The sequence below is a fragment of the Verrucomicrobiia bacterium genome, from assembly GCA_036268055.1.
Classification (GTDB): Bacteria; Verrucomicrobiota; Verrucomicrobiia; order Limisphaerales; family Pedosphaeraceae; genus DATAUW01.
Genome location: DATAUW010000013.1, coordinates 230,686 through 286,672, shown reverse-complemented (window position 1 = coordinate 286,672; position 55,987 = coordinate 230,686). Strand labels below are relative to the sequence as shown.

At 55.3% G+C, this 55,987-nt stretch carries 57 protein-coding genes (2 of these 57 running past the window's edge); 24 read left to right on the top strand and 33 right to left on the bottom strand.

Features of this window, described 5'->3' with window-relative positions; genetic code table 11:
* A protein-coding gene (locus VH413_08135; GenBank protein ID HEX3798655.1) for a sugar phosphate isomerase/epimerase family protein crosses the window boundary here: on the top strand, positions 1-983 show its 3' portion. The gene continues 28 nt to the left of window position 1, outside the view; the window shows 983 of its 1,011 coding nt (coding positions 29-1,011); its start codon lies off the left edge, out of view; the stop codon is at positions 981-983.
* Between the two features lie 28 nt (positions 984-1,011).
* Here the strand turns inward: VH413_08135 and VH413_08130 are convergent, their stop codons facing one another.
* Both VH413_08130 and VH413_08125 read right to left on the bottom strand, forming a co-directional pair.
* Entirely contained in the window at positions 1,012-2,709 is a 1,698-nt protein-coding gene (locus tag VH413_08130) for a TIGR03790 family protein (protein HEX3798654.1), read from the bottom strand.
* Between the two features lie 39 nt (positions 2,710-2,748).
* The gene (locus VH413_08125; protein HEX3798653.1) at positions 2,749-3,531 is read right to left on the bottom strand and encodes an MBL fold metallo-hydrolase; all 783 of its coding nucleotides are present in this window, start codon (positions 3,529-3,531) and stop codon (positions 2,749-2,751) included.
* Between the two features lie 62 nt (positions 3,532-3,593).
* Here VH413_08125 and recN point away from each other — a divergent pair, with 62 nt between their 5' ends.
* Positions 3,594-5,294 carry a DNA repair protein RecN gene (recN, locus tag VH413_08120; GenBank protein HEX3798652.1) on the top strand — a complete coding sequence of 567 codons (1,701 nt, stop codon included), beginning with the start codon at positions 3,594-3,596 and terminating at the stop codon, positions 5,292-5,294.
* Between the two features lie 15 nt (positions 5,295-5,309).
* Here recN and VH413_08115 read toward each other — a convergent pair whose 3' ends face one another.
* Complete coding sequence (locus tag VH413_08115) at positions 5,310-5,525, bottom strand: SlyX family protein (protein ID HEX3798651.1); 216 nt, start codon at positions 5,523-5,525, stop codon at positions 5,310-5,312.
* 92 nt (positions 5,526-5,617) lie between these two features.
* Between VH413_08115 and VH413_08110 the strand changes: the two genes are divergently transcribed.
* Both VH413_08110 and VH413_08105 read left to right on the top strand, forming a co-directional pair.
* Entirely contained in the window at positions 5,618-6,283 is a 666-nt protein-coding gene (locus tag VH413_08110) for a uracil-DNA glycosylase family protein (GenBank protein HEX3798650.1), read from the top strand.
* Between the two features lie 26 nt (positions 6,284-6,309).
* Positions 6,310-6,780, top strand: a complete 471-nt coding sequence (locus tag VH413_08105; GenBank protein HEX3798649.1) for a hypothetical protein — start codon at positions 6,310-6,312, stop codon at positions 6,778-6,780.
* Here the strand turns inward: VH413_08105 and VH413_08100 are convergent.
* The 5 genes from VH413_08100 to lnt are packed head-to-tail and all read right to left on the bottom strand — an operon-like array spanning position 6,737 to position 12,452.
* Positions 6,737-8,314, bottom strand: a complete 1,578-nt coding sequence (locus tag VH413_08100) for a hypothetical protein (GenBank protein HEX3798648.1) — start codon at positions 8,312-8,314, stop codon at positions 6,737-6,739. The two genes, VH413_08105 and VH413_08100, sit on opposite strands and share 44 nt — an antisense overlap.
* Before the next feature lie 15 nt (positions 8,315-8,329).
* Positions 8,330-9,133 (bottom strand): glycosyltransferase, encoded by an 804-nt coding sequence (locus VH413_08095; protein ID HEX3798647.1) that lies wholly within the window; start codon positions 9,131-9,133, stop codon positions 8,330-8,332.
* Between the two features lie 2 nt (positions 9,134-9,135).
* Positions 9,136-9,951, bottom strand: a complete 816-nt coding sequence (locus VH413_08090; protein ID HEX3798646.1) for a glycosyltransferase family 2 protein — start codon at positions 9,949-9,951, stop codon at positions 9,136-9,138.
* Positions 9,948-10,769: a glycosyltransferase family 2 protein gene (locus VH413_08085; protein HEX3798645.1), complete on the bottom strand. Its 822-nt coding sequence runs from the start codon at positions 10,767-10,769 to the stop codon at positions 9,948-9,950. Before VH413_08085 ends, VH413_08090 begins: the two co-directional genes overlap by 4 nt.
* 12 nt (positions 10,770-10,781) lie before the next feature.
* Positions 10,782-12,452 carry an apolipoprotein N-acyltransferase gene (gene lnt, locus VH413_08080; protein ID HEX3798644.1) on the bottom strand — a complete coding sequence of 557 codons (1,671 nt, stop codon included), beginning with the start codon at positions 12,450-12,452 and terminating at the stop codon, positions 10,782-10,784.
* 77 nt (positions 12,453-12,529) lie between these two features.
* Here lnt and VH413_08075 point away from each other — a divergent pair, with 77 nt between their 5' ends.
* A complete protein-coding gene (locus VH413_08075; GenBank protein ID HEX3798643.1) occupies positions 12,530-13,243 on the top strand; it encodes a ThuA domain-containing protein in 714 nt (237 codons plus the stop codon).
* A 6-nt stretch (positions 13,244-13,249) separates the two neighbouring features.
* On the opposite strand, the gene VH413_08070 is transcribed toward VH413_08075, so the two are convergent.
* Positions 13,250-13,813 carry a haloacid dehalogenase-like hydrolase gene (locus VH413_08070; GenBank protein HEX3798642.1) on the bottom strand — a complete coding sequence of 188 codons (564 nt, stop codon included), beginning with the start codon at positions 13,811-13,813 and terminating at the stop codon, positions 13,250-13,252.
* A gap of 151 nt (positions 13,814-13,964) precedes the next feature.
* Between VH413_08070 and VH413_08065 the strand changes: the two genes are divergently transcribed.
* Positions 13,965-15,518, top strand: a complete 1,554-nt coding sequence (locus VH413_08065; protein HEX3798641.1) for a hypothetical protein — start codon at positions 13,965-13,967, stop codon at positions 15,516-15,518.
* A gap of 7 nt (positions 15,519-15,525) precedes the next feature.
* Here VH413_08065 and VH413_08060 read toward each other — a convergent pair whose 3' ends face one another.
* Entirely contained in the window at positions 15,526-16,047 is a 522-nt protein-coding gene (locus tag VH413_08060; protein ID HEX3798640.1) for a DNA starvation/stationary phase protection protein, read from the bottom strand.
* 200 nt (positions 16,048-16,247) lie between these two features.
* Here VH413_08060 and VH413_08055 point away from each other — a divergent pair, with 200 nt between their 5' ends.
* The 3 genes from VH413_08055 (at position 16,248) to VH413_08045 (ending at position 19,202) form a co-directional block, all read left to right on the top strand.
* Complete coding sequence (locus tag VH413_08055) at positions 16,248-17,198, top strand: aldo/keto reductase (GenBank protein ID HEX3798639.1); 951 nt, start codon at positions 16,248-16,250, stop codon at positions 17,196-17,198.
* Positions 17,199-17,259: 61 nt separating this feature from the next.
* Positions 17,260-18,273, top strand: coding sequence for an agmatine deiminase family protein (locus VH413_08050; GenBank protein ID HEX3798638.1), 1,014 nt, complete (start codon positions 17,260-17,262; stop codon positions 18,271-18,273).
* A gap of 38 nt (positions 18,274-18,311) precedes the next feature.
* Entirely contained in the window at positions 18,312-19,202 is an 891-nt protein-coding gene (locus tag VH413_08045; protein HEX3798637.1) for a phosphoenolpyruvate hydrolase family protein, read from the top strand.
* On the opposite strand, the gene VH413_08040 is transcribed toward VH413_08045, so the two are convergent.
* Positions 19,199-20,425, bottom strand: a complete 1,227-nt coding sequence (locus VH413_08040) for a Tm-1-like ATP-binding domain-containing protein (GenBank protein ID HEX3798636.1) — start codon at positions 20,423-20,425, stop codon at positions 19,199-19,201. The genes VH413_08045 and VH413_08040 overlap by 4 nt on opposite strands.
* A gap of 197 nt (positions 20,426-20,622) precedes the next feature.
* Here VH413_08040 and VH413_08035 point away from each other — a divergent pair, with 197 nt between their 5' ends.
* Positions 20,623-21,258 (top strand): peroxiredoxin, encoded by a 636-nt coding sequence (locus VH413_08035; GenBank protein ID HEX3798635.1) that lies wholly within the window; start codon positions 20,623-20,625, stop codon positions 21,256-21,258.
* Positions 21,259-21,272: 14 nt separating this feature from the next.
* On the opposite strand, the gene VH413_08030 is transcribed toward VH413_08035, so the two are convergent.
* On the bottom strand, positions 21,273-22,541 hold the full coding sequence (locus tag VH413_08030; protein HEX3798634.1) for an MFS transporter: 1,269 nt from the start codon (positions 22,539-22,541) through the stop codon (positions 21,273-21,275).
* An 84-nt stretch (positions 22,542-22,625) separates the two neighbouring features.
* Complete coding sequence (locus VH413_08025; protein HEX3798633.1) at positions 22,626-24,770, bottom strand: protein-disulfide reductase DsbD domain-containing protein; 2,145 nt, start codon at positions 24,768-24,770, stop codon at positions 22,626-22,628.
* A 173-nt stretch (positions 24,771-24,943) separates the two neighbouring features.
* On the opposite strand from VH413_08025, the gene VH413_08020 reads away from it, so the two are divergent.
* Entirely contained in the window at positions 24,944-26,083 is a 1,140-nt protein-coding gene (locus VH413_08020) for a phosphatidylserine/phosphatidylglycerophosphate/cardiolipin synthase family protein (GenBank protein HEX3798632.1), read from the top strand.
* A gap of 3 nt (positions 26,084-26,086) precedes the next feature.
* Here the strand turns inward: VH413_08020 and VH413_08015 are convergent, their stop codons facing one another.
* Together VH413_08015 and VH413_08010 are read right to left on the bottom strand one after the other, a co-directional pair.
* Positions 26,087-26,962: a transglutaminase-like domain-containing protein gene (locus VH413_08015; protein ID HEX3798631.1), complete on the bottom strand. Its 876-nt coding sequence runs from the start codon at positions 26,960-26,962 to the stop codon at positions 26,087-26,089.
* A gap of 206 nt (positions 26,963-27,168) precedes the next feature.
* A complete protein-coding gene (locus tag VH413_08010; GenBank protein ID HEX3798630.1) occupies positions 27,169-27,453 on the bottom strand; it encodes a hypothetical protein in 285 nt (94 codons plus the stop codon).
* A gap of 109 nt (positions 27,454-27,562) precedes the next feature.
* On the opposite strand from VH413_08010, the gene VH413_08005 reads away from it, so the two are divergent.
* Positions 27,563-28,606, top strand: a complete 1,044-nt coding sequence (locus tag VH413_08005) for a hypothetical protein (GenBank protein ID HEX3798629.1) — start codon at positions 27,563-27,565, stop codon at positions 28,604-28,606.
* A gap of 42 nt (positions 28,607-28,648) precedes the next feature.
* Here VH413_08005 and feoB read toward each other — a convergent pair whose 3' ends face one another.
* From feoB to VH413_07990, 3 genes are read right to left on the bottom strand one after another with little or no spacing between them, the layout of a single operon-like run.
* Positions 28,649-31,012, bottom strand: a complete 2,364-nt coding sequence (gene feoB, locus VH413_08000) for a ferrous iron transport protein B (GenBank protein HEX3798628.1) — start codon at positions 31,010-31,012, stop codon at positions 28,649-28,651.
* Between the two features lie 14 nt (positions 31,013-31,026).
* Complete coding sequence (locus VH413_07995; protein ID HEX3798627.1) at positions 31,027-31,281, bottom strand: FeoA family protein; 255 nt, start codon at positions 31,279-31,281, stop codon at positions 31,027-31,029.
* A 2-nt stretch (positions 31,282-31,283) separates the two neighbouring features.
* Positions 31,284-31,580 carry a FeoA family protein gene (locus tag VH413_07990; GenBank protein HEX3798626.1) on the bottom strand — a complete coding sequence of 99 codons (297 nt, stop codon included), beginning with the start codon at positions 31,578-31,580 and terminating at the stop codon, positions 31,284-31,286.
* A 175-nt stretch (positions 31,581-31,755) separates the two neighbouring features.
* On the opposite strand from VH413_07990, the gene VH413_07985 reads away from it, so the two are divergent.
* Positions 31,756-33,357 carry a sigma-70 family RNA polymerase sigma factor gene (locus VH413_07985; GenBank protein ID HEX3798625.1) on the top strand — a complete coding sequence of 534 codons (1,602 nt, stop codon included), beginning with the start codon at positions 31,756-31,758 and terminating at the stop codon, positions 33,355-33,357.
* Positions 33,358-33,677: 320 nt separating this feature from the next.
* On the opposite strand, the gene VH413_07980 is transcribed toward VH413_07985, so the two are convergent.
* Both VH413_07980 and VH413_07975 read right to left on the bottom strand, forming a co-directional pair.
* Positions 33,678-34,043, bottom strand: coding sequence for a hypothetical protein (locus VH413_07980; protein ID HEX3798624.1), 366 nt, complete (start codon positions 34,041-34,043; stop codon positions 33,678-33,680).
* A 399-nt stretch (positions 34,044-34,442) separates the two neighbouring features.
* A complete protein-coding gene (locus VH413_07975) occupies positions 34,443-34,925 on the bottom strand; it encodes a MogA/MoaB family molybdenum cofactor biosynthesis protein (protein HEX3798623.1) in 483 nt (160 codons plus the stop codon).
* A 106-nt stretch (positions 34,926-35,031) separates the two neighbouring features.
* Between VH413_07975 and VH413_07970 the strand changes: the two genes are divergently transcribed.
* On the top strand, positions 35,032-35,457 hold the full coding sequence (locus tag VH413_07970; protein ID HEX3798622.1) for a hypothetical protein: 426 nt from the start codon (positions 35,032-35,034) through the stop codon (positions 35,455-35,457).
* A gap of 28 nt (positions 35,458-35,485) precedes the next feature.
* Positions 35,486-35,848, top strand: a complete 363-nt coding sequence (locus VH413_07965) for an antibiotic biosynthesis monooxygenase (protein ID HEX3798621.1) — start codon at positions 35,486-35,488, stop codon at positions 35,846-35,848.
* Here the strand turns inward: VH413_07965 and moaC are convergent.
* The 5 genes from moaC to VH413_07940 all read right to left on the bottom strand — a co-directional run bounded on the left by moaC (position 35,845) and on the right by VH413_07940 (position 40,254).
* On the bottom strand, positions 35,845-36,309 hold the full coding sequence (gene moaC, locus VH413_07960; GenBank protein HEX3798620.1) for a cyclic pyranopterin monophosphate synthase MoaC: 465 nt from the start codon (positions 36,307-36,309) through the stop codon (positions 35,845-35,847). The genes VH413_07965 and moaC overlap by 4 nt on opposite strands.
* 920 nt (positions 36,310-37,229) lie before the next feature.
* Positions 37,230-37,991, bottom strand: a complete 762-nt coding sequence (gene panB / locus VH413_07955; GenBank protein HEX3798619.1) for a 3-methyl-2-oxobutanoate hydroxymethyltransferase — start codon at positions 37,989-37,991, stop codon at positions 37,230-37,232.
* 5 nt (positions 37,992-37,996) lie between these two features.
* Positions 37,997-39,013, bottom strand: a complete 1,017-nt coding sequence (locus tag VH413_07950) for a PfkB family carbohydrate kinase (protein HEX3798618.1) — start codon at positions 39,011-39,013, stop codon at positions 37,997-37,999.
* A gap of 10 nt (positions 39,014-39,023) precedes the next feature.
* The gene (locus VH413_07945; GenBank protein HEX3798617.1) at positions 39,024-39,455 is read right to left on the bottom strand and encodes a hypothetical protein; all 432 of its coding nucleotides are present in this window, start codon (positions 39,453-39,455) and stop codon (positions 39,024-39,026) included.
* A 10-nt stretch (positions 39,456-39,465) separates the two neighbouring features.
* The gene (locus VH413_07940; protein ID HEX3798616.1) at positions 39,466-40,254 is read right to left on the bottom strand and encodes a thiazole synthase; all 789 of its coding nucleotides are present in this window, start codon (positions 40,252-40,254) and stop codon (positions 39,466-39,468) included.
* A 297-nt stretch (positions 40,255-40,551) separates the two neighbouring features.
* On the opposite strand from VH413_07940, the gene VH413_07935 reads away from it, so the two are divergent.
* The 3 genes from VH413_07935 to VH413_07925 all read left to right on the top strand — a co-directional run bounded on the left by VH413_07935 (position 40,552) and on the right by VH413_07925 (position 42,030).
* Positions 40,552-40,731, top strand: coding sequence for a hypothetical protein (locus tag VH413_07935; protein HEX3798615.1), 180 nt, complete (start codon positions 40,552-40,554; stop codon positions 40,729-40,731).
* Between the two features lie 103 nt (positions 40,732-40,834).
* The gene (locus tag VH413_07930; GenBank protein HEX3798614.1) at positions 40,835-41,050 is read left to right on the top strand and encodes a helix-turn-helix transcriptional regulator; all 216 of its coding nucleotides are present in this window, start codon (positions 40,835-40,837) and stop codon (positions 41,048-41,050) included.
* Complete coding sequence (locus VH413_07925; GenBank protein HEX3798613.1) at positions 41,050-42,030, top strand: hypothetical protein; 981 nt, start codon at positions 41,050-41,052, stop codon at positions 42,028-42,030. Before VH413_07930 ends, VH413_07925 begins: the two co-directional genes overlap by 1 nt.
* Here VH413_07925 and dcm read toward each other — a convergent pair.
* Positions 42,023-43,420 (bottom strand): DNA (cytosine-5-)-methyltransferase, encoded by a 1,398-nt coding sequence (gene dcm / locus VH413_07920; protein HEX3798612.1) that lies wholly within the window; start codon positions 43,418-43,420, stop codon positions 42,023-42,025. The two genes, VH413_07925 and dcm, sit on opposite strands and share 8 nt — an antisense overlap.
* A 112-nt stretch (positions 43,421-43,532) precedes the next feature.
* Positions 43,533-44,222 (bottom strand): NADAR family protein, encoded by a 690-nt coding sequence (locus tag VH413_07915; protein HEX3798611.1) that lies wholly within the window; start codon positions 44,220-44,222, stop codon positions 43,533-43,535.
* Between the two features lie 370 nt (positions 44,223-44,592).
* On the opposite strand from VH413_07915, the gene VH413_07910 reads away from it, so the two are divergent.
* The 3 genes from VH413_07910 (at position 44,593) to VH413_07900 (ending at position 47,681) form a co-directional block, all read left to right on the top strand.
* The gene (locus VH413_07910) at positions 44,593-45,147 is read left to right on the top strand and encodes a Rieske 2Fe-2S domain-containing protein (protein ID HEX3798610.1); all 555 of its coding nucleotides are present in this window, start codon (positions 44,593-44,595) and stop codon (positions 45,145-45,147) included.
* Positions 45,144-46,949, top strand: a complete 1,806-nt coding sequence (locus tag VH413_07905; GenBank protein ID HEX3798609.1) for a cytochrome b N-terminal domain-containing protein — start codon at positions 45,144-45,146, stop codon at positions 46,947-46,949. Before VH413_07910 ends, VH413_07905 begins: the two co-directional genes overlap by 4 nt.
* A gap of 96 nt (positions 46,950-47,045) precedes the next feature.
* Entirely contained in the window at positions 47,046-47,681 is a 636-nt protein-coding gene (locus VH413_07900) for a serine esterase (protein ID HEX3798608.1), read from the top strand.
* Positions 47,682-47,809: 128 nt separating this feature from the next.
* On the opposite strand, the gene VH413_07895 is transcribed toward VH413_07900, so the two are convergent.
* Positions 47,810-48,013 carry a hypothetical protein gene (locus VH413_07895; GenBank protein ID HEX3798607.1) on the bottom strand — a complete coding sequence of 68 codons (204 nt, stop codon included), beginning with the start codon at positions 48,011-48,013 and terminating at the stop codon, positions 47,810-47,812.
* A gap of 169 nt (positions 48,014-48,182) precedes the next feature.
* Between VH413_07895 and clpB the strand changes: the two genes are divergently transcribed.
* From clpB to VH413_07880, 3 genes are all read left to right on the top strand, one after another.
* Positions 48,183-50,789, top strand: coding sequence for an ATP-dependent chaperone ClpB (clpB, locus tag VH413_07890; GenBank protein ID HEX3798606.1), 2,607 nt, complete (start codon positions 48,183-48,185; stop codon positions 50,787-50,789).
* Positions 50,790-50,809: 20 nt separating this feature from the next.
* On the top strand, positions 50,810-51,277 hold the full coding sequence (locus tag VH413_07885) for an ankyrin repeat domain-containing protein (GenBank protein ID HEX3798605.1): 468 nt from the start codon (positions 50,810-50,812) through the stop codon (positions 51,275-51,277).
* Positions 51,278-51,469: 192 nt separating this feature from the next.
* Positions 51,470-51,919 (top strand): CBS domain-containing protein, encoded by a 450-nt coding sequence (locus tag VH413_07880; protein ID HEX3798604.1) that lies wholly within the window; start codon positions 51,470-51,472, stop codon positions 51,917-51,919.
* Positions 51,920-51,959: 40 nt separating this feature from the next.
* Here VH413_07880 and VH413_07875 read toward each other — a convergent pair whose 3' ends face one another.
* From VH413_07875 to VH413_07855, 5 genes are all read right to left on the bottom strand, one after another.
* Entirely contained in the window at positions 51,960-52,331 is a 372-nt protein-coding gene (locus VH413_07875) for a BON domain-containing protein (protein ID HEX3798603.1), read from the bottom strand.
* Between the two features lie 231 nt (positions 52,332-52,562).
* Entirely contained in the window at positions 52,563-54,287 is a 1,725-nt protein-coding gene (gene ilvD / locus VH413_07870) for a dihydroxy-acid dehydratase (GenBank protein ID HEX3798602.1), read from the bottom strand.
* Between the two features lie 99 nt (positions 54,288-54,386).
* The gene (gene argA, locus VH413_07865) at positions 54,387-55,676 is read right to left on the bottom strand and encodes an amino-acid N-acetyltransferase (GenBank protein ID HEX3798601.1); all 1,290 of its coding nucleotides are present in this window, start codon (positions 55,674-55,676) and stop codon (positions 54,387-54,389) included.
* 79 nt (positions 55,677-55,755) lie between these two features.
* Positions 55,756-55,980, bottom strand: coding sequence for a type II toxin-antitoxin system HicA family toxin (locus tag VH413_07860; protein HEX3798600.1), 225 nt, complete (start codon positions 55,978-55,980; stop codon positions 55,756-55,758).
* Between the two features lie 2 nt (positions 55,981-55,982).
* A protein-coding gene (locus tag VH413_07855; GenBank protein HEX3798599.1) for a type II toxin-antitoxin system HicB family antitoxin crosses the window boundary here: on the bottom strand, positions 55,983-55,987 show its 3' portion. 205 nt of this gene lie beyond the right edge of the window; 5 of the gene's 210 nt are visible here — the last part of the coding sequence; its start codon lies beyond the right edge, outside the window — the gene reads right to left on this strand; its stop codon occupies positions 55,983-55,985.

Below are 55,987 nucleotides of genomic sequence, written 5' to 3'. Positions count from 1 at the left end.
GCCAATGGGCCGATTTAACGCTCGACACCGTCGCTCAAAAAGCCAAGTCCTTTGGTTACGACGGCGTGGAGCTTGCGTGCTGGGGAGATCATTTCGACGTCATCAAGGCGCAGGACAAAAAATATTGCGATGACCGCCACGCGTTGCTGGCCAAACACGGGCTGAAAACCTGGGCGATTTCGACGCATCTCGTCGGCCAGGCCGTGTGTGATAATATTGATGAACGCCATAAATCCATCCTCCCGCCGCACGTGTGGGGAAATGGCAAACCGGAAGACGTCCGCAAACGCGCGGCGGAAGAAGTCATCCGCGCGGCGCATGCGGCAAAAAATTTGGGCGTGAAAGTGGTCAATGGTTTTACTGGGTCGAAGATTTGGAGTTTGCTCTACAGTTTTCCGCCGGTCAGCGACGCGCAAATTCAGGACGGTTTTGCGGATTTTGCCGCGCGCTGGAATCCGATTCTGGACGAATTCAAAAAATGCAAGGTGAAATACGCGCTCGAGGTGCATCCGACGGAGATCGCTTTTGACATCGTCAGCGCCGAGCGTGCGCTTGCGGCCATTGGACGGCGGCCTGAGTTTGGTTTCAATTATGATCCCTCACACCTCGGTTATCAGGGGGTGGATTATGTGGGCTTCATCCGCAAGTTTGCCGACCGCATTTATCACGTTCACATGAAGGACGTTTATTGGTCGAACACTCCGACTGAAGCCGGCGTCTTTGGCGGTCACACAAAATTCGGCGACCCGCGCCGTTCTTGGGAATTCCGTTCGCTCGGCCGCGGCTCGATTAATTTCGAACGCATCATCCGTGCCCTTAACGATGCCAACTATCAAGGGCCGCTATCGGTCGAGTGGGAAGACATCGGAATGGACCGTGAACATGGAGCGACCGAAGCGGCGGCGTTCGTGAAACGGGTGGATTTCGCGCCCAGTAAAGTGGCGTTCGACGCGGCGTTCGATAAAAAATCGCAAGCGAAATAAATTTTCGCGCCGGTTCAAAACTTGCTGTTTAAATCCCGTGGCGTTGCGGCGCGCCCTTGGCGGCTGGCGGCGGGACGAAAGTTAAAACATCAATTTGATGCTGATACTTGGCGGCCGCTTCGCCGTGGTTCAACTTGTGGGCCAATTCGACGAGTGATTTATAGATGGCCAGCTGATCGGGATAATCAGGAATTTTTTGTAGAAATTGTTGATAGACTTCATACGCGTCCTGATCGCGCCCCAGCGGCTGTAATTGTTTGGCCAGATTCAGCATGAGGCGGACTCGCTGCTCCGGCGTGGGGTTAAGTTCAAGTGCCTTTTGCAACGCGAAGACCGAAGAGGAGGGCTTGCCTTGGTCGGTGTATAATTCGGCGAGTTTTTCCTGAAGCACCGCACTGGTTTTGAGCAAGTCCAACTGTTCCAGCGCGGCCACCAATTCCGCGACTGGTTTGCCGCGCAGGATGTCCACATTGATCGTGCGCAGATAAGACCATTCGACCAGCGGATCGTGCCGCCGTTCCAGATCTTTTTGCAAATCCAGCGGCGAGGTGCCGAACGGACGATAGAGCGGGTCGCCGACGACGGTCGTTTGCCACGAGACATAATTTTGGCAGGCGTAGGCGGCTTCGCCAAAACTAAACGCCGAGTAAATAAAACGCGCAAAGAAAATGCCAATATTAGGTGTGCCGCCGAGGTAAGGTTCATCCACACAGCCCATCGTCGCTGTGGCACCCAGCGCAAGCAGAGGGCCAACCCATTGACGCTTGGTCGTGCGCAAGGTGGCTGCGCTGAACGATTGCAAGTGATACGCAAAAGCGCCCGGCATGAATTCCACCGTTTGACGGGCAAATGGGCCCGTCGGATTTTCCTCATACCAGCCAGCGTAAAGCGCCGTCTGACTCATGGGAAAACCTGGCGGGAACGTGCTGTAATTGGAATCCACAATCGTGTCGTAGCCGGCCGCGTGGGCAACTTCCGCCGCGAGGTTTATCCAATCGTCGCCAAGCCGGTACGCACTTCCGACAGGCAATCCGCGCGTATCGAAATAAGCGCGGCCCCACAAGCCGTTGGTTTCTGCTTCCATGGCTTTGTCCACGAGCGCGCGCGCGATCGCCGCCGTCGGGCCATCCAAGCGCGCCACGAGTAAAATTCCGTTGGTCGGATTAAAAAGAGCGGCATTGGTGCATCCGTAAAAAAAATTCTGGCGCGGCCCCGCAAGCAGCATGTGATCAAGAACCGGTAGACAGGCAAGTTCACTGTCCACCGCAGCTTCGTTCCGGCGAAATGCGGGAGGCACTTGGCCATCGTCTTCCTTGAGGCTTGGATCTTTGACAATCGTCAGCGGCACGCCATAACAAAGCACGAGGTAACGGATGCTAGCCGAGATCACCGCGCGAACCACCTTGCGAGGCTGTCCGTTGGTGGCGGGGATGGTTATCGAACCGAAGCGCATGAAATTTCTGGCTTCGAGTTTCTTTTCCAGCGGCTTTTGCAACATGTCTTGAAATTCCGCGCGGCTGATGGTTTCGCGCTCGGGCAAGTCCATTCCGAATACCTGCCATCCCGGCACATGACGCATCGCGGCGTAATGTTCCGCGACGTCCCTGGATTCAGGAACGCGCGTATTGTAAATGACCACCACCTGGTCCCCTTGGCCGGCGGCATAAATGCGCATTCCCGGCATCAGCCACGTGAGCAGGCTTAAAAGAATCAGCAGTCGTTTCATTGCACTTTTCACACTAAAATTAGCCTTGCTCACGTTTTGCTAACAGTCAACTTTCAGTCCATCGTAGGCCAGCGTGACGCCCGGCGGCAATTCCGCTTGCGACATATCGTGGTCATAGTCCTGCGTCAGGTGCGTGAAATAAGTTCGCCCCGCTCCGATGCGCCGGGCGGCGGTCAACGCTTCATCGAGGCACATGTGAGTCGGGTGTGGCATTCGCCGCAGGGCATCCAGCACGACGACTTCCACTCCGGCGATCAGTTTGACGATTTCGGGCGGCACTTCCTTGCAATCGCTGAGATACGCGAGTCGTTTTATCCCGGCTTGAACGAACAAGTAACCATTCGTATGGATGCGCCCGTGAGGAACGGGCAGGGGAGTGATTTCCAGATCGCCCAAGGTGAAGGGCCCTTCGACAATGTGCGGTTCGGGAATGAAATATCCTTTGGGCCACGGGCCGTCGTGAAACGCGTAGTTGAAAACGCGTCGCAACGCATTCATCGTTTCGGCATTCGCATAGATCGGCAGGGCGCGCCCGTCGCGCAAGTCGCAGAACCGGCGGCAATCGTCCAGTCCCATGACATGGTCGGCATGGGGATGCGTGAAGACCACGGCATCCAGCCAGCGGATATTTTCGCGCAGCATTTGAGTGCGAAAATCCGGGGTGGTATCCACGGAGATTTTGACTTGGTCCGTTGCCACATAAATGGACGGGCGGGTCCGGTGGTTTTTTGGGTTGGCGAGAAATTCTGGCGGGTAATCCATCCCGATCATCGGGACGCCTTGCGACGTGCCCGAACCCAGAAAGATAAACGAGAATGACATTGCTAAACTTTTATTTTGCCGAACGATAACATAATCGCCAAATTGAACACGGCAAATTTAACATGTTGACGATACTTCGCATCAAAAACCTCGCGCTGGTGCCCGACCTGACGCTCGAGTTGCAGCCGGGCTACAACGCGATCACCGGCGAAACGGGCGCGGGCAAGTCCATCATCATCGGCGCGCTGAACCTCGTGCTGGGTGAACGCGCCGACCGGACGTTGATCCGCAGCGGCAGCGAGAGTTGCTCGGTCGAGGCGGTATTCGAGGTCACACATTTGCGCGTGCCGCTGAAAGATTTTCTCGAGGAGAACGGGCTTGAGCCTTGTGAAGAAAATCAAATTGTCCTTAAGCGCACTTTTACCGCGGCGGGCGCGAACCGGCAATTCATCAACGGTTCGCCGACGACGCTGGGCACGCTGGCCACGCTGGGCGAATGGCTGGTGGATATGCACGGCCCGCACGATCATCAATCGCTGCTTCACGCGGCACGGCAGCTTTCCATTCTCGATGCGTTCGGAAATTTGTCGGCGCGGCGAACTGCCTTTGGCGAATTAGTGAAACACCGGGCGATGCTCGAAGGTGAAAAAGCCAGCCTGATTGTTGACGAAAAAACCTATGCTCAACAACTCGATTTGCTGCACTTTCAGGTAAACGAAATCAATGCGGCGCGCTTGCATCCGGACGAAGAAGCGCAAGTCCAGCAGGACTACCAGCGTGCGAGCAACGCGCAAAAACTTCTCGAACTCAGCCAGGGCGCGCTCGACCTGCTCAGTGAAAATGAAACCTCGCTGCTCACCAGCGCGGGGCTGCTCGGCCGGCTTTTGCAGGAGCTTCAACGCATTGACGCGAGCGCCACTGATTTGCTGTCGGAGCACGAACAAATGGTAATCCATTTGCGCGAGCTTCAGGAGAGCCTTGGACATTACGCGGATAAAGTTGATCTCGACCCGGGGCGGTTGCAGGAATTGGAGGAGCGGTTGAACCTGATTCATTCGCTCAAGCGGAAATATGGCGGCTCGGTTGCAGAAGTCATCGCCTTCGGCGAAACCGCGCAAACGAAATTACAGCAGCTTGAGCAACGCGACGCCGAACTGGCGCGCATCAACGGTGAACTTAAAAAACTGGACGCCGAACTTTGGCGCGTTGGGCAGGAGCTTTCCATACAACGGCGTAAAGTGATTCCGCAACTTGCCAAGTCTGTTGTAAAACAACTCAAAGACCTGGGGTTTGCGCAGTGTCATTTCGACATTAGCATCAGCACGGCGGAACGTGGTTCGACCGCGGCAAAGCCGTTATCGGCGTGGGGGTTGGACACGATTGAATTTCAATTTGCGCCGAATGTCGGCGAACCGCCGCGTCCGCTGCGGGCGATTGCTTCGTCCGGCGAAATGGCGCGGGTGATGCTCGCGCTGAAAACGGTGCTGGCGCAGGTGGACGAAATTCCCGTGCTGGTGTTCGACGAAGTGGATGCGAATGTCGGCGGTGAGACGGCGGGCGCGGTCGGCGAAAAGATGCAGCAGATCGCGCGGCAGCGACAGGTTCTTTGCATCACGCACCTCGCGCCGGTTGCGGCGAGCGCGTCGGCTCATTATCTGGTCAGCAAACAACTCAAGGAAGGTCGCACCATTTCCGAAATCACGTTGCTCAATCGCAAGGACCGCGTTACTGAACTCGCGCGCATGCTGGGCGGCCAATCAGATGCCGCGCGCAAACATGCCGAGGAACTTTTGAAAAACTCCGCAGCCCACGCGGCGGCGTAGCGAAGGCAAGCGGCATCATCCATGATAATGAGGCGGCTTCGGATTCGTGGATTTTATCCGTTCCATTTCCATGCTCTCGACGGTTTGCGACACCTGCTGTTGGACAAGTTGCAACTTGGAAAGAGCGCGCGCCTGCTCCAAAACGACCTGGTTTAATTGATCATACTGGTGTTCGAGGTGCGCCAGATTCGATTCCAACTTTTCCAGGCGTTCAGCCAATTCTTTGTCCATGCCTGAACCTAATCGAAAAAAATGCGCGTTGGAAGCCAAGTATCACTTCCTGCTTTCCTTCCGTTTCGGCGCGCCGCACAATTTATTAAAACATGGCCGTCACAAAACTTCCCGCGACCGAACGCCTGCTGCAACAGCACGTTCAACGATTGCTTGCCTGTCGAAAATGCCCCGATATGCATCCGCCCGTGGTGAGCGGCGGCGCGGTAGTCAGCCGCGTGATTCTGGTGGGACAGGCGCCCGGTGATAAGGAACCGGTGCTGGGTCGTCCGTTTGCTTGGACGGCGGGGAAAACCTTGTTCCGCTGGTTCAACGAAGCGGCGGGCATGAGTGAGGAAACATTTCGAGCGGCGGTATATATGGCGGCGGTATGCCGTTGTTTTCCGGGCAAGAAAGCCACGGGCGGCGACCGCGTGCCAGCGCCCAATGAAATTCAAAATTGTTCAGTCTGGTTCAAGCGCGAGATAGAAATCCTTCAGCCGCACCTCGTCATTCCCGTCGGCAAACTCGCCATCGCGCAATTCATTCCGTTGCAAAAGCTCGACCACGTCATCGGCAATCAAATGTCCGTCACGTATTCGGGACACGCGTTTGACCTAATACCGTTGCCGCATCCGTCAGGTGCTTCGCCGTGGCATCGCATGGAGCCGGGCAAGACGCTACTGAATAAAGCGCTAGGATTGATCGCGCAGCACCCGGCGTTTCGGAAATTGCCGAGTGCGAACAAGGCGATGGTAAAATCCACAGCCGCAACCTAGCCCGAATGTCGCTCCGCAAAAAAATCATGATCGTCCTGGGCGTAGCGACCGCGGGTGCGATAATGTATGTCATTTGCTGTGTCATTTCGTTGATTTACACGATTCGCCGCATTCCCGAGGCGTATGCGGCATGGGACACAGGGACATTTCTCGTTGAATATATGAAAACCCATACCAACTCCTGGCCGGCTTCGTGGTCGGAGCTATCCACGCTTGCGAAAACAAATTCTGGAGGAGGTTTTGTGCTTAGAGGCGCAAACGGCCCTAACTATATATTCACACTTTCAAATAAAGTCGCGATTGATTGGAGCTTTAAGCCAACACCCGGGAATACGAATTGGCCCGTGACGCGAATGGATGGAAAAAGATTTCCTATTGTTTGGCAAGACGGGGAACCCAATGCGATGATCCACGATTATTTGAATGCGCCCAGGGAAACCAACAGAACACCGGTCATTTTCCAAAAAGGTTCCGCACAATCTTCAACTCTTCCTTGATCAACGTGATATTAATTCCAAATGCCCACATGGCGGCGATGAACATGATAGCGTACGAGCCAAGCAACAGGAAAATGTGCATCGCCGAATCCATCGGCCAGATGTGCCGCAACCACGCCGCGAGGATGATGCCCACAAACGGCGCGAGCCAGCCTTTCAATACCCACGGCAGCCACGCCATTTGAAGATGGCGGCAGACGTAGCGGCTTGCGAACAAGCTCAACAGCGATTGGGCAATGACCGTAGCCATCGCAATGCCGGTGAGCGAATCAAATCTCATCGCCACGAGCGACAAGCCGAAATTGATGAATCCGGTGCCGCCGATAACGAGGCCCATCGCGCGCAAACCGCCTTTGCCGGAGCGAATTGCCAGTTGAATTCCAGCGTCGCCACTCGTGGTCACCGCCATGTTCAAGGCAAATGCGAGTTGCAAAGGCAAGGTCGCCGGCGAAATCGGATGCGGGTGATGCGCCCACCAAACGTGCATGAATAAATTATTTCCGGCGAGATAGGCGAGAGCCGCGCCGCAGCCGAACAACGCCTGGAATTGATTGAGCTTGCGCATCTCCACCCGCACTCGTTCGTGGTCTTTGGGATCCTCGGAGGCCATCCAGCGCGTAATTTTTGGCAGCGCGACAAAACTTGCGGTCAAGGCGACGAACACGACGATCTCGCAGAATTTATAATTGAATTGATAATAGTCGAGCGTGCCCAGAACGAAGCCGGAATGCGCATTGATCAGCAGGCCGTCCGTGTTGCGGTAAATTGAATTTCCGAGAACCGAGAGATAAACCCAAACGCTGCTTTCAAAAAGCGAACCGGCCATGCGCCAGTCAAAACTGATCGGCCACAGCCGGCTTAGCACCGGATGAGATACGCGCACGTAAAATCTGAACAGGCAAAGGCCGGTGATGGAAGCCGCGAGGTAGGGCAGGTATTGGATCCAAAGCGGCTGACGGTGCGCCGCCAAAAGGTAGTGGCCCATCAGCGAAAGTTGCAACAGCACGAAGGCCGGCAGGATCGGCCAGGTGACGTTGCCGCACGCGTAATTGATGTTGCTGATGTAGCTGTTGAGCAACACTCCCGCCATCAGAAAGGCTCCGACGCGAAACACGGCCGAGAGTGACCCCGCGCCCGGCGTGTCGCGAAAGTGAAGCCACTGCGGCAGCCACGGTGAAGAGATGAGAACCGTTCCACCGACGAAAATGGCAAGAATCAAAAAAACCGTTCGCGCCGCTGCGAGGAATTTTTGCATCTCGGCTTCCTTCTCCTTGCCCATGCCGAGATATTGTCCAAGGCGCACGCCGACCGCGCCGCCCATGCCGAGATCTCCGAGCCCGCCGAACGAAAGCACATTTTGAAACGCGAGGAAAAGACTGTTCATCTGCTGGCCCATCGCGCCGACGAGGAGGCGGATCCAGATCAGGTTCGTCGCGCTGGTCAGCACGCGCGCGCTGATTTGCAGCAGCAACGCGAGCCGCGAGGCGCTGCGTTGCTTGATCAGCCATTGGCGCAAACCCAGTTTGGTGGACATATCGAAGTCAGCGCATCACCGGCGTCCCAGGGCGGCGGTGAATGCTTTTACAAAAAGCCATTTCGTGGGCCACGGTTTTCCCGCGGCGCGGCAGTAAATAGCGGACTGCTTCAGCACGAGCCACAACTCCAGCCAATGGTTGACCTTCGCGCCGCCGCTTTCGTTCAAACATTGTTTCGTAGGCGAACCGTGGGCGAGGATTTCATGGAGGTTTTCCAACCCGTAATGAAGCACCAGCAACAGGTGAAGATTCAGCGCGGCGTAGTGGGGCAATTCGGTGGAGTAACCGCCCATCGCCTGCCAGGCGGTTCGGTGGTACGCAAAATTAATTGGGCGTGAAAAAAAACTGAAACCGGCCGGAAAATAATTTGAGAATTCTGCAGCCGTCAAACTGTCGCGGGAAAAATTTGCGGTGATGGTCTCGGTTCCCCATTCGGTTTCGCGGGTCCAATCGCAGGAAATGATTCGCGCGTTTGGCCGTGCGGCAATGCGTTGTTTGAGACGGGCGGTGTAGCCGGGTTTTAACTGTTCGCCGGGAAAAAGCGGCTTGAGCCACGCAGCCTCGGATCGCGCGCAGGCCCAATTCAAATGCTCAATTTCGTTCATTTGAAATGGAGCTTTGATGCGGCGCGTGGAAATGCCTCCGGCGGAAAGCTGGCGTTGCGTTGCGTCAACGGAATTGCCATTCGTTCGAGAAAATTTATCAGCGAGCACGACGGCGAAATTGCGATCCGTCTGTGCCAGGAGCGAAGCCACTGTCTGTGACAATGCGGCCCCGCATTCGCGTACAGGCAGGATGATTTCCAATTCGTGTTCCATCGTCAGCGTCCTCGCAGGTAACTCCGCGTCTCACGCAGCAGCACACGCGCAAAGGAACTCCACGCAAATCCGGCGCGTTCCGCCCAGGCGCGATAAGCGATCATCGAATGATAGGTCAGGGTTTCGCGAAAAGTGTCCCGGCGTTTTTCCCCAAGGCCGGTTGAGAAACGCGCGCCGTGGATATTAAAATTACAAAGCGGTTCGGCCAGGCCCAGCGCGCCAAAATGCGACGCGATCGCGCAAAAAAGCAAACTATCGGCGCAGATGGGAAACGAAGTGGCGTAGCCGCCGCAAGTGACAAACACGGATTTTTCGTAAGCCGCCGCACTGGGCGGCCCGAATTGCATGCCATAACGCAGCACGACCTCTTGCATCTCGCGCGCCGAACGGAATCCGCCGGACCAAACGCTTTTGACCGTCAATGGCAGATAACCCACGCGATGCAAAACGTAACTCGAATAGACATAACGACAGGTGGGATTGGTCAAGCTCGCGAGACGAAGCTTTGCAATATAATCCGGTTCGAGCCAGTCACCGGCAAAGACGGGCTTGAGCCATTCGGCGTGCGCCTCGTGGTGCGCCCAGTTCCAATGCTCAACCCGGCCGATCTCGAAAGGCGGTCGAACGCGCCGGACGGAAATGCCTGCTGCTTCAAATTGTTTTTCAGCGCTGGAAAAGAATTCGCCGCCCGACGTGGAAAAATTATCGCTGAGCAAAACCGAGAACCGCCGGTCCGTTTGGGCCGCGAGCGATTTCACCGTTCCCTCGATGACCGCAGTGGGATTGCGCAGCGGCAAAATGATTTCGAGCGTGTTCAATGGCGGGTTAAGGGCGCGGCATGTTGCCGGAAAAATTCGGTCTTTTTAAAAAGCTCCATGTCTTCGGGCGTCCCGACGCCGTGCATCCCGGCGTATTCGCGGCCGGTTTTCATGGTGATGATTTTTGCGCCTTCGCCGATCAGTTGATTGTAGGTGGGCGCGACGTAAAATTCATTGTTCACGCGCAGGTTGGCGGCGATCATGGCATCGGCGGCGCGGACGTAATCGTGTCCCGCGCGAAAATTATAAATGCCCACGGTCGCTTCATTGCTCACGACTTTTTTTTCCACGACCTCGGTGACGGCCTCGTTTTTATCCAATCGGCAATACGACCACTTGGGATGATCCGACCAGAATGTCATGATCAATCCGCCGACGTTGGGAGCATCGGCAGCGGCGAGATAGTCGTTGACGTTGAGTTCCACGAGTTGATCGCTGTTCGCGATCATGAGCGGATCGGTCGAATCAATAAATTTGCGTGCGAGCAACACCGTGCAAGCCGCGCCTTCGGTGACTTGCGCGACAGGAACAATTTCGCAACCGGGACAGAGGCGGCGGAGTTCAGCAGGCACTTCGGGATAAGCCGTAAGATGCTCGGCGAGGCAGAGGAAAATAAAACGATGCGGCCGATTCGGGCGGATATTATCAATGACCCATTGAATCATCGGGCGGCCGCCCAGTGGGATGAGTGGTTTGGGAGTCGTGTAACCCGCATTGGCGAAGCGGGAGCCGCGTCCGGCCATCGGTATGACAATTTGTAATGTGCTCATCAAATCCGCGCCTATACTTGTGGATTCGGCGATTGGATGACAAGCCATAAACCTAACTGCTTAGGTTTTATGAAGTCTATTTGCGGCAACCGTGCGTATGAATTGCAACAGGACGAAGGCCACGCAACTCCAACCAAAAACGTCCCCGTGAGCGCGGTAAAAAGTCGCGGCCCGCTTCTCGCCAATAGCCAATGCGGGTATGTGCGCGACCAAAAATCCTTCGCCGTAAATACCGTGTTCTTTGCTTTCAAAAATCTGGCGGAGGCGGCCATTGGCATCTATCCAACAGGTGAGGCCATTGTTCGAGCAGCAGACGAGCGGCACGCCATTTTCCACGGCGCGAAAAATTCCGGCTGCGCCCTGCTGCCATTGGGCCGCGCCGTCGCCGAACCAGCCGTCATTGGTGAGGTTCACGAGGAAGTCGGTATCGTCATCCACGTATTCCCGCGCGAAATGAGGGAAGACATCCTCGAAACAGATGAGCACGGAAATTTTCACGTGCGGATCTTCGAGTTGAAAAGGAGTGATGCGGTCGCCCGGCGTGAAGAAACCATCAATCGGCGTGAAATATTTTAAAAACGGCATCCATCCACTGAAGGGAACGTATTCGCCGAATATAACGAGGTTGCGCTTTTTATAACGCTCCACGAGCCGGCCGTCGGGGCTGATGAGAAAGCTGGCGTTGAAATGATCGGCATCGCGCGGCGAGGTGGCGTGCGGTTTGGGCTCTTCATCATCGGAACCGATAATCATCCAAGCGTGATTGGAGCGTGCGAGACCGGTAGTGGCTTCATAAATTTCGCGATCGTAGCGGAGCATGCGCGGCAACGCGGCTTCAGGCCAGAGGATGATGTCGGGTTTTTCTTTTGCCGCCGTCGTGGAAAGTTGCAGCAATTCGTTGAAGCGATGCGAATCCTCCAGCGGGTCCCAAATCAAGCTTTGCGGAATGCTCGGCTGGATGAGCGCGACGGTGACTTCGGGCGAATTTGTTTTTGAACGCAACAATTTTTGAGAGCCGGTGAAGCAAAGGGCCGCGACCGCGAACATCGGCAAAATAATTTCGGCGACCCAAGCCGAGCGTTTGGCCGGGCGGCGAACCACGATAGCCGCTGCGCACAAAATCGAAAGCGCACTCCACACGACAAGGAAGGACAGGCCGTAGATGCCAGTGATCGAAGCAATTTGGATCAGCGGGACGAGTTTGTATTGCGAGCTACCCAGGATGTTCCAGGGAAATCCACCGAGAAAACGGGCGGCGATCATTTCCAGTGCCACCCAGGAGGCGGCACCGGTGATTGTCCAGAGCATGCGGCTCGCCCAGGGCACGGTGAAGAATTGTTCGGCCAGGTTTTCGACAGATGATGCGGAACCTTTGCCGTCCATTTTCGCCGGGAATAATTTCCAGCAAAGCCACGTCCAGGTGGCGGGATAGAGCGCCATAAATGCACTCAGAGCCGCCCAGCCAAGAATAGGAAATCCGCGCACGGGAATCAGCAGCAGCCAATAGAGCGATGCGAGATAGTGCGCCAGACCGGCGGCGTAACCGATGCGGAAAGTTTGCCGGCCATTAGTGCCAACGGCGGCGAGCAGGATCAATCCCGGCGCGACCCACGCCAACCCGGCGACGCTTATTTTCGGCAGCGACGCAGCAAGCAGCAGGCCGGCGAGAATCGCCCACGGATAGCGGCTTCGGATGCAGGACAGCAATTTCAATCGTGGCAGCTTGCCCAAAATTTTCACAAACGCAAGCGGGTCTTGCCTTTTACGGAGTGTCGGGCCAATCTAACGCAAGGTTTGAAAGCGGAAATATGAAAATAAAAAACTTCTATATTTTTTTGCTGATTGTAATCGCCGGCTGCGCTGCGCCACAAAAACAAGCCGAGCAAAAAATCAAGGTGCTCATCCTCACGGGCGGCCACGCGTTTAAAGCGGAGCCTTTTTTCAAGATGTTCGATGATAATCCCGAGATCACATGGACGACCGACAAGGACATCAAAACGGCCGAGCCCTATGATCGCGCAGACTTGTTTAGTTATGATGTGGTGGTGCTTTATGATTCCCCGGTGAACATGACCGATGCGCAGCGCGCGCGATTTCTCGCTTTGTTCGACCACGGCATAGGTGTGATCGTGCTGCATCATGCGTATCTGTCATATCCGATGTGGCCCGAGTTCGAGCGCATCACGGGTGGCCGTTATATTTATCAAAAAGAACAGATGACGAATGGAATCCAGTCATCCACTTATAAAGGCGACGTAGATATTCCCATCACGGTGGTGGACAAAGACAATCCCATCACTGCCGGGCTGTCCGATTTCACGCTGCACGACGAGCGCTATTTCAATATGCACATGCGGGATAATTTCACGCCGCTGCTCAAAAGCGGAGACCAGGTCGTCGCGTGGTCGCGCAAAGAAATCAATTCACGCCTGGTCGGAATCATCGTCGGTCATGGCTGCTACGAAGACCCGAATTTCCGAAAGTTGCTTCAACAAAGCATCCACTGGGCAGCCAAGCGGTAACCTGGATTACGGAAAGACCAGGCTTACTTCAGCGATGCGGCGCGCGCGGGCCACGAGACTTTCGTCGGCATTGACGACGATGGCGCAACGCGACTGTTCCCACACCGGAAGGTCAACTGTGGAATTTCCCGCGTAATCAAAATTTTTCCTGCCAAATTTTGCGGAGAGCGTGTGGCCTTTATTTCGCCCGCGCTGGTTGGTTTTGCCATCGCTGGCGACGACTTCGTCAAAGAGGCCGACATGATCCGCAACTGTTTTCGCGAGTCGAAAATCCGCAGCGGTCGCCAGCACGAGCATGCGTCCCTGGCTTTTTTCCGATTTTAAATATTCGAAAAACGGCTGATGATAGGGAAGCAATGCGGCATTTAATTCGACGCGTTCGGCAATTTTCATTTTCATCAAAGCCCGGCCGCGCAGGAACCAACCGCCGATCAAAAACAGATAAAACGGATTGCGTTTGAGCAGCAGTCGCATGGAGACCCACAGGACATCCGTGCGAATCAACGTGCCGTCGAGGTCCACGCAGAGCGGGACCGTAGAGGCTTGCGAGTTGGCGGGCGCGGAGGGCATGTAATTAATTTAGGCCGGCCAACTTAGCCGGGAGGGTTGGCGATTGACAAGACGGAACGCATTTTATAGCGTGCGCCGTGCATTTCCTTTTCCATAGCCAACCTGCCTTCGCACTGATTTTTCTGCGCTTTCCGCAATTCCGCCGAGTGTCATGATGCGTAAACGGTTTTGGCTGGTGTTTTCGCTGGTCTTCACGTGGAAGATTGCGCTTTATATTTTCACGGCCCAACCCGTTCCGGCAAACGACTCTTTTTTTTATGACGGAGCGGTAATTCATCATTTGCTGCACGGCGGATATTACAATCCCTGCATTGCGCTGGCATTTCCGATTTCGGGCGCCGAAATTTTCAGCGCCTATCCGCCAGGGTATCAGTTGCCATTACTATTATGGATGTCCGTATTTGGAACGTCGGCGCTTTCGGCAATGGCCCTGCAATTAACTTTCTTCGGACTTTATTTGGTGGCGCTGCTTTTGATTTTGCGGCGTCTGCAAATACCGCCGTGGTGTGTGAATGTAGCTGGTGTGTTCCTGTTGTCGCTGTCATTCCATGATCGTCCGGATGGTTGCGCGCATGTGCTGGGAATGTTCGCGGTTTATTGCTGTATTCGTTCGCGAAAAATATTTGGCGGAACCGGGGCAACGGGGTTGTGGACGTGGTTGATGCTATTGTTGATCGTGCTCGCGATTTGCACCAGTTTGCAAATCGGCACCACGTATTTCGGTTTGATATTCATCGCGACACTTGCCGCCAGTTATTTTGGAAAGGAACCGGTTCCGCTGATTTCACTAGCGCTGATGGTGGTGATTCCTGTAATGCTGGTATTACTGGTGAAGGCGGCGTTGCCACAAGCGTGGGCGGGCTTCATGGAAAATGTGCATCAGACACCGTTTATCATCGGATTTCACAAACCGCGTTTTGGCGAAGTGGCAAAAATCCTGCGCTCGGTTCCGGGATTGCTGCTGGTGGCGGCACTGCTCGTGATGTCGTGGTTCAAACAGCATTATGATTTTGAGTCAGATACTGGCCGGCGCGAAGAAATAATTCTGCTGGCGGCGTTGCTGCCGGCGTTGGGCATTGTGGTCGCGAGCGTATCGGTGATTTCGCCGAACACGGTCGGCATCCCAAACTATCTGCAACCGCTGATCGTGGCGTGTTACCTGGCACTGACGGTATCATTGCGCGTCAGTGAAACATGGAGGCGCTGGCAGGTTATCCTGCTGATACCGGCGATGCTGCTGGTTTCAGCGCGAAGCTTCGGCATGACGACGTGGGGCGTGGTTTGTGCGCGCGACTTTGGCTATCGGGATTCATTGCGGCGTGTTGAAACTGAATTGGCAGGCCAGCCGCACGGCGCAAAAGTGGTGATGTCGGCTGCATTTCTCTACGGCGCAGCCGCGCACGACGACGTACAGTTTATCCATTCAGATTGGATGGCGCGGGCGGACGGGGATTCGCTTTATTCGGATACGGCGGCGCTCGTGGCGTTGAAGCCGAAGAAAATTATTTTAACGCAATACGATTATTTCCGGCGTTATCAGGAAGTTCTTAAAAAGGCAAAAATGGACCCAAGCCTAAAGAACATAGAAATAGAAAACGCGGCGCGCGTGCGCTCGCCGGATTCCTATGAGGCGCTTCAGAAAGTTGTGCAACACATTTCGTGGGCGCCTGTGATCGTCACGCTTACCTGGCAGGACGTGAAATAAATTTGCGTCAGGCGCGCGCGGCTTCAGAGAGAAACCAGGTGCGCCGCTCCGTCTGGTCCACCCACACTTCGATCAAGCTCGCAGTCGCGATGTCTTTGTGTTCCTCGCAAACTTCGTGGGCAAAACGGAAATATTTGATCAATGAAAGATTGTCATCGCGAAGTTCGGCGAGCATGTCGGACGGAGCAACGAATTCAGCGTTGTTATCTTTGAGGCGCTGGTATTTCGCAATGTCGCTGATGGAATGAAGCGTATTGCCGCCGATCTTGCGAGCGCGTTCGGCGATGTCGTCGGTCATGGCAAAAATTTGGTCGGAATGCTCATCGAGCAGCAAATGGTAATCGCGGAAATGCGGGCCGCTCATGTGCCAATGGAAATTTTTTGTCTTCATATAAAGCGCGAAAACATCGGCGAGGAGCTGGCGCAAAACGCCGCAGATTTCGGCGACACCGGATTCGCTGAGGTCAGTGGGCGTGGCGAGGGCTTTAGAGACGCGCGCGGCGGTTTGGGTTCCGTTATTTCTTTTCATGGTTTTGATTCCGTTGGTTAAATTTTTAGATCACTTCCGCAGTCCGGAATATTGTCATCGTTCTTTAATGGCAAAGAAGCAAGGCGAAATTTTAACGGGGAAAGTGACATTTGCCTTTTGCCGTGCAGGTAACGAATGAAAGCGAACGCCAGGACCAATATTTAATTGCGTGGCCCGCGTTCTGGTTTAATCTGCGGCGTATGATGCGAACGATTGTTTTGGGAAATAGCCCGTTGGTCAGCAGCCGACTGGCTTATGGCTGCTGGCGATTGGCGGGAACGTGGAATCCGGCGGAGGTGACAGCCGAGGCGGTGGTGCAGGGGCGGCGCGCGGTGGTTGCCGCATACGAGGCGGGATACACGCTGTTCGACCACGCCGATATTTATTGCCGCGGCGAGGCGGAGCGGATTTTTGGCGAGGCGCTAAAGGACATGCCGGGCGTGCGCGAAAAGATTTTGATCGCGACGAAATGCGGAATCCGTTTCCCCGGCGAGCCGGAGCCGGCGAGTCCGCATCGTTATGATTTTTCGGAAGAACATATCATCAAGTCTTGCGAAGGCTCTTTGAAGCGGCTGCGGATCGAGACGATTGATCTCTATCAGTTGCATCGGCCGGACTTTTTGGCGGACCCGGAGGAAATCGCGTCGGCGTTCGTGAAATTAGAAAAAGCGGGCAAGGCGCGGTTTTTCGGCGTAAGTAATTTCCGGCCTTCTTTGGTCACGGCGTTGCAAGCAGCATGCCCGATGCGGCTGGTGGTAAATCAAGTCGAGATCAGTTTAGGAAAATTGGATTGTTTCACAGACGGAACGCTTGACCAGTGTCTGGCCGAAAAGATAACGCCGCTGGCGTGGAGTCCGCTGGCGCGAGGAATATTGGGCGACGGCGGCGGAAGCGTGACGCCTAATCTCAAGCCGGTCGAAGGGCAGGAAAAAATTCTGGCGGTGCTGGACGCGACGGCGTCTGCCCACGGGGTGAGCCGAACGGTGATTGCGTTGTCGTGGTTGCTGAAACATCCGAGCGGCATCGTTCCGATTGTGGGCTCGATCAATCCGGAGAGAATTCGCGAAGCGGCGCGCGCGGTGGAGGTAGAACTTTCGCGCGAAGAATGGTATCAGCTGCTGGTCGCGGCGCGGGGAGTACCTTTGCCGTAGGTTTGAAAAATAATTTAATTTCGAAATCACTTTGCAATCTCCCAAAGAACTTGGATATCGCATGCCCGCGGAATGGGAACCGCACACGGGGACATGGTTCACCTGGCCGCGTCCCGAAGGCATCAGCTTTCCCGATAAATACGACACTGTGCCGCCCGTGTATGCGGAGTTGATCCGGCATCTGGTTCAGGTTGAGGACGTGAACATCAACGTGTGGGACGCGAAGATGGAAGCGTGGGTGCGGGATTTGTTGCGCGAAAATAAAACGCCGCTGGAGCGTGTGCGCTTCCATCATTTTCCGGCGTATGAACCGTGGTGCCGCGATCACGGGCCAATTTTTTTGGTGCGCGAGAAAAATGGGCAGCGTGAGCGCGCGGTGGTGGATTGGGATTATAATGCGTGGGGTGGAAAATATCCGCCGTTTGATTTGGACGACGCAATTCCGCAACACGTCGCGAAGCTGCGCGAGTTGCCGCTGTTCTCGCCTGACATCGTCATGGAAGGCGGCTCGATTGAAGTGAACGGCTGCGGCACGGTTTTGACGACGGAAGCATGTTTGCTGAATCCAAATCGCAATCCGCAGCTTACCAAAACGCAGATCGAGAAATATCTTTGCGATTACCTGGGGGTTTCAAATGTGCTTTGGCTGGGCGAGGGGATCGTGGGCGACGATACCGACGGGCACATTGATGATATTTCGCGTTTCGTGAATCCGACGACGATTGTCACGGTGGTGGAGGAAGACCCGGCGGATGAGAATTACGAACTGTTGCAGGAAAATTTGCGGCGCTTGCGCGAGTTGCGCGACCAGGATGGGAAATTATTTCGCATCGTGGAATTGCCGATGCCCGGGGTGGTGGAATACGACGGGCAGCGTCTGGCCGCGAGCTACGCGAATTTTTATATCGCGAACGAAATGGTGCTTGTGCCAACCTACCGCCATGCGAACGACGTGAAGACGCTGGAGATTTTGCAAAAGGAATTTCCCGGGCGGCGCATGGTGGGCGTGGATTCGACGGAATTGATTTGGGGACTGGGATCGTTTCATTGCATCAGCCAGCAGGAGCCGAGGTAAAATCTTGTAACGCTCCAGACTTTATTTCATTTTAACGCATGCCAAATCCCTGGACTGGAAAAGGAAATCCTTACACGCGCAAGGAAGTCATCGCCCGGCTGCGGGCGACGTTGAAGCGAGGCGAACCGGTGATCGCGGCGGGCGCGGGCACGGGCATCAGCGCCAAATTCATCGAGCGCGGCGGGGCGGACCTGATCATCATTTATAATTCCGGGCGCTTCCGCATGGCGGGCCACGGTTCGACGGCGGGCTTGATGGCTTATGGCGATGCAAATGCCGTCGCGATGGAAATCGGCGAACACGAAGTGCTGCCGGTGGTGGAAGAAATTCCGGTGATTTGCGGCGTGCATGCCACCGACCCGCGCCGCCGGATGTGGCATTGGCTGTTGCAGGTGAAAGCGATGGGATTTTCCGGCGTGAATAATTTTCCGACGCACACGATTGTGGATGGGCATTTTCGCCAAGTGCTTGAAGAAACCGGCATGAGCGTGGAGAAGGAATTTGAGATGGTTGCGCTCGCGCGAAAGATGGATTTGTTCAGCATCGTTTATGTGGCGACGCCGGACGAGGCGAAGGAGATGGCGAAGGCGGGCGCGGATGCGATCATTGCGCACGTGGGGACGACGGTTGGCGGCTCGATTGGCGTGCGTGGGGCGACTTGCACGATGGACGACGCGGTGGACCGGACGCAGAGCATCATCGAAGGCGCGCGCAAGGTTCGCAAAGATATTATTTTTCTGTCGCACGGCGGGCCGATCAGCACCCCGGCGAATGCGGCTTATATCAATGAACACACGGATTGCGTTGGCTTCGTCGGCGCGTCGAGTTTGGAAAGATTGGCCGTGGAAAAATCGCTGACGGACCTGACGCGGGAGTTCAAAAAAATCCCGGTGCAAAAAAAATCACTGAGGGCGTTTGGAAAAAGCTAATGCGCTTTTGCGGCGGCGATATTTTTTAGCAGGGCGCCGGCGCAGGCTTCGGCAAAGGCGGGATCATTTATCGCACAATCCATTTCAATGACTTCGATGTCCGGCCGGAGTCCGCGCTTGAGGGCACCGAATAATTTTTGATCGGCATCGGTGTCCGCAAACGGCTGACTCGGCTGACTGATCACGCTGATGCCGCCGTGGGGCAACAATACAGTCACGGGGCCGGTGGAGATGTTTAATTTATTTGCGATGATCAAGCCGAGTTGAGCGCATTCGTCGGCGGTGGTGCGCATTAGGGTGACTTGCGGGTTGTGCGGATAAAATTTGCGGCCTTTGAATTTGGCGGGAATGGTTTCGGGCCCGTGAAAATTCACCATGTCGAGGCAGCCGGGCGCGACGACAGCAGGCACGCCATTTTTTGCAGCGGCTTCGAGGCGTTGCGAGCCCGCGCTCAATACGCCGCCGACCAATTCATCCGCCCATTCAGTCGTCGTGACATCGAGCACGCCCGCGACGAGTCCGGTTTCAATGAGCGATTCCATCGTGCGACCACCAGTTCCCGTGGCGTGGAAAACGAGCACTTCATATCCGGCTTGCTCGAGAATTTTTCGCGCGGCCTGGACGCAGTCGGTGGTGTTGCCGAACATGCTGGCGGCGATAATGGGTTTGTCGGCGGTGGAAGCATCGTCCGAATGAACCGACTCAACCATCCCACAAATCGCCCCGGCAGCGCGGGTCAGGATCTGGCGCGAAATGCGATTGAGTCCCGCGATGTCCACGATGCTGGGAAACATCACGATGTCTTTGACGCCGACATATTGCGCGGTGTTGCCGCACGCGAGGGTGGACACCATGACTTTGGGAAAACCGATGGGCAGGGCGCGCATCGCGGCGGTCCCGATGGCCGTGCCGCCACCGCCGCCGAGAGAAATGACACCGGAGATTTTTTTTTCAGCGGCAAGGCGCGCGAGGATGATCGGCGCACCTTCAACCATGATTTGCACGGCCGCGCCGCGGTCGCGGGTTTGAATGGCGGCGGCGAGGTCGTGACCGGCGGCGGCGGCGACTTCCTCGCGCGCAACGTCAGGCCGCAAAGAGGGTTCGTCTAAAATGCCGGTGTCAATGACCAGCACATCATGGCCGCGTGCGCGAATTTGCCGGGCGACAAAGGCGTGTTCGTCGCCCTTGGTATCCATTGTGCCGAGAAGTGCGATGGTGGCCATAGGTGGTGAGGCGAGTTTAAACACGCTGGCGAAGAGTTTAAAAGGTTTTCCGAATCGCGACCGGCAAATGCCATTTAAATCAAGCTTCGCAGAAAAGAGGAATGGCATTGAAACATTGGGACGCCTGGGTTAGGTTCATCGTCCGTTCTGCCCGCGGGGCGGAAAACACGAATTGTAACGAAATAAATATCTGGCTTATGGCACTGCGTTTAGGCGATGAAGCGCCGAATTTTTCGGCGGAGACGACGGAAGGCAAATTTGATTTTCACCAATGGCTCGGCACTGGATGGGGGATTCTTTTTTCCCATCCGCGCGATTATACGCCGGTTTGCACGACGGAATTGGGCGCGGTCGCGAAGATGAAAGGCGAATTCGACAAGCGCAACGTGAAGGTCGTCGCCATCAGCGTGGACCCGCTGGATTCGCACAAGGGCTGGATCAATGACATCAACGAAACGCAGCATACGACGATGAATTTCCCGATCATCGCCGACCCGGACAAAAAAGTCGCGGGTTTGTATGACATGATTCATCCGAATGCCGACGATACGTTCACGGTGCGCTCGGTGTTCATCATTGGGCCCGATAAAAAGATCAAGCTCACGCTGACTTATCCGGCTTCGACGGGACGCAATTTTCTCGAATTGCTGCGCGTGGTTGATTCGTTGCAGTTGACGGCGAAGCATAAGGTCGCGACGCCAGCGAATTGGGAAGACGGCCAGGATTGCATCATCTCGCCCGCGGTGAAAGACGAGGATATTCCCGCGAATTTTCCGAAGGGGCACCGCCGAGTGAAGCCGTATTTGCGTTATACGCCGCAGCCGAATAAATAATTTGGCGGGCTAAGTCAGTTCGCCGGGGCGTCAGTAATGGTGTGCGGCTTTGCTTTTGGCAATAGCAGAGAGAGCATTGCCGCGATCAACATGCCCGCTCCGAGGACGCAAAATGGGACGGTGACGTTCCCGTAGAGGTCTTTCAACATGCCGGTGATTTTTGGCCCGGCGTATCCACCAATATTTCCGACGGCATTGACGATGCCTACGATAGGGCCAAGGACGTTGCGAGGCAAAGTCTCGCTGGGAATGGACCAGAAGGGGGCCATCGCGGCAAAGGGACCGGGAATTGCCAGGCACATCAGCGCGTAGGAAAGCCAGAAGTGTTGCGTCAATAACACGCTCGCGATGAGGCAGACGCCGCTCAAGGTATAGACAGCGGCGACGTGGAAACGGCGCTCGTGGGTTTTGTCCGAGTGCCAGGAATTGATGACCATGATGATGGCGGTGACGGCATAAGGGATGGAAAAAAGAAATCCGTATTCGACAGCGTTGAAACCGTGTCCGCCGAGGCGCGAGGTAAAGAAAGTCATGCAACCGTACGCGGCGGCGTTATGGAAAAAATAGATGGCGATCATCACGGCGACTTCGACACGGATGAAGCGCCGCCAAAGCGCGATTTTTTTCGGCGGTTCGAGATGGGTCACTTCGCGGAGCAGGGTAGTTTCCAAATATTCTTTTTCGTCGGGCAAAATCCATTTGGCGTCGCGCGGATGATCGCTGATGAAGAACCACCAGAGGGGAAGCCAGATGAAGGGGAGCGCGCCTTCCATGATGAGCATTTGCTTCCAGCCATAGGCACCGAGCAGATAGCCGGTGAACGGCGCGGAGGCGACGACGGCAAGCGGTTGGCAGAGATTCCAAAAGGCATTGGCGCGGGCGCGTTCGTGGCGGGGAAACCAATTCGCAAGAAGCACGGTGGTTGCGGGGAAGACGCCGCTTTCCGCGACGCCGAGAAAGAAACGCATGACTTCGAATTGCTTGAAGGTGTGGGTGAGGCCGCAGCCGATGGCGCACGCGCCCCACGCGACGAGGAGGATGCTGATAAGTTTTTTGGCGCTCCAATGGCTTGCGAGGTAACCGCCGGGAATTTGCAGGAGCACGTAACCAAGAAAGAAAATTCCGGCGGCCTGGCCTTTGAGTTCATCGTTCATCGCCAAGTCGCGCATCATGTTCGAGATTTTCGGATCGAGCGCGAGGGAGATGTTGGTGCGGTCCACGTACGAAATCGTGTACATGATGAGCGCGACGGGAATGATGCGCAGCCAGCGTTGAGACGTCATAGTTTGGGCTGCGCGAATGTCTAACAAGGGCCGTGCGAAGCGTCCATGTTATTTTGCGAATGAAGCGGAAATTGCGAACGCCGATTAATTTGCCGACGCCACGTTTGCGGGAGTTTGTTTCGCGGCTTTATCCAAGGCATCGAGCACAATGGTTGGTGTGAGGAAACCGTCGGGCAAAACTTCGGGCGCGGCGGCTGGATTGCCGGGATAAACCAAAACCAGCGGCACCGCACCGCGGCCGAAGCGGCCTAACTCAACGGTGATGTCTTCGGGCAGGCGAGTGTAATCACCTTTCAACGCGACGGCGTGGATGTCTTTCAATTTTTTGCGCACGCTGGCGATTTTAATGCTCGTGCGGCTGTTGATCTGGCAGACCGTACACCATTGCGCGGTGAAATCCACGAGGACGGGATGGCCGGCGGCGGTGGCATCGGCGACGGCTTTGGCACTCCACGGTTGCCAGACGATAGCGTCGGGATCAGTGGATAGTGAAGTGGTGGCGGCGGTTTCGATGATGGGCGTGCGCCATTTTAAATTATCTTCGAGCGCATAAAAATAGCCGCTGGTGAGGATGACCACGATGACGATCGCCGCAAGACCTTTGCGCGAGCGACCACGCTGGATGAACTCACCGTAAATCCACGCACACAAGGCGACCATTACGAGAAAAAATGCGAGCCACAAAACGCGGTCGCCGTAATGCACGGTCGTGAGGTCATAAAGCCAGAAGGCGGTCGCGAGCATCGGGAAGCCCATGGCGATCTTGAATTTTTCCATCCACGCGCCGGGCTTGGGCAGCAATTTCAACAGCGCGGGATTGAAACTGAGTATGACATATGGCGCGGACAATCCGACGCCGATGGTGAGGAATATCAAAATGATGATCGCGGCGGGTTGGGTAAAAGCGAAACCGAGCGCGATGCCGAGGAACGGGGCGGAGCAGGGGGTCGCCAAAATCGTGGCGAGCACGCCGTTGAAGAAGGCGCCGGCGTTGCCTTCGCGCGCGCTGAGATCGCCCGCCGCGCCCATGACGCGTCCGCTGAGATTCACTTCAAACAAGCCGAACAAGTTCAACGCGACCAGCGTGACGAGCACGGTCATTATGACGAGGAATACGGGGTTGCCAAATTGCAAACCCCAACCGGCTTGATGACCGGCGAGCTTGATGCCGATGACGAGCGCGGCGAGAACGAGAAACGAAAACAGCACGCCGCAGGCGTAAATCAAGCCGAGCTTGCGGACTTGTCCGGGATGGTCGCGGCCCTGGTTCACGAAGCCTAGAATCTTGAGCGCGATCACCGGCAGGACGCAGGGAAAAATATTCAGGATAAGGCCGCCGAGAAAGGCGTAGAGCAACATCAAGCCGAGCGATTTGACGGGTGGTTGGGCGGCGCTGTTGTTCGCAGATGCCGGCGTCGCGGATACAGTGGATAGATTTGCATCAGCGGCGATGGGCAAAGTCACTTCGTAAGCAAGGAGGCCATCGCCGGTTTGTTGCAGCAGCACACCGGAGATTTGCGAGGGCCAATCGCCCTCGAATTTTTTGACCATTTTGCGCAGACGAATTTTATTGGTGTTCGTAGTGAGAAATTCGTTCGTGGCTTGCACTTCAAATTTATCGCTGGTGTAAGGGAGGAAATCAGCATCGTGCCCGTTGGTGACGGATGGCCATTCGAGAACGACCGGGCGCAAATCATCTTTCGCGGGTTTTTCCCACCACGCACGCGCCGCGAGTCCCGGCTGATTCAACGGCAACTTCGCCTGCCACATCGCAATGGTTCCGGCATCAGCGGAAGGCTTTAATTCGCTGCCGATGGTAACGAGACCTTGCACCTTGCCGCTGCCGAGGACGCATTCGGTACTGCATTCTAGCCAACTGACTTTGGCTTTGAGATCGAGCGGGCCGGCGGGAGCGTTGGTGGCTATTTTTAAGGGGACGAGCAGCACGACTTCATTTTCGTAAACGTAAGTCGTCAAATCTGCGGCGGGCAATTTTTCGGGGACGGGCCATTCGACTGCGCCGGCGGTGATGCCTGTGGGAAGTTGCCAGGCGATGGTGGTGGCCATGCCGGAGCCGCCGGGGTTTCGCCAATAGGTGTGCCAGCCCGGCTTCATCTTCAAGTGAATGCCCGCTGTGATGGTATCGCCGGGACGCGCGGTATCGGCGGACAGCAATAACGAAACGTCCGTCGCGGCGGCGTGCGCGGATGGCGCCAGCCACGTTATCAAAATTGCCGCGAGAAGAAACCTAAGCCATTTCACAAGATAAACATGCCCTGTCCGGTTCGATTTTAAAATGCAATTCGCGACGCCACATGTTCGCCAAATATAGTCCACACCGGTTAGTCGCGCAAAACGGCGATTCATTGCAAAATTGTTTCATTCATTCTAAGCTGTGGCGAATGCCACGTTCGCAGAAAACAAATGGGTATCGCTGGTTGTCGAGCGGGGTGGAGATTTTTCCCGCGCTCTTCGCCGCGATGGAAAATGCGCAAAAGACGATCCGCCTCGAAATTTATATTTTCGCGAATGACGAATTGGGCCGGAAATTTCGCGATGCCCTCATTGCGGCGCGCGTTCGCGGCGTGCGGGTGCAGGTATTGATTGATGCCTTTGGTTCGACCACTTTGCCGGATAGTTTCTGGGAACCTTTGCGCGCGGTGGAAGGCGAGGTGCGGGTTTTCAATCCAGTTTTCTATCGCCGCCTGGGTTTTCGTGATCACCGCAAAATGCTCGTGTGCGATGAAGACATCGCCTACATCGGCGGCTTCAACGTGGCGGAAGAATATAATGGCGATGGGATCACCAAAGGCTGGTACGACGTGGGGTTGGAAATTTCCAGTCCGCTTGCGGTGCAACTGGCGGCGGCTTTTGACGAAATGTTTTCGCACGCGGATTCGCCGCATCAACTTTTCCTGCGCACGACGCATTCCTCAGTCAAGCGCGATGTCACGACGGACGCGGGTAAACTGCTGTTGAGCGGACCGAGCCGCGGGCGCAGCCTCTTTCTGCGATATTTTCGCCGCGACCTGTCACAGGCGCAAAACGTGCAAATCATCTGCGCGTATTTTTTGCCGGGGCGGCGCATCCGGCGGCATCTCAACCGCATCGCGCGCAAGGGCGGCAAGGTACAAGTGCTTTTCCCCGGCAAGTCAGACGTGTTCGTCTCGCGGCTGGCGGCACAGAGTCTTTACCGGCGAATGCTCAAGGCGGGCGTGGAGATTTATGAATATGAACCGCAGGTGCTTCACGCGAAGCTGATGCTGGTGGATGATCTGGTGTATGCGGGTTCGTCGAATCTCGACCCGCGCAGCCTGTATCTCAATTACGAATTGATGGTGCGCGTGAAGAACCCGAAGCTGGTAGCGGAAGCGCGGGAGATGTTTGCGCGCGACTTGAAATACGCCAAACGGGTCGAACGAGCGGAGTGGAAAAAATCGCGGACGTGGTGGAACCGGATGAAGGAACGCTGGGCCTATTTTATCATCGCGCGGATTGATCCGCTGATTGCGCGATGGGATTACCGGCGCGCGCGGCGATAGGGCTCACGATTTGGCGAGCGCGATCAGGTAGCGTTGCAGGCGGGTGGCGTCCTCGGTGAGGTCGAGGTGCTGATAGATTTGGTGCAGGTTGCTGCAAATGCGGAGAAGCATTTTGCGGGCACTGACGGGCGCGAGATAATCGTCCTGCACGGTGTAATTGCGCGAGAGGAGATATTGGATGCAGTTCGCCTTGGTCCAAAGTTTTCCGCGGTTGAAGACATCAATGTAATATTCCTCGGTGGAGGATTGAAAGCGGCAGATGAAATGGCCGGGCAGGCCGATGCCGGAGATGGGCAGCCGCAAACGGCGCGCGAGCAAAAGATAGACGAGGCAAAGATTGATGGGATTGCCGGTGCGGCGGTCCACGACGCGATTGAGGTAACTGTTCTCGGGATCGTAATAATTTTGCTCGTTGCCCTTGAAACCCAAGACGTCGAAAATGTATTCGTTGAACGCGGCGAGAATCTGTTGCGCGTCGGCGCGGAGATCAATGCGTTCGAGGAGTTCACCCGCGTAGCTGTCAAGGATGGCCTGATAGGCTTCGACGCTGATGTCGGGATATTGAGTCTGGGCGAGCAGCCAGCAGGCTTGTTCGAGGTTCAATTCGTGCCCTTCGGTAAGGCAATAGGCGAGAAAGCGGTCGTCGGCATTGCGGCGGGAAAAATACTGGATGATTTCCTGGGCGCGACGGCGCAAGGCGGGTTCGCGGCTGCGGGCGTGCGGGCGAAGCCATTCGATGGCGGATTGGCCGGAGGAAATAATTTTGTCGCGAACGGCGTGATAAACGCCGGGACTTTCGTCACTGAGGAGGGTGATTAACGCGGCCTTCTCGCCCTCGGAGAGCGTACCGGGAGTCTTGATGGCGCCGCTGGAATCCATAGTTGACGCCAAAAAGGTGGCATAAAATTTGGTGAATTACAATCAGAATCGGAAGGACGAAATCTTAGCCACGGATGGAACACGGACTAAACACTGAGCAGGATTTTTTTTCAGTGTTCAATCTGTATTTCGTACATGGCTTCGAGTTTTTGTTTTCTCTGCATCAAATTGAAATCGGCTGACGCGTGAAAAAACCAGGGGCCAAATTATTCTTCCAATTTTTCTTTTTCGCCGCGGGCGAATTCGCGGAGGACGGTTCGGACCAGTTCGGTTTCTTCCTGTTGCGAGCGGCGGCGGACGGCGCGCAGGTCGAGCAGGGCGACTATCATGGTCAGGCCGGTGAAAAGTGTACAGGAGAGCCAATAATAAACGAAGACTTCGCCTTGCAACTGGGACTTCAGCACGGTCATTCCGAGGGCGAGCATTAGTGTGGCGGTGGTGAGGCAGATGGCGCCGAACAAGCGACGCCGGGCATCAGCAGATTGTTCCATTGTCTAACGTAACAGAGATTCCGCGATGCGCAATGATGTCCACCCCGCCAAAAAAGTGTGCGCCGCATCCTCGCTTGCCCGGCGAGTTGTGCTACCCTTAACATCAGCCATGCGGAAGTTGTTATTGTTTGTTCTCGCCGCGCTCGCGGCCGGAGGTTGTGCCACGAGGCCGGTTGCTAAACCCATCGCCGCGCAGCCGCTGGCACCGCCCGCGCCTTACACGCGCGTGGCTAATCCCGATACCAATACCGTGCAACTTCAAATTGCCCTGCGCAAATTTGTGCCGGCGCATCAACGCGGCCCGGCGATCTGGCTGGCGGGAACCATGCACGTCGGTGAACCGGCTTATTACCATGAGGTACAGAAATTTCTCGATAAGCAAACGGTGGTGCTTTACGAGGGCGTCAATACGGGATCGCACAAAAATCATGTGCCGGGCGCGAAGGTTGACATCAAAACGGAGTCTTCGCCGCCGCCGGAAATGTCCAGCACGAACGCGGGTTTTTCAATGCAATCGCAACTGGCGCGCTCGCTGGGTTTGGTGTTTCAGTTGGATGTGATTGACTATGACCGCACGAATTTTCTCAACAGCGATCTTTCGATTTTGCAAATCCAGCGGTTGATGCTGGACGATCCGACGGCGGAATTAGCACAGCCGGGCGAACCGACGCGGAGCAATCCGACGTTCGATGCGCTGTTGCAGATCATGGATGGAAGTTCGTTTCTAGGTTCTATGTTCAAGATGGGAATCCAATTCATCGGCGCGAATCCAAAGTTGCAGGCGTTGACGAAACTCACGCTGATTGAGGCGGTGGGACAGTTGAAGGGAGATTTTTCTTCGTTGCGCGGTGTGCCGCCGGATTTGAAAAAATTGCTCGATGTGTTGATTCAGGCGCGCAATGAAAATGTCATCAAGGATTTGAAGACCGAAGTTAAATTGGTGCCGAAGAAGGGTTCGATTGCGGTGTTTTACGGCACGGGACACATGGACGATATGGAGAAGCGGTTGACGAGCGAATTGGATTATCGGCCCACGGATGATATTTGGCTGACGGCGTTTGCGGTGGACATGCGAACGGCGGATGTGTCGCCGGGGGAAGTTCAGATGATGCGGAATCTGGTGAAGTGGCAGATGGGTGAGATGCAGCAGTGAGAATTGAAATTAACCGCGGAGGACGGAGAGAGGGGATTAATTTTAACTCCAGCCGAGGAGGCGGCCGCCTTGATAGGTGATGAAGGCGAGGCCCCAGGCGAGGGCGGCCATGTAGAGCCATTGGAAGATCGGCCATTTCCACGAGTTGGTTTCGCGGCGGACGATGGCCACGGTGCTGACGCATTGGAGCGCGAACACGTAGAAGACCATCAGCGAAATGGCGGTGAGAGGAGTGTAAACGAGAGTGCCGTCGGCGCGTTTTTGCTGGCGCAAAGTTTTCGCGAGGCTGGGGGTGATGGCTTCGGAATCCTGGCCTTCGCCGAGATTATAAACGGTGGACATGGTGCTCACGAACACTTCGCGGGCGGCGAATGAAGTGATGACGCCGATGCCGATTTTCCAATCGTAGCCGAGTGGACGGATGACGGGTTCGATCAGGCGACCCATGTGCCCGGCGAAACTGTAGCGAAGCTGTTCACCGGCGCGTTCCTTGTCAATTTCGCGGAGGCGCTGGTCGAGCGCGAATTCGGCGGGGGAGTTGGTTTCCGCGCCAGGTTTGGCCAGCGCGGCGGCGAGTTTGGAATCAATCTCGGCGTCGGCAGCGGGAGTTGTGCCGGCATTGTGATAGTAACTGGCGATGGCATCGTGACGTTCGGCGATGAATTGTTTTTCCTGGGTGGAATTTTTTGGATACGTCGCGACGAACCAGAGGAGAATGTTGATACCCAAAATCACCGTGCCCGCGCGCCGGAGAAAAAGGCGCGAGCGGTCCCACATGTGGCGAAGGACAATGCGAACGAGCGGGCGTTTGTAAGGCGGCAGTTCCATGATGAGCATGGGAGTTTCGCCCTTGAGCAAAGTTTTTTTGAAGAGCCACGCCATCAGCAGCGCGACGATGATGCCGAGGAGATACATGATGAGCATCATGATTCCGGCGAGTTTGAAAATGCCGAGCACGCGAATATCGGGAATGCACGCGGCGATGAGGAGCGTGTAAACCGGCAGGCGCGCGGAGCAACTCATCAGCGGCGCGACGAGGATGGTCACGAGGCGATCCTTGGGGCTTTCAATCGTGCGGGTGGCCATGATGCCGGGAATCGCGCAGGCGAACGAACTGAGCATGGGAATAAAACTTTTTCCGTGCAGGCCGACTTTGCTCATCAAACGGTCCATCAGGAACGCGGCGCGCGCCATGTAGCCGGTGTCTTCGAGCAGTCCGATGAAAAAGAAGAGCAACAAAATTTGCGGGAGAAAAACCACCACCGCGCCGACACCGGCAATCACGCCGCCGACGAGCAAGCTGTTCAATTCGCCGGGAGGAATCGCGCCGCCGACAAAATCGCCGAAGGCGGCGACGGTATTTTGCAGAGCGTCCATCGGCCATTTTGCAAAGCTGAAAATGCTTTGGAACATGAGCGCCATGATGGCGACGAAAATCAGCGTGCCCCAAATTTTGTGTGTCACCAGGCGGTCCACTTTGTCGCTGAAACTTTCCTCGTGAGAATGTGTTTCGGTGACGGCGTTTTCGTGGATGGCAGTTACGCTGGCGTAACGCGCCTCGATGGCAGCGCTCGACCACTCCACCCCGGCGGTTTCGAGCCGTTTGCGCGCGGCTTCGACGGCGAGCAGGATCGCGGCGGGATAATGTTGCGCGCTGGAAGCGACGGCTTTTTCGTTGCTCAGGATTAATTGCGCTTCCGCGGTGGCCTGCTGGCGGCGTTCGTGAAATTGTTTGGCGAGAAGCTCGGAGATGGCGGCAACTTCCGTGGAAAAAGTGGCGGGCAACTCGCAAAATTGCCGCGGATTTGCGGGGCTGGTTTTGTTTTTAAGCGATTCAAAGATTTGTTGACGCAGCGCAGGCACGCCCTGGCCGCTGCTGGCGACGATGGGCAAAACCGGCACGCCCAAGGCGCGCGCGAGTTTTTCGACATCAATATCGTGGCCGTTGGCTTCGGCGACATCCACCATGTTCAGCGCTACGACAGTGAGGTAGCCCAATTCGATGATCTGAGTAGCGTAGTAAAGATTGCGCTGAAGATTCGAGGCGTCCGCGACGACGACGACCAGCGAGGGCGCGGGCAATTCGGTGAGGCGATTCAACAAAACGTCGCGGGAGATTTGTTCGTCGAGCGATTGAGGGCTGAGGCTGTAAGTGCCGGGCAGGTCGAGGACTTTGATTTCCGAACCGGCAGCCGCACCGAGGAGACGGCCTTCCTTGCGTTCGACAGTTACGCCGGCGTAATTGCCGACCTTGGCGCGCAAGCCTGTGAGGGCGTTGAACAAAGTGGTTTTGCCGCAATTCGGATTGCCCGTGAGGACGACGTAGGGCGCGGTCGTGCGAGTGGCGGGAGTCGTCTCGGGCGATTGCGACACACCCGCTTCCGTATGAGGAGTTCCGGGACTCATTTGCGGCTCGGCGGCTAAGGCGCGTCGGGGACGGTAGGCCGCACCCAAATTTGTTCGGCCTCCTGGCGGCGCAGAGTGAGATTGTAACCGCGGACTTTGATTTCGACGGGGTCGCCCATTGGGGCGAAACGCACAAGTTCGACCGAGGTGCCGACGAGCAAACCCATTTCCATGAGGCGCGGGCGGCTGGCGGGCGGCAGTTTGATTTCGGTGACGGTGGCGGTGGCTCCGAGAGAAACCGAAGTGAGCGGCAGCGTTTCGGCGGCCATAATCAGGCCACCTTTAAGCGGTTGGGCAGGGGAGTGACGAGAATGGTCTCGGCGAGTTGGGCGCTGATGCCGAGCCGGGCATTGCAGACGAGGCAAATGAGATTGCCTTCGCGACTGAGGAGCTTGATTTGCTGTTCTTCGCAGAAGCCCATTTCGCGGAGGCGGTCGGTCATCTCGGCGGAAGCGGCGAGTTGCTTGATGCAAACGACGGTTCCGGCGCGCACTTTGCTCAACGGACAGACGGTGGGCTGGGCGCATTCGCCTTCGCGCACGACATCCGATGAAACTCGTTTATTCACTGGCGGCAAGGTAGGCTAATTGAGACTTAGTTGCAAGAAGCAATTTTGCGGACATCTTGAAATTGGGATTTTGACGCAGAGGCGCAGACACGCAGAGGGGGAAAATGAGTCACAGATGGACACGGGCTGGGTTGCCGGTTCAGATGCCAGGGAGACAGCAAAACATTGTGGATAAGTGAAGAATGAAAATAAATGTCCAATTTCCACGGTCGGCTGGGATAATAAACAAATGGCCGATGTGAGCGACATGGATTTGGTGCGCGAATATGCCGACCGTAATTCGGAACCGGCCTTTGCCGAAATGGTTCGCCGGCACATCAATCTTGTCTATTCGGTTGCGCTGCGGTTCACCAGCCATACGCAGGACGCGCAGGACGTGACGCAGGCGGTCTTCGTCATTCTGGCCCAAAAGGCCGGGGGCTTGCGGGCAACGACCATTCTTACCGGCTGGCTTTACGAAACCACTCGGTTTACGGCCATGAAATTTATGCGAACCAGGGCCAGCCGCCAACTTCGCGAACAGGAGGCGTATATGTCCACTGTAAACGATTCCAATTCCGAAAGTGTCTGGCGACGGCTCGCACCGCTTTTGGAGGAAGCCATGGCGCGATTGAGCGAGAAGGAACGCACCCTGGTGGCTTTGCGCTACTTTGAAAACAAAAGCGCGGCAGAAACCGCGACCCTGCTGGGCATTCAAGAGTGGGCGGCGCGCAAACGGGTTGAACGCGCGATGGAAAAGCTGCGGCAGTTTTTTATGAAACGCGGCGTGGCCATTTCCGGCGCGGCGATTGCGGAAGCGGTGTCGGCAAATTCCATTCAAGCCGCGCCCGCCGGATTGGCCGCGACTATTTCTGCCAGCTTATTTTCAGGAACAGCTTTCACCACAACGGCAGTTATTACCGCAACCAAAACCCTGGCCATGACGACACTCCAAAAAACAATCATCACCGCCGCGCTGGCCGTAATCGCCGGCGCGGGAATTTTTGAGGCGCAGCAAAATTCCGAATCGCAAAAACAAATTCAAAGTTTGCAGCAGCAGCAAAATTCATTGAACGGCCAGCTTGAACAATCGCAGCGCGAGCGGGATAACGCGACCAACCTGGTGGGTGGATTGATCGCGGAAAATGCGCGATTGAAATCAAATGCGAATGAACATGAGCTTTTGAAATTGCGCGGCGAAGTGACGCATTTAAGAACTGCGAACGCTCAAAGTGATTCAAATGACCCAGCAGACCAAGCCGCCAAAGTTGCTGCGACAAAAGTGAAACAGTTGAAACAATGGCTGGAGCAAAATCCCAATAACAAAATTCCAGAACTTCAATATCTAACCGCCCAAGAGTGGCTGCGAAGCGCGAATTACACCGCTGATTTGAAAACAGACGATGATTTTGACCGGGCTACAAGCCAATTAAGACGCGATGCCAAACGAAAGTCTGCCAATGCGATCGGCGAAGCTTTGGCAAATTATATCGCGGGCAATAACGGGCAATTACCCGGGGACATTTCACAACTGGAACCTTACGCGAATCCGCCGATTGATGGAGCCATGCTTCAGCGATACCAACTTTTACAGACGGGAAATTTGAGCGACATTCCGGCCAATGCGCCGTTGATTGGAGAAAAGGCGCCGGTGGACGATCAATACGACTCGCTTTTCACCATCAGCGCGACCGGCTTTTCTTATCAAGGCACGGGAACAGCCTACGTGAATGGGAATGGCAAAGGTAATTTTGGAACCAATATAACGGCAAAAATAAAGCCGTTTGAACAGCGATGAATTAAAATAACGTCCGGGTTCCATCCGTGGCTTGATCATTTTATCCAACTCCCTGGCGTCTGCTGCCGGTTTACTTGATGAACACCACGGGGCGGAGAATTTGTATAATTTATTTGGAAATTTTTTTGATGACGGGAATGGAGGATTTAAAAAAGATTCGGGCAGCAGACGCCAAGGAGGTGGGGATGGGGAATCCCGCTGAAGAAACGTACTGCCACCCGAATCCAAAATCTAAAGTATTTATACAAATTTCTGTAACAAAGTCAAAGCGCGTTTTTAAACATTAATTGTTTTTAATACGGACGCATGGTTTAAAGCGTTCAGGGCCGGATTTCGATGCGGTCGCCGGCGAGCAAGGGGAGGTCGAAGCCGTTCAATAATTGCTTGGGGCTGACGAAAACCGTGGGCTGGCCGGTGCGCAAGAGGACGATTTGGCTGGGGTCGCCCGCGCCCAGATATTCGGCGGCGATGAGGGCTTTGGTGAGGGTAAGGTCTTCGGTCCAGGGAATGAGCGGCGTGCGGACGTTGCCGACGATCCAGACGGAATTGGAGGTGTTTTGCATCGCGGCGCCTTGTTTCTGGCCGGCGAAGAAGGCGGCGCGCGCTTTGGCGTTCGACTTGGATTTGCTGACGCAACCCGAGAGCGCGACGGAAAATAGCAAAGCGATCAGGATGAAATTTTTCATGCCTGGAGATTTTTTAACATGAGGGGGAGAGTTTCCAAGTTTCAAGTTTTCAATTCGAAGAATGTGGGGCTTGAGCATAGGGGAATATGGACGCTCGCGTGGAGATGCACGGGCTTGCCTCGCGCTCGGGATAGTTTTTTTGATGGAGTTGCGGTTCCTCCGACTGAAGTCGGGGGTTAATGAGAAGCGTGGGACGAGTGTGTTAGTTTTGGTTTTGCTTTATAGAAATCAGGGTGACATCAGAAATAAATACGGAAAATGTGTTTGGCGGGATGCCAAACACTGCACGCGGGACGCGCGCGCTCCCCAAAACCCACTTCTGTTTCAAGCCCGGACGAATTGAGGGTTCCATGTTTTCTACAGAGCATCTTGGTTTAAAAACTCGGAATTTTTTTACGGTCAGCAACTGGTTGGGACTTCTTGCAAGACTTCGAGGCAATGGGGAATCGCGCCGATGACGAAGCTGAGGCACTCGACGGCGCCGCTGGGTTTGCCGGGCAAACATATTACGAGAGACTTGTCCACGACGACGGCGAGGTTGCGGGAGAGGATGGCGTTTTTGGTGATCTTCATGGATTCGCTGCGCATGACTTCGCCGAAGCCGGGCAGTTCGCGGAGAGCGATTTCGCGGACGGCTTCGGGAGTGATGTCACGCAAGGCGACGCCGGTGCCGCCGGTGGTGAGGACGAGCTGGCAGCCGCGCGCGATGTGCTCGCGAATGGCGCGCTGGATGTCGCGCTTTTCGTCGGGGACGAGGGCGTCGGCCAGGACTTGCCAGCCGTAGCTTGCGGCGGCTTTTTTCAATGCGGGGCCGCCAAGGTCGTCGTAAAGGCCGCGGGATGCACGGTCGGAAATGGTGATGATGCCAGCTTGAATTTGCATGGGAGAATTATCGGTGAACGAGTCGAAAACGAAAGCTTGAATTGAAGAGCGGGAAGTTGCCACGGCGAATTTCGGAGAGTAGTATGGCGGCAAGCTTTAACACATTATGAGAAAACAAATTTGGGCGGTACTTTTTGTGGCGATGATTTTGGGCGTCGCTTCGGCGATGGCGGCGCCAACTGGCGACGGGCGGCCGCCGGATGAGGATATCCGCAAGAAGATCGTTGGCGAATGGCACGCGGATATCACGAAAACGAATTTTTCGGCGCATGCGTCAGATAAATTTGAGGCGGAAGGGAAATATTCGTCCACGGCGGAATTGGAAATCGGCGTGCGGCATGTGACGATCAGTGTGGAGGGAAAATGGGAAGTGAAAGACGGGATGCTGAAGGAGACGATCACGAAATCGAGCAACCCGGAATATCCGCCGATTGGGCTGGTGACGAATGACAAAGTGGTGCGGATTGATGACAAGGAATTCGTTTATCAGGATGACCGAAACGAGATGGTCACTTGCAAGCGGGTAAAGTGAGCGCGTTGGAGATACGGCGAAAATTTTTATGACTACGAATGATACGTGTTGCACGATTGTGCCTTATTTCAAGGTGAAGGCGGGGCAGCTTCCGGCGTTTAAAAATTTATGCGAACGGTTTGTGGAGAAGTCGCAAACGGAAGCGGGGTGTCTTTATTATGGGTTTTCTTTTGACGGGGAGGTTGTGCATTGCCGCGAAGGTTATGTGAATGCGGAGGCGGCGCTGGCGCATTTAAAAAATGTGGGGACGTTGCTGGAGGAATCGGGCGCGCTCGCGGATATCACGCGGCTGGAGATTCACGGGCCGGAGGGGGAATTGGCGAAGTTGCGTGGGCCGTTGAGTGCGCTGAAGGTGCAATATTTTACGCTCGAAGTAGGGTTTCGGCGTTAAGGCTGAAGCGGGGTTTTGGTTTTGGAGAGGAGACGGATGTTGGTGATGCGCATTTTTTTGTCCACGGCTTTGCACATATCGTAGATGGTCAAAGCGGCAATGCTGACGGCGGTGAGGGCTTCCATCTCGACGCCGGTTTGGGCGGCGATTTTTGCGCTCGCGGTGATGAGGATGCGGTCGTTGCTTTTGGGAAATTCAAAATCCACTTCGCAATGGTTGATCGGCAGCGGGTGGCAGAGGGGGATGAGTTCGCCGGTTTTTTTGGCGGCGAGAATCCCGGCGAGGCGCGCGGTGGCGAGGACATTTCCCTTGGCGATGGCGTGTGATTGGATTTGCTTGAGGGTCGCGGGTTGCAGACGGATTTCGCCGGTGGCGATGGCGTGGCGGAGGACGATGGGTTTGGTGGAAACGTCAACCATGCGGGCTTCGCCACGAGGGGTGAGGTGGGTGAGGGGTTTCATAAAGAGGAGGGTTTACATCAGTCCAAAATCACGGGGAAAAAGATTTCGTGTTTGTATGGAGGACGAAGTCAGGTTCGTGGGAGTTGGTTCCAGGGAGCGGGCTTGCCTCGCTGCGCTCGGGATAGATTTTTTTGAGATGCGCGGTTCCCCCGGCTGAAGCCGGGGGTTAATGAGAAGCGTTGGACGAGCGGGAGGGCGTTCGGTCCATGTGAGGATTTCTTTCGTCCCTGGCGGGACTTGGTTTGAAGGGCGATAAAAACCCAGCAATAAATTGCTGGGCAAATTTCTGTCGTCCCTGCGGGACTTCGGACGGCGGAGCGGCAGCTCCGCCCTACCATGCGATGGGATATAAGTTATTCCTGTGGGACTTCGGACGGAGCAGCAGATCCGCCCCGCCATGCCTAGATGGTTAGTCGTTGTTGGGGGACTTGGAGGGTGCGATTTAAACTGCGTGGTTGTTTGAGATAGGACGCCCCTCTCTCCGGCTCTCTCCCCACGTTGTCGTGGAGAGAGAGGGACAGAGTGCGTTGGGGTGGCGATTGCAGGTGACGAGGATGACGTTTTGTTAAATCGCTGATTTCTTTTGTCCCTGGCGGGACTTGGATTGAAGGAGAATCCAACCCAGCAATAAATTGCTGGGCAAATTTCTGTCGTCCCTGCGGGACTGCGGACGGCGGAGCGGCAGCTCCGCCCTACCATGTTTAGATTGTTGGTCGTTGTTGCGGGACTTGGAGGGTGCGATTTAGACTTTGTGGTTATTTGAGATAGGACGCCCCTCTCTCCGGCTCTCTCCCCGCGCGGTCGCGGGGCGAGAGGGACGGAGTGCGTTTGGCTGGCGATTGCATTTGGCGGCAGTTTGACTTTATGGACATGGCTGCGGGTCGCAGACGCGCGATCCGTTGGGAGCAGGAAAATATTTTTTAGATGGATTTGCGCCATTCGACGATGACTTTGCGCATTTGCTCGGCGGCGTTGAGTTTGGGTTTCACGAATTTGGGGGTGAACCAGGGAAAGGTGCCGAGCAGGTCGGGGGTGACGAGGATTTGGCCGTCGCAATCGGGGCCGGAGCCGATGCCGATGGTGGGGATGGAAATTTTTTTGGTGAGTTCGGCGGCGACGGGCGGGGTGACGAGTTCGAGAACGACGGCGAAGGCGCCGGCTTCGGCGAGGGCCTGGGCATCGGCGAGGAGGGCCTGGTGTTCGGTTTCGTCCCGGCCTTTGACGTGGTAGCCGCCTTCTTCACGGACGCTTTGGGGGAGCATGCCGAGGTGGCCGAGAAAGGGAATGCCGGCTTCGATGATCGCGCGGACTTGCGGGATGATGGAGCGGCCGCCTTCGGCTTTGACGGCTTCGGCACCAGCGGCGACGAGGCGGCGGGCGTTTTCCAAGGCGTCGTTCACATTTTGATAAGTGTGATAGGGCAGGTCGGCGACGAGGAGGGCGCTGGGTTTGGCGCGCGCGGCGGCGCGGACGTGGTGTTCCATCTCGGCCATGGTGACGAGAGTGGTATCGCTGTAGCCGAGCACGACCATGCCGACGGAATCGCCGACGAGGATGAGCGGCACGCCGACTTCATCAAGCAGGCGGGTCATGGGAAAATCGTAGGCGGTGAGCGCGGGGATTTTTTCCTGGCGCCCTTTCATCGCAAGGATGGCGGGGGCGGTGATTTTTACGGAGGGCATGGACGTCATGAATTTTGAAAGCTCTCGATCAACTCGGCGGGGGTGACGATGGCGGTGCCGACTTTGCCGACGACAATTCCGGCGGCGTGGTTGGAAAGGATGGCGGCTTCGACGGGCGAGGCTCCGGCCGCGATGGCGAGGGTGAAGGACGCGATGACGGTATCGCCCGCGCCGGAGACATCGAAAACTTCCTTGGCGCGCGTGGGGATGTGAAAGGGTTTTTGGCCGGAGCGGCAGAGGAGCATGCCGAGTTCGCCGAGGGTGATGAGGAGGAGAACGGGTTTGAGTTCGCGCAATAATTTTTCGACGACTTGCATCAAATTATGGTCGGCGAGGGGATTGGCGTGGCGCGTTTCGTCGGGGATATCGGCGAGTTCAAAGGCTTCGCGGCGGTTGGGTGTGATTAGGGAGAGGCCGCTCAAAGTGAGATGATGGACGGGCTTGGGATCGAGGCTGAGCCAAACGCCGCGGTCGTGGCAGAGTTGCTTGAGTTCGTCGAGCAGGACCTGGGAGACGACGCCTTTGCCGTAATCGCCGACGATGACGGCGGCAGCGCCATCGAGTTTGGCGGCGAGAGAATTTAAGAGGCGGTCGGTGGCTTTATCGTCGAGGGTCACTTTGGTTTCGCGGTCGAGGCGGACGACTTGTTGCTGATGCGCGACGATGCGGGTCTTGAGACTGGTGAAGCGTGAGGCATCGGCGATCAGGCCGTCACAGCCGATGTGTTGTTCTTTCAGAAGTTGGGTGAGCTGGCGGGCGGCGGAATCGCGGCCGACGGCACCGAACAGATCGGTGGGCACGTGCAGGGCGGTGAGGTTGCGCGCGACGTTGGCGGCGCCGCCGGGAATGTAATTTTCGCGATCAAAATCCACGACGGGCACGGGCGCTTCCGGCGAGATACGGCCGACCTGGCCCCAAATGAAATGGTCGAGCATGACATCGCCGATGACGAGGGCGCGGGTTTTGGCGGCGGCAGCAAGGATGCTGCGGACGCGCGCGGGGGTGAGGGTGGCGGGTTTCATTTTCGTCAGGTCAGATTGATTTTATTATAAAAAAAATCAAGCACAGGGTGGCCGGCAACATAGTCAGCAGAATTGAAAATAGTATACCGAGGGCAAAAGAAATTTGGCCAAAATCGTGTCCGCGCCGTTCCCATATTTTGACCGCGGCTATCTCTGCAACCCATCCGCCACTGTAACAGATATTAGCCATCACGCCGTAAATAAAAATTCCGACGAGGGGAAGCCCGGGAAAGCCGCGGGCGAACCCGTTGGTTTGCGCGGCGGGAAATAGAATAAGCATTCCAAAGATGCAGGCGCAGTTGAAGATGCCGACCAATCCAACGATTAAATTGTAGGGAATGCGCCGGAGTTCCCACCACCGGACGATCTGCAGAGCAGTTTCGCAATCGGCAGGTCTTTGAAACAACGGATCTTGCAATAACGACCGAATCGAATTGATCATCAGCGTTTGGTTAACTTAAAAATGCAGTTAGCGGACTGGTGGCGCTGGCGGTTTCGTGCTGGGCGGCGAGGCCGATTTCGTAGGCGGAGCGGCCGGCTTCGACGGCTTGTTTGAAGGCGATGGCCATGCGGTTGGGATCGCCGGCGATGGCGATGGCGGTGTTGACGAGGACGGCGTCGGCTCCGAGTTCCAAGGCTTCGGCGGCGTGGCTGGGCGCGCCGATGCCGGCATCCACGATGACGGGAACGGTGGCTTGCTCGATGATGATGCGAATCTGGTCGCGGGTCTGGATGCCGCGATTGGAACCAATGGGCGAGCCGAGGGGCATGACGGTGGCGGTTCCCACATCCTGAAGGCGTTTGGCGAGGACGGGGTCGGCATTGATATATGGCAAGACGGTGAAGCCTTCCTTGACGAGGATTTCGGCGGCTTTGAGGGTCTCGATGGGGTCGGGCAGAAGATAGCGCGGGTCGGGATGGATCTCGAGTTTCACCCATTTGGGCAGTCCGGCGGCGACGGCAAGGCGCGCGAGGCGGACGGCTTCTTCGGCGTTCATGGCACCGCTGGTGTTGGGCAGGAGCAGGTATTTTTGCGGGTCAATGTATTCGAGGATGTTGGCAAAAGGATCGCGCTTGCCGGAAAGGTCGGCGCGGCGCAGGGCGACGGTGACGATGCCGGTGCCGCTGGCGGCGAGGGCGTCGCGCATGGCTTCGGGCGCGGAGAATTTTCCGGTCCCAAGGATGAGACGGGAGGCGAATTCGCGACCGGCAATGACGAGGGGCTGATTGACCAAGACCATGAAGGGAAGTTAAAGGAAGAGTTTCAAGTTTCAAGTTTTTACCAAGAGTTTGGACACGGGCGTTGGTGTGGGGCGTGAGATTACGGTTAATTGCAGCCGGGTTTGACGCAGAGGCGCAGAGGCGCAGAGGGGAAATGAGTTCAATGCGGAATGCGGAGTGCGGAGTGCGGAATTGGGGGAAGTTTCAAGTTTCAAGTTTTCAGTTTTCAGCAAGAAAGGATGATGATTTGGTGGTAGTCGTGGGCTTTAAATTGGGTTGGACAGCAGTTGAGGGAGGGGATGGGTAAAATTGCGGGCATGGATACGAAATTTTGTGAGATTGAAATGGGGGCGGGGTTCACGTTTTGCGGGTTGGATTTTATCAAAACGGCATCGGATTTGGCGGTGGATGGCGAGGGGATTGAGCATGCGTTTATGGGGGAGACGGTGGTGGGTGGAAGAGAAAAGGATCAAACATCAAAGCTGGTTACGCGATAGAATCTTAAAGGAAGTTATTGCTCAAACGGAGGCAGACAAACTCACAAATGGACACGTAGTTTAGCTACGTGGCTTACCATTGGCACAACTGATAGTAAACTGTGTGCTTCAAAAGAAATTAGGTCGCCGTATTGCCGAACTTCGTCGCAGACGGAATCTTACGCAAGAGCAGCTTGCCGAGAGGGTCGGCAGGTCCGTTGAGTTCATCAGTCTTGTGGAGCGAGGGATAAATGCTCCTTCCGTAGCAAGCCTGACGGACTATGCCAGGGCTCTAAAGGTCGAGGTTAAGGAGTTTTTTGTCTTTGAGGACAAGAAGTAATGGCTCTCACTCCGCTTAATGAAGTCCATGCGCTCCAAATCCAAGCCGGAATTCTCGGAAGACACGGAGGCCATACTTTTGAAGAACATATTGCCCAGGAAATCAACGCATTAACATATCCACGGCCGATGAGTGATTTGGGTCAAGGCCATGTATTCATTGGGGATCCGGCAATCAAACTCCTTGACTATATCTGTCGAGCGCAGCGTGAATCGGTGATTAAGCGAGCTTTTGCCATCTCAACGGGAACACTGGCAACATCGGAAGAAGGTGTAAGGTGGCTAAATATTAATGGAGTTACAGTCAAAAGGTGCAAGAGCGACTTGGTAATTACCTTTGAATGGAACAATTCTCTGTCCGCGACGGTTGGAGTTTCCACGAAACAGTGCAACAACAAGACGCCGACGAATGCTCAACTATATTTTACGACCGCCCAAGGTTTTACAAATCTGCTTATACGAAATGAGATCCACGTTTCATCCATGGCCCTAAAGGCTTTGAAACAGTTTTGTGGTGATACAGGGTGTCGCCCGATGGATGATCCTGCCGCGTTACAAGGGCGGGTTAGCGATCCACGGCGCTGGTTTTGGGAGGAAATAGATCCATCTGGACGGCAAGAATGGGAAACAATTTTTCAGAAAAAACAAAATGAGATTTCCCGGCTTCTATTCCAAAAGGCTTATTTAGATGACCCATTCACACCAGATTATCTAATACACAAAGCCAAAGCTTCATCAACTTGGAATATTGCCGAAATGGCTATTTACAGTATTGAGGAGCTTATTGAACTATCAAAAGCTTATGGACGATTTTCAAAGAAGACCTATTCCGTTAAAAAAGGTTCTTATAAGGATCCGGCAGGAGTTTTTCACGATGCTCCGCGTTTTGGCATCATCCAAATGCAACGTGGCGGACAAGCTCAGCACCCCAACCAACTGCAATTTAACTTGGAGGCCGGATATTTTTATAAAATTAGTTGAGGTTCTGTTTTAAATGGCAGCCAATATAATAAGCGAGCAAAGGAGGCACCGCATTACCGATTGATGTCCTAATTGTCCCTAACGACCCAGAAAACTTGTAAGTATCCGGAAATGATTGAATTCTTGCTGCCTCTCGGATGGTCAAAGCTCGCGTCGCGATTGGATGGACATTGCGACAGCCGGAAATCATCCCGAATGTGGTTTGAATAGTTGAAGCCGGTTCCAGCCAAACTTGCCGTTTGTAGGTTGTATTATAACCAGAGGGGGGGCGCATCGTGGGATTTTCATTATCGTGCGCGCTTGCACCCTGTGGAACATTCCATAACCAATCAATTACATGCTTGGGATGACTTACGGCTTCATGAAGGGGGTCGACATCTGACTTTTCTCCTGACTCCAAAAATTCCAAGTCCGAACAGGCGTCAGCAAATGACCGGTAAGGCAGTTTTCCAAGGAATAAATCCTTTTCGTGACAATGCATGGGATGAGGAATTGAAGGGGCTAGCCGCTGGTCTTTTCTGACAGCCACAAACAGAATACGCTCTCGATGTTGAGGCACCCCGTAATCTCTCGCATTAACCTCAAAGGCCTTAACTAAATATCCAAGCCTCTGAAACCCTTCGTAAATTGATTCTCCAACAAAACTGCCGTCAGGAAATCGCATTGACGCAAGCAATCTAACATTCTCAAGAACGGCAACCTTTGGCCGTATTTCGGCAACCACTCGCAGGTAATGTTCAAACAATGTATTTCGGGAATCATCGGTTTTACGTTTTCCAGACAAGCTAAAACCTTGGCACGGAGGGCCGCCAATGATTACGTCAACAGATTCGTTTTTCTGTTTCCATCCCCTAATTTCGTTTTCTGTCACCTTGGTTATATCTGTTCCAAGTTCTTTGGCGTTCGGAAAATTGTTCTGATAAATTTTCCTAAATTCAGGATTTATCTCTAAGAAGCCCTGAATTTTGAATCCGGCCCAGGAAAAGCCCGTGCTAAATCCCCCACATCCTGAAAAAAGAGAAAGCGCTAAGGGAGGGTTGTTCGCAGTGCGATTCCGCTGCTTATCGAGAAGCAATAATAATTTGATATACTTTTCATTTTCGCCGGTTCTGCGCATCATTGAGATTCGTGTCGGATCCCTGAAGGAAGGGCCGTATTGATGCTGGCGATATCTTTTTTTTCGGCCAGCAATAAGTTGTACTGCATTTGTGTTTGCGAGCACATTGTTTACGCGATCAATTTCGGGGTTATCCAATAATAATTTGCCAAGCTCGAATGCGGAAAGATCTGCTTGGGGCACGCCCGTAATCTCAGCTAATTTTGCTTGTGAGAGGCCAAGTCGTTGGCGGATGATTCGCAATTCGACTCCATGTAGAGTAGCAGGAATCATATGTGACTATAATCCATGTCCATCTTTAATCATGCCAATAGTGTTTGGCTTACTGCTGATAAAAAATCAACTTCTGTTTTCAGCTATCAGGCGCCTGTGCTCCCCGTGGACGCTAATGAAATTTGCCTTGTTGGAGTTCGGTGCGGATTTGGGTGAGGATTTCATAGTAGTGCCAGGCGGCGGGGGCGTCGGGTTCCTGGTGGTGGTCGGGTCGCAGGATGAGGTGGCCGGTGGCGAGGAGGATTTTTTGGACTTCAGGGTTTTGGCGGACTTTCTCGCGGGTGGCGGCGACGATGAGTTGATAGTGTTGGCCGGGTTGGGCGGGGCGGTATTCCATGCGGCGGCCTTCGAAGGTGATCCAAGTGATGCCCATGGTTTTCATATTGCGGTCGGCGAGGTCGCCGGCGTGTTTGGCGTCGAAGGCGGTGAGTTGGGCGACTTTTGCGCGGGTGAAGGGCCAGGTGAGGCCGGGGAATTGGGCGCGAGGGTCGGCGGTGTTCTCGGGGTATTTCATCATTTGCCAAAAGCCTTCGAGGCTGGCGTAGCGGTGGCCGTGGAAGGTGAAGGGTGTGGGGGCGAAGTTGGAGAGGATGCCGAGTTCGTTGCGCTTGGAGAGGATGACTTCGCCGGGACGGGCGGATTGGGGAAGGATTTCCCACGCGGGTGCGCCGTTGGTGGGAATGGGTGTCCACCAGTGCGCGGGGTAATCGGCGCGCGGGGCCGGTGATGGCGCGGTGTGGCAGGAGCAAAGGGCGATGAGCGCGGCGATGAGGAAGGGGAATTTGGCGCGGACGAAATTCATTGGATGAGTTTTGCGGATGGAGGCGGGGATGGGGAGTCTATTTTGCTCTTTGAAATGTATATTGGCCGGGCGAAATCATGATGGGGTTTGCGCCGGTGACTTTCTGTTGCCAAGGGGCGGGCGGGCGCTTATCTTTGGGTGGTATGGATACTAATTATTGGGGTCTTTGGTGTGTGCCGCTGGGTTTGGCTCTTTGTTTTGGGCCGGCGTTGCTGGCGGCCGCTTTTTTCCCGATTGATAAATCTGAGGACGAGAGGCGCGGCAAGTACGGGAAATAAGCCGCCGCGCGCTCCCCACTGGGCGCGCCAATGCCATCGCCAGTCGCGAGTCTTTCGCGGGAATATTTGCATGGGTTCGTGAGTCCAACCTTATGAGCATGCAATCTCAACCAGCATCCGCAAAATCCGGCCGCCGCTCTTTTTTCAAAGGGGCATTCGCCGTGGTGATCACGGGAATCGCCGCGCTGGTTCCAAGTCTGGCCGCGTTTTTCGTTTTGACGGACCCTTTGCGGCGAGCGGGCGAGAGCATTTCCAGTGTGCGGGTGACTTCGCTTGAAGCGCTGCCGAATGATGGCGTCCCGCGAAAGTTTCCGGTGCTGGCGCCGCGCACGGATGCGTGGAATAAATATGCGGATGCGCCGATCGGCGCGGTGTATTTGCGGCGCACGGGGGAACGGAGTGTGGAGGCGTTGAATGTGGTTTGTCCGCACGCGGGTTGTTTCGTGGATTTTTCCGGTGAGCGGGGACAATTTATTTGCCCGTGTCACAATAGCAGTTTCAAGGTGGATGGCAGTCGCGCGGCGTTGACAAGTCCGGCGGCGCGGGGATTGGATTCGCTCGAGGTGGAGGTGCGCGCGGATGGGTCGGTTTGGGTGCGCTTTGAGAATTTCGAGGCGGGTCGCGCGGAGAAAATTCCCGTCGCATGAAGGGCGCGCTCGACTGGCTCGACCAGCGCACTGGGTTCCGCCAACTGGTGGAGGATTTATTTTTCGCAAATATTCCCGGCGGTTCGCGATGGCGTTACGCGACGGGGACGGCGGTCATCTTTTGCATCTTCATCCAATTCGTCACGGGCGTCGCACTTTGGCTGAGCTATAGTCCGAGCACGCAGACGGCGTGGGAGAGTGTCAACTATCTGCAGAACCACGTCGCGGGCGGTTGGATGTTGCGCGGGCTGCATCATTACACGGCGCAAATTCTGCCGGTGGTGCTCGCGTTACATCTCATGCAGGTAGTGATCGGCGGCGCTTACAAGGCACCGCGCGAAGTGAATTTTTGGTTCACGCTGTTGCTGATTCAAGTCGTGCTGTTCATGGCGCTGACGGGTTATCAATTACCGTGGGATCAAAAAGGTTTTTGGGCCACGAAGGTCGCGATGAATATTTTGGGTATCGTGCCGGTGATAGGACAAAAGTTGCAAACGATTCTCATCGGCGGCCCGGATTATGGGCAACTGACGCTGACAAGATTTTTTGGCATACATGCCGGAATTTTGCCGGGCACGTTGATCGCGTTGCTGATCATTCACGCGTATTTATTTCGCCGGCACGGATTCAAAGGCGCTCAATCTTCAAGAAAACCCGATGCTCCGTTTTGGCCAGACCAAGCGTTGCGAAATGCCGTTGTGTGTCTGGCGATTGCGGCGACTTTGAGTTTCCTGATCGTGCGGCATCGGTTGTTCGGCACGTCGGGTCCGCTGGGCGCGGAACTGGGCGCGCCCGCCGACCCCTCTGAGCCTTACTCGGCGGCGCGGCCCGAATGGTATTTTTTATTCCTCTACCAATTCCTGAAATATTTTCCGGCGCAAATGGAAATCATGGGCGCGATCATCATTCCGGGAATTGTGATGACGATTATTTTTCTCATGCCCTTCATCGGGCGCTCGCCGTCGGGGCATCGGTTCAACATCGGCTTTCTCGCGTGCGTGTTCGTGTGCGCCGGGTTGCTCGCGTCCATCGCGTTTTCCGGTGATGCGCATAATTCATCTTATCAGGCCGCGGTGAAAGCTGCGAGGCTCGAAGCCGAGCGCGTGAAGCAACTGGCGGATTCGCCGACGGGCGTTCCCGCGGGTGGCGCAATCACGCTTTTGCGCAACGACCCGTTCACGCAAGGTCCGAAGCTGTTCGCAAAAAATTGCGCCAGTTGCCATCGTTATAACGGCCACGATGGCCTGGGTAATTTTGTGAAAGATCCGCAACATGCGTCCGACCTCGCGGATTTTGGTTCGCGCGCGTGGCTGGCGGGCTTGCTCGATCCTGAGTGCGTCAGCAGCACGAATTATTTTGGCGCGACAAAATTGCGCGACGGTAAGATGCCGAAATTTGTAAAAACCAAAGTCGCCCACTACATGCCTGAACAAAAAGCCCAACTCCAAAAAGTCATCGCGGCCGTCTCCGCCGAGGCGCAATTAAAATCGCAAGCGTTAAGCGATGCGCACGACGCGGCGGACATCGTCGAAGGCCGCGCGCTTTTCCGCGATGCCATCGGCTGCGCGGATTGCCATCAGCTTCGCGAGCCGGACGAGAACGCCACCGCGCCGGATTTGACCGGCTGGGGTTCGCGCGAATGGCTGGTGAAGTTTCTCAATAACCCGGCGCATCCCAATTTCTACGGCGACCACAACGACCACATGCCCGCGTTTGGCGAGAAACAAATTTTGACTTCGCAATCTATCGGCCTCATCGCCGACTGGTTGCGTGGTGATTGGTACGAGCCCGCCAAGCCTTGATGTGATTTCAATTCGACGGCGTGAGACCGTGGAATTTTTTTGCAGCTTCGCGGCAAAAATTATTTGCGCTTTTGTGCGTCTGTCCCATCCTAACGCATGCTCAAAACTGAATTCATTCCTGCGCTCAACAAAAGTTCGCGCCTCATGATCATGCTGCATGGGCTCGGTGACAGCAGCGCGGGTTTTCGCTGGCTGCCTGAAGCGTTGAATCTTCCGTGGATGAATTACCTGCTCGTCAATGCGCCCGATGCCTATTACGGCGGTTATTCGTGGTACGATTTTGCCGGCGAGCCAGCGGACGGAGTTTTGCGCAGCCGGAAAATGCTTTTTGAATTGCTCGACGCCCAGCGCGCCGCCGATTTTCCCACGGAGCAAACGATTCTCTCCGGCTTCTCGCAAGGCTGCCTGATGACGATTGAAGTCGGTTTGCGTTATCCGCATTTGTTTGCGGGGTTGGTGGGTATCAGCGGTTACGTGCATGAACCGGAAGAATCCATTCGTGATCTTACGCCGCTGGCCAAACAACAACGCATCCTCATCACTCATGGCACGCAAGACCCGATCATTCCGTTTGCCGCGGTACGCCAGCAAATTCAGCAGTTGAAAGACGCGGGCATCCAAATCGAGTGGCACGAATTCGTCAAGGCCCACACGATCGCTGGAGAAACTGAACTCAGCGTCATACGAAAATTCATCACCACGGGATACGACCATCAAACCACAAAAAAATAACGCGCGAACATTCGCGCGTAAAAAAATAGCCCGGCGCTGCAAGTGAAGTTGGCGGGTTGCAACGCCGGGCCGGCAGGACCGAAGAGACGACACCACCTCCCTGGCGCGTCGCCGCATTCGGAAATCGGTCAGCCGCGAGGCTGGCTTTCGGTGAGCAAAATCTGTTCAGGCTTGAGGCGCGGCGCGGGTTCCCATTCAAAGGCGCGATCCACGACCTGGCGCATTTGGCCGAACCACCAATGCGCGCGGTTCTGGCGGCGGTCACGCTGGGCAACGCGCGGGCAGCGATTGGCGGTTTCAAATCCCAGTTCCATTTGATTTTTATTTGTCATAACCAAAGTGCCTTTCATGTTTACGCGCCAAGGTTATCCACAGGGGATGGACAAAGAGTGTCCAAGTCGAAAAATTATTTCGCCGCCGAAACTGTTTTATATTTTCAAAAGCTTGCTATATTGACGCCAAGGGCAGGCATGGGTCTTGCCGGTTAAGGTTGAATGAATTATGGCTGCTGAACGATTTACCACCAAAGCACAGGCGGCGATGCAATCCGCATTGCGCATCGCGCAGGAATATTCGAGCCAGGAAGTGGATGGCGAACATCTCTTCGCGGCATTGCTCGAACCCGATGACGGCCTCATCGAACCGCTGTTGCAAAAACTCGGCGTGCCGCTTCCCAAACTGAATGCCGATCTCAAGGCGATTCTGGACCGCCGTGGCAAAGTTCAGAACGTGGCTGAACCATTTTTGAGCACGGCCTTTAAACAATCGCTTGCCGCCGCCGAAGAGCAGGCGAAAAAGCTCAAGGACGAATATATCAGCACGGAACATTTGCTTCTTGGTTTGATGCAGGAAGGCGGTCCGGAGCTGAAAAAATTATTTAAGTCGTCAGGCATCAAGGCCAATGATGTCTTGAAGGCGCTTGCTGAATTGCGCGGCAACCAGCGCGTCACCGACGAAAATCCCGAGGGAAAATTTCGCGCGCTGGAAAAATATGGCCGCGATCTCACCGCGCTTGCCCGCGAAGGCAAGATTGATCCCGTCATTGGCCGCGATGAGGAAATCCGCCGGGTGATGCAGGTCTTGACGCGCCGCACTAAAAATAATCCCGTGCTCATCGGCGAACCGGGTGTTGGAAAAACTGCGATTGCCGAAGGCTTGGCTCGCCGTATTGTCAGTGGTGATGTTCCAGAGTCTTTGAAGAACAAAAAATTGGTCGCGATGGATTTGGGCGCGATGATTGCCGGCGCGAAATATCGCGGCGAATTTGAGGATCGTCTCAAGGCATTTCTCAAAGAGATCACCGCCAGCGAAGGGCGCGTCATTTTGTTCATTGATGAATTGCACACGCTCGTCGGCGCGGGCGCTGCGGAAGGCGCGGCGGACGCGGCGAATATGCTCAAGCCGCAGTTGTCGCGCGGCGAATTGCGCTGCATCGGCGCGACCACGCTCGACGAATATCGCAAGCACATCGAAAAAGATGCCGCGCTGGAACGCCGCTTCCAACCCATCTACGTAAATGAACCGTCGGTGGAAGCGACCATCGCGATTTTGCGCGGTTTGAAAGAGCGTTATGAAGTGCATCACGGCATTCGCATCCAGGACGCGGCGTTGATTGCGGCGGCAACCTTATCCAATCGCTACATCACCGATCGTTTTCTTCCGGACAAGGCGGTGGATTTGATGGATGAAGCGGCCTCGCGCCTGCGCATGGAACTTGATTCCATGCCCGTGGAAATTGACAAACTCGAACGCCAGATCATGCAACTCGAAATTGAGCAGGCGGCGCTCAGGAAAGAAAAAGATGAGGCCTCGGCTGAGCGTTTGAAAAAATTGGAACGCGACCTGGCGAATTTCAAAGAGCAGGCGAGCAAACTCAAGGCCCAATGGCAAAATGAAAAAGCCTCGATCAACGCGGCGGGCATCATTAATTCCCAACTGGAAGCCGCGCGCCAGGAACAGGAAGCGGCGCAGCGCACCGGCGATTTGAATCTCGCCGCGCAAATTCAGTACGGGACGATTCCCGATTTGCAAAAGAAATTGGCGGCGGCGCAGGAGGGCCTTCACGAGATGCAACAGGAGAGCCGTTTGTTGAATGAAGAAGTCACCGAGGAAGACATTGCGCAAGTGGTGTCGGCGTGGACCGGCATTCCCGTGAGCCGCATGCTCGAAGGCGAGCGCAACAAACTCATGGACATGGAACAGCGTTTGCAACAACGCGTCGTCGGCCAAAAGGAAGCGATCACTGCCATTGCGAATGCCGTGCGGCGTTCACGCAGCGGTTTGCAGGATCCCGGCCGGCCGGTGGGCTCGTTTATTTTTCTCGGCCCGACAGGGGTTGGAAAAACGGAGCTAGCGCGCGCGCTCGCGGAATTTTTATTCGACGATGAAAATGCGATGGTACGCATTGACATGAGCGAATACACCGAGAAGCACACCGTGGCGCGGTTGATCGGTGCGCCGCCCGGATATATCGGTTACGAGGAAGGCGGGCAATTCAGTGAAGCCGTGCGGCGCCGGCCTTATTGCGTGGTGCTGCTGGATGAAATCGAAAAAGCGCACTCGGACGTTTTTAATGTGCTGCTGCAAGTGCTCGATGACGGGCGGCTGACAGACGGGCAGGGGAGGACGGTGGATTTCAAGAACACCATCATCATTATGACCAGCAATATCGGCTCGCCGATCATCCAGGAATTTTACGATGCCGATAAAATTGATCCGAAGGCCCACGCCGAGATGGAGCGGCTTGTGCGCATGGAATTGAAGTCGCAATTTCGCCCCGAGTTTTTGAACCGCGTGGATGACATTATCATTTTCCATAATCTCACCGAAGAACAGCTTGAATCCATCGTGGACATTCAGTTGCATCGCCTTGAAAAGCGCCTGGCCGGACAAAATTTGCATTTGAACGCCGACGCCGACGCGAGAAAATTACTGGCAAGCGAAGGGTATGATCCGCAATTCGGCGCGCGCCCGTTGAAGCGCACGATCCAGGAGCAAGTGCTTGATCCGCTGGCGATGAAGGTGCTCGCCGGCGAATTCAAGCCCGGCGACAACATCACGGTCAGCGCCAGCAATGGCGAATTGGTATTTCATAAAACCGGTGAATAATTTTTTGATGAGTGATTGAAATGAAATCGTGGAAGATCATCGTTTCAATCGCCATCGTGGCGGCAGTGGTGGCGTTCGTATTTTTACGCACTGCCAATCACACGGTCGAATTTCGGCGCGCGCTTTATTCCGGAGACATTTCGCAAGTTGAGAAATTGCTTCAGGCTCATCCAACGCTGGCGAATGCGGACGTAGATCCCAGCAAAGGCTGGACGCCTTTGCACGTGGCCGCGAACCTGGGCGATCCTGACTTGGTGAAACTTCTGGTCCACTATGGGGCGAAAGTGGACGTGCGCGATAAGCGCGGGCTGACGCCGTTGTTGTGGACGGCCTTCGCCGGACGCCGCGATGCTGCCGCCGCATTGCTCTCGAATGGCGCGGACATCAATGCCCGCGGACCTGATGGTCGTACTACTCTCGACTTGGCAAAATTATCACTCGACAACAGCTTGATTGATTTGTTGCGCGAGCGCGGTGCGCACGAATGATCTTCCTGGCGCGCGCTGAATTCGCGCCTTTACAAAGGCCATTCCTGGGTTATCGTAAATCAACCCAAGTTCCCGTTCAAACATGCGTACCCTCGAACACTTGTTGGACTGGCAATGGCCTCATGGCCTCGCGCAATGGTTGTATCCGCAAGCGTTTCTCACGGCCCGCAATTCACCGATGGAGGATTAACCATGCATATCTCCGGCACCATAGATTCGTTACTGAACCAAAAACCTCGCGCGCTCTGCTCCGTCGCTCCGCAGGACACCGTGTTCGACGCCATCAAACTGATGTCCGATAAAAATATCGGCGCGCTGCTTGTGATGAGCGGCGGCAATTTGATGGGCATGTTTTCGGAACGCGATTACACGCGCAAAGTCGTGCTCAAAGGCAAATCGTCCAAGACCACCGCCGTAAAGGAAATCATTTCCATGCCGGTCATTTCCGTGACACCGTCGCACACGGTCGAGGAATGCATGCGCCTGATGACGGAACATCGTGTCCGCCATTTGCCGGTTCTCGATGGCGAGAAGGTGGTGGGCATCATTTCCATCGGCGATCTCGTCAACTGGATCATCAGCGCGCAGACCCAGGCGTTGAACCAAATGGAAGATTACATCAGCGGAAAATATCCCGGCTGACCGGGCGCGCTAGTCGCATGCGCCCCTGCCGCCGCGGAAACTATTTCACGAGCACGTTGTCCCGGATGTTCGTGGCATCCACCACGCCGGATGCGATGTGTATCAGCTTCGTGTGCAGCTTCTCATTTTTAACTGAACCGCTGAAGGTGACGCGGCCATTGCTGGCGACGATTTTTACATTTCGATAAACGGTGCCGTTGTTGATATTGTCGTGCGTCAACGCAATGAGGATTTCACGCTCCAATTCCCGGTCGTTTTTGGGCGCGGTTGCGGTCGTGGGATTGGCGGGCTTGGACGCACTATCGCCAACGGCCGTCATCGGAGACGTATCGGCCAAGGCGGTGAGGCTGACCGCGAGGATTGCAGGAAGAGCCGCTCGTTTAAATACGGCCAACGATTTTGCACTGCGCATAACGATTCCTTTCGAGTAACAACCCGGTGCCGCTCAGGACGGAGCGAGTGTCGTAATCCTCGCCGCCTTCGCGTATATCATCACCTGGGTTACGCTCTCAGAAAAGCAGGAGCTGTGCCGTTCGCAATCTTGCAATAATGACGGGCAAATGATGAAGCTTTTGCGCTGGTGCGTGTTCGTCATGGAGTGGATTATTCACTCCATGACCGCTTCGCTTCGTCGAGGAACGATTTATAATTTCAAGTTCTGATCCGTCACAGCGCCGTACGTCGCTGAAGTGACGAGGTGCGCGTACTTGGCGAGCACACCGCGCGTGTAACGGGGTTTTGGCGCTTTCCACGCTTTGCGCCGCTTCTTCATTTCCGCCGCGGAAACATCCAAAGTCAATTCCCGCCGCTCCGCATCAATGGTGATCGTGTCGCCGTTTTTCACCAGCGCCAGCGCGCCGCCGACGTATGCCTCCGGCGTCACGTGGCCCACCACGAAACCGTGGCTGCCGCCGGAAAATCGCCCGTCCGTTATCAACGCTACTTCCTTGCCCAAACCTTTGCCCATAATCGCCGAAGTCGGTGAAAGCATTTCGCGCATGCCGGGTCCGCCTTTCGGCCCTTCGTAGCGAATCACGATCACGTGGCCTTTTTTTACCGTGCCGTCGAGAATCGCCGTGAGCGCTTTTTCTTCGGATTCAAAAACAATCGCCTTGCCGGTGAAACGCAAGCCTTCCTTGCCGCTGATTTTTGCCACGGCACCTTCCGCCGCGAGATTTCCATAAAGCACCACCAAATGGCTGTCCTTCTTGATCGGTTTGTCGAGCGGATAGATGATCGTCTGGCTGGCGGGATACGGTTGCACACTCGCGAGGTCGTCGCGCAAGGTCTGGCCCGTCACGGTGAGACACTCGCCATGCAGCAATCCGGCATCGAGCAGCATCTTCATTAGCGGACGGATGCCGCCGATGGCGACCAACTCGGACATCAAATGTTTTCCGCTCGGTTTCAAATCCGCCAGCACCGGAACGCGTTTGCCGATTCGTGTAAAATCATCTAGGCCAAGTTTCACTTCAGCCGCATTCGCCATCGCAAGCAAATGCAACACGGCGTTTGTCGAGCCACCCAGCGCAATCACAACCGTGATGGCATTTTCAAACGCCTTGCGCGTCATGATGTCGCGGGGCTTGATGCCGCGCTTGATCAGATTCACCACCGCCGCGCCCGCTTGCAGCGAGTCTTTTTTCTTCGCGGGCGAAATCGCAACTTGCGCCGAGCTATTCGGCAAACTCATTCCCAATGCTTCAATCGCGCTGGCCATCGTGTTCGCGGTGTACATGCCGCCGCAGGAACCTGGACCGGGAATTGCGCACGACTCGATCGCGAGCAATTCAGCGTCGGAGATTTTTTTATTCGCATGCGCGCCGACCGCCTCAAACACGGAAACCACGTCGAGCTTGCGCGTGTCGCCGGTGATGCAGCCGGGCAGGATCGTGCCGCCGTAAACGAACACCGCCGAGCGGTTCATTCGCGCGATGGCCATCATTGCGCCCGGCATATTTTTATCGCAACCGCCGATCGCCACGAAACCGTCCATCCCTTCGCAGCCGACCACCGTCTCGATGGAATCGGCGATCACCTCGCGTGATACCAGCGAATATTTCATGCCTTCTGAACCCATCGAAATGCCATCGGAAACCGTGATGGTATTGAAGATAATCGCCTTGCCGCCCGCTTCGTTCGCGCCTTTTTCGGCTTCGAGCGCGAGCTTATCAATGTGCATATTGCACGGCGTGACCATGCTCCAGGTCGAAGCGATGCCGATCACGGGTTTCTTGAAATCTTCCGGCTTGAAACCGACCGGATAAAGCATCGCGCGGCTGGCGGCGCGCTCCGGGCCGTCGAGCACCTGGCTCGAGTAAGGACGCAATGGATCCACTTTCTTGCTGGCGGATGGTTTGTTTTTCATCGTGTGCTAGATTTCCCCAAAAGTGAGATTCTGACAAGTGCGCTCTGTGGCTGCGGCTTGCAAACGGTCGGATAACCCTCCAATAAATAACAAAATTTTTTACGCCGGCACCGGCTTCACTAATTTCTTAACCAGCACCTTCGAGTTGCGCCCGCTTTGATCGTATTTTTCCCGGCGCATCGGCGGCAAATCATCCGGTGTGCCTTCGACAAATCCCGCCTTCGATTGGAAATAAGTGAACGCCTGCGTCGAAAGCGCCAGCAATTCGCTCAAGCCTGATTCCCGCGCCTTCGTTTCGACAAATTGAATCAGCTTTTGTCCGATGCCTTCATTCTCGTGCGAAGGACTGACATATAAACACGCCAGTTCGCCTTTGTTCACGTCGGGATAAACATGCAGCGCCACGCACGCCACCGGATTTTTATCAATTTCAAAAATGTAAAAATCGTTAAGCTGTTTTTCTAAAATCGTGCGCGTGCGCTTCACCAACTCCTCATTGTCAACCGAGTTTTTGGTCAATACCTGGATGCTGCGGATGTCCTTTTTCTTCGCCGGGCGCACCTGCTGATATTCGTTCGCGTAGATGAGCGTGCCGATGCCTTCATTGGAAAATACTTCCGCCAGCAAACCTTCATCCACGCGCCCGTTGATCACATGCACGCGCTGGACACCCGCGTTGCAAGCCGCCGCCGCGTGCCGCGCCTTGGACATCATGTCAGGCGCGAAACTTTGCTTGGCGAGCAGCGCGTTCAAATCGGCCACGATCATCTGGCGGATTAATTGCCCCTGAAGCAGCAACCCGTCCTGCGCGGTGATAAAAATTAATTTGGTCGCCTTGAGCGCATCCGCCACCGCGACCGCCACACTGTCAGAATTCACGCGATACGTTTTTCCATCGCCGTCGAATCCCAGCGGCGGAATGACCGGCACGATGCCTTGGCTCAGCAGCGTCTGGAGCAATTCCACATCCACGCGCTCAACCTTGCCGGTAAACAAATGATCCACGCCCTGGATGATTCCCAGCGGATGCGCGATGATCGCATTCGACGAAGCCGCGCGCAAATCATTGGCCGAAAGTCCTTCGAGGATTTCGTGCGTCAAACGGTTCGCCGCCGTCAACGCCAGCTTGAGCGTTTCGGCGTCGGTGATGCCGCTGCCGTCGAGGTCGGACGCCTTGACATTTTGTTCCTCGGCCAGCGCCTTGACCTGCGCGGCGGCGCCGTGAGTCAGCACCACGCGAATATTCAGCGAGCGCAGGACGGCGATATCGAGGAGGATATTGCCAAAATTTTCGTCCGTGATGATCGCGCCATCAATGCTGAGGATGAACGTCTTCTCCCGAAAACGCGGAATGTATTGCAGGATGCCCCGCAGGTCAGTGAGTTTCACTTTATTTAATCAATTTACTCGACTGATAAGTAATCTCTTTTGGCGGGGATTCAATATTAATTTCACTGGGTCACAAACCTTACCGGTGGCCAATGAAATCGTGCGCTGTCATTCCGATGTCTTTGGCGATTTGTCGCAAGAGAAATGGGGAAATGTCCCGGCCCGAATGAAACGGCACGGTTGTTCCACGACCATCGGCGTGACGATACTGAATATGGGAACCTCGTTGACGAACTTCATGGAATCCAAGTTTTGACAAGATTGCGCAAACTTCTCGCGGTTTTAAAACCGGGATGTTTCCCATAATCAGC

Bases quoted from the DNA above. Each gene is read 5' to 3' on its own strand.
- VH413_08130 (HEX3798654.1), bottom strand. From the start codon at position 2,709: ATGAAACGACTGCTGATTCTTTTAAGCCTGCTCACGTGGCTGATGCCG.
- VH413_08125 (HEX3798653.1), bottom strand. From the start codon at position 3,531: ATGTCATTCTCGTTTATCTTTCTGGGTTCGGGCACGTCGCAAGGCGTC.
- recN (HEX3798652.1), top strand. From the start codon at position 3,594: ATGTTGACGATACTTCGCATCAAAAACCTCGCGCTGGTGCCCGACCTG.
- VH413_08115 (HEX3798651.1), bottom strand. From the start codon at position 5,525: ATGGACAAAGAATTGGCTGAACGCCTGGAAAAGTTGGAATCGAATCTG.
- VH413_08110 (HEX3798650.1), top strand. From the start codon at position 5,618: ATGGCCGTCACAAAACTTCCCGCGACCGAACGCCTGCTGCAACAGCAC.
- VH413_08105 (HEX3798649.1), top strand. From the start codon at position 6,310: ATGATCGTCCTGGGCGTAGCGACCGCGGGTGCGATAATGTATGTCATT.
- VH413_08100 (HEX3798648.1), bottom strand. From the start codon at position 8,314: ATGTCCACCAAACTGGGTTTGCGCCAATGGCTGATCAAGCAACGCAGC.
- VH413_08095 (HEX3798647.1), bottom strand. From the start codon at position 9,133: ATGGAACACGAATTGGAAATCATCCTGCCTGTACGCGAATGCGGGGCC.
- VH413_08085 (HEX3798645.1), bottom strand. From the start codon at position 10,769: ATGGCTTGTCATCCAATCGCCGAATCCACAAGTATAGGCGCGGATTTG.
- VH413_08075 (HEX3798643.1), top strand. From the start codon at position 12,530: ATGAAAATAAAAAACTTCTATATTTTTTTGCTGATTGTAATCGCCGGC.
- VH413_08070 (HEX3798642.1), bottom strand. From the start codon at position 13,813: ATGCCCTCCGCGCCCGCCAACTCGCAAGCCTCTACGGTCCCGCTCTGC.
- VH413_08065 (HEX3798641.1), top strand. From the start codon at position 13,965: ATGATGCGTAAACGGTTTTGGCTGGTGTTTTCGCTGGTCTTCACGTGG.
- VH413_08060 (HEX3798640.1), bottom strand. From the start codon at position 16,047: ATGAAAAGAAATAACGGAACCCAAACCGCCGCGCGCGTCTCTAAAGCC.
- VH413_08055 (HEX3798639.1), top strand. From the start codon at position 16,248: ATGATGCGAACGATTGTTTTGGGAAATAGCCCGTTGGTCAGCAGCCGA.
- VH413_08050 (HEX3798638.1), top strand. From the start codon at position 17,260: ATGCCCGCGGAATGGGAACCGCACACGGGGACATGGTTCACCTGGCCG.
- VH413_08045 (HEX3798637.1), top strand. From the start codon at position 18,312: ATGCCAAATCCCTGGACTGGAAAAGGAAATCCTTACACGCGCAAGGAA.
- VH413_08040 (HEX3798636.1), bottom strand. From the start codon at position 20,425: ATGGCCACCATCGCACTTCTCGGCACAATGGATACCAAGGGCGACGAA.
- VH413_08035 (HEX3798635.1), top strand. From the start codon at position 20,623: ATGGCACTGCGTTTAGGCGATGAAGCGCCGAATTTTTCGGCGGAGACG.
- VH413_08030 (HEX3798634.1), bottom strand. From the start codon at position 22,541: ATGACGTCTCAACGCTGGCTGCGCATCATTCCCGTCGCGCTCATCATG.
- VH413_08020 (HEX3798632.1), top strand. From the start codon at position 24,944: ATGCCACGTTCGCAGAAAACAAATGGGTATCGCTGGTTGTCGAGCGGG.
- VH413_08015 (HEX3798631.1), bottom strand. From the start codon at position 26,962: ATGGATTCCAGCGGCGCCATCAAGACTCCCGGTACGCTCTCCGAGGGC.
- VH413_08010 (HEX3798630.1), bottom strand. From the start codon at position 27,453: ATGGAACAATCTGCTGATGCCCGGCGTCGCTTGTTCGGCGCCATCTGC.
- VH413_08005 (HEX3798629.1), top strand. From the start codon at position 27,563: ATGCGGAAGTTGTTATTGTTTGTTCTCGCCGCGCTCGCGGCCGGAGGT.
- feoB (HEX3798628.1), bottom strand. From the start codon at position 31,012: ATGAGTCCCGGAACTCCTCATACGGAAGCGGGTGTGTCGCAATCGCCC.
- VH413_07995 (HEX3798627.1), bottom strand. From the start codon at position 31,281: ATGGCCGCCGAAACGCTGCCGCTCACTTCGGTTTCTCTCGGAGCCACC.
- VH413_07980 (HEX3798624.1), bottom strand. From the start codon at position 34,043: ATGAAAAATTTCATCCTGATCGCTTTGCTATTTTCCGTCGCGCTCTCG.
- VH413_07975 (HEX3798623.1), bottom strand. From the start codon at position 34,925: ATGCAAATTCAAGCTGGCATCATCACCATTTCCGACCGTGCATCCCGC.
- VH413_07970 (HEX3798622.1), top strand. From the start codon at position 35,032: ATGAGAAAACAAATTTGGGCGGTACTTTTTGTGGCGATGATTTTGGGC.
- VH413_07965 (HEX3798621.1), top strand. From the start codon at position 35,486: ATGACTACGAATGATACGTGTTGCACGATTGTGCCTTATTTCAAGGTG.
- moaC (HEX3798620.1), bottom strand. From the start codon at position 36,309: ATGAAACCCCTCACCCACCTCACCCCTCGTGGCGAAGCCCGCATGGTT.
- panB (HEX3798619.1), bottom strand. From the start codon at position 37,991: ATGCCCTCCGTAAAAATCACCGCCCCCGCCATCCTTGCGATGAAAGGG.
- VH413_07950 (HEX3798618.1), bottom strand. From the start codon at position 39,013: ATGAAACCCGCCACCCTCACCCCCGCGCGCGTCCGCAGCATCCTTGCT.
- VH413_07945 (HEX3798617.1), bottom strand. From the start codon at position 39,455: ATGATCAATTCGATTCGGTCGTTATTGCAAGATCCGTTGTTTCAAAGA.
- VH413_07940 (HEX3798616.1), bottom strand. From the start codon at position 40,254: ATGGTCTTGGTCAATCAGCCCCTCGTCATTGCCGGTCGCGAATTCGCC.
- VH413_07935 (HEX3798615.1), top strand. From the start codon at position 40,552: ATGGATACGAAATTTTGTGAGATTGAAATGGGGGCGGGGTTCACGTTT.
- VH413_07925 (HEX3798613.1), top strand. From the start codon at position 41,050: ATGGCTCTCACTCCGCTTAATGAAGTCCATGCGCTCCAAATCCAAGCC.
- dcm (HEX3798612.1), bottom strand. From the start codon at position 43,420: ATGATTCCTGCTACTCTACATGGAGTCGAATTGCGAATCATCCGCCAA.
- VH413_07915 (HEX3798611.1), bottom strand. From the start codon at position 44,222: ATGAATTTCGTCCGCGCCAAATTCCCCTTCCTCATCGCCGCGCTCATC.
- VH413_07910 (HEX3798610.1), top strand. From the start codon at position 44,593: ATGAGCATGCAATCTCAACCAGCATCCGCAAAATCCGGCCGCCGCTCT.
- VH413_07905 (HEX3798609.1), top strand. From the start codon at position 45,144: ATGAAGGGCGCGCTCGACTGGCTCGACCAGCGCACTGGGTTCCGCCAA.
- VH413_07900 (HEX3798608.1), top strand. From the start codon at position 47,046: ATGCTCAAAACTGAATTCATTCCTGCGCTCAACAAAAGTTCGCGCCTC.
- VH413_07895 (HEX3798607.1), bottom strand. From the start codon at position 48,013: ATGACAAATAAAAATCAAATGGAACTGGGATTTGAAACCGCCAATCGC.
- clpB (HEX3798606.1), top strand. From the start codon at position 48,183: ATGGCTGCTGAACGATTTACCACCAAAGCACAGGCGGCGATGCAATCC.
- VH413_07885 (HEX3798605.1), top strand. From the start codon at position 50,810: ATGAAATCGTGGAAGATCATCGTTTCAATCGCCATCGTGGCGGCAGTG.
- VH413_07880 (HEX3798604.1), top strand. From the start codon at position 51,470: ATGCATATCTCCGGCACCATAGATTCGTTACTGAACCAAAAACCTCGC.
- VH413_07875 (HEX3798603.1), bottom strand. From the start codon at position 52,331: ATGCGCAGTGCAAAATCGTTGGCCGTATTTAAACGAGCGGCTCTTCCT.
- ilvD (HEX3798602.1), bottom strand. From the start codon at position 54,287: ATGAAAAACAAACCATCCGCCAGCAAGAAAGTGGATCCATTGCGTCCT.
- VH413_07860 (HEX3798600.1), bottom strand. From the start codon at position 55,980: ATGGGAAACATCCCGGTTTTAAAACCGCGAGAAGTTTGCGCAATCTTG.